Raw genomic sequence first — 43616 nt, forward strand, 5'->3', positions numbered from 1 at the left:
GGCCTTGTCGTTCGACAGTTTGAAGCTGCGCCAGCGGTGCGTCGCAAGGCCATGATCGTGCCAGATCTTCACGACCGACGACGCGGCGATACCCGTCGCCTTGGCCAGGGCGCGGACGGTCCAGTGTGTCGCTTCCTGCTTCGGCGGGCTCCAGCGTCAGCGCCATTACGCGCTCAGCGATCTCAGGCCCGAGCGGCGCAATGCGCGAGGGACGCGTCTTGTCGCGCAGCAGCCCCTCGAAGCCTTCCGTGGCGAAGCGCTCCCGCCAGCGCCACACGCAGGTCTTGGATTTGCCGGTCCGCCCCAAGATTTCGATCGTGCCGGCCCCGGTGGCGCTCAACAGCTCGATCTCGGCGCGCCACACATGCTTCTGCGGCTGTGACGAATCTTTGACCAGGGCAACCAAGCGCCGATGGTCCGAAGGCGAGACGGTGAGAGATATTCCTGTGCGCATACCGCAGACTCGCACGCGCTCAGCCAAAAGGGAATCTCGATCCGGACTCTTATGTCGGGCGGAAACCACTAGCTAGAGCCCAGTAGAGGTGGCGTAGTGTTGGGCGATCGTCGCGGCCTAATTGCTTGCTCGTAGGAATAAGCCAATGCGACTAGGCGATCGTCCGCTAGCGGACGGCCAAGCAACTCCATCCCAATCGGCAGATTGTCCGAGATAAATCCTGCGGGAATCGCGATTGCCGGGAATCCAGTTACAGCGCTAAGTCTGGTGTTCGTTTTTGGCGATACGCTGCCGATGAGTGGGGGCCTGCTTCGAAGGGTTGGATAAACGAGAGCGTCTAACCCATGCAAGTCAAGAACACTTAAGAGCTCGCGCTGAATGCTTTCTCGACGCGCGAGCGCTAGGCGGTATGCGGGGCTGTCTTCACCAGCGGAGGTATTGACATGCTCCAGTTGTTCTCGCAGCTCCGGATTAAACAATCCTTGTCTCAAGATCTCGGACAGTGAGGACACAGGAGCGCTTGGGATGGCAGCAAGGTAGCCCGCTAGATCAACCCTGAACTCGAAATCCCACACTACAGCGTCCGCGATCTCCAGCATAGTTGGGAGTTCGATTGCAAGAGTGACCGCACCACACTCTTTCAATCGCTTCGCTGCCGTTTCTACGACTCCCATCGCCTCCGCATCGTCCGCTTCGCGGAACAAGTTACCGACGATGCCCAGTCGGGCGCCCTTTAGAGCTGCCGCATTAAGTGCTCCAATAAAGGATGGCACTCGGCATCCCGCTGCTCTCGTTCTTGGAACGGCAGGATCCGGTCCGACCGTAGCATCAAGTCCAATCGCGAGATCGATTACTGTACGGGCGAGGGGTCCTACGGTGTCGTGCGTATGCGAATAAGGCATGATACCCCTGTTACTCGACAGCCCCTTTGTCGGCCGCAACGCAAATAGGTTATTGTAAGCTGCGGGTATGCGGATAGATCCCCCTGTATCGGTTCCGTATGCAATCGCGGCAAAACTGACGGCAGCGGCTACACCACTGCCTCCGCTTGAGCCTCCAGGAATCCTGTTGAGATCGTAAGGATTGCGCGTCTGGCCACCCAATGAGCTTGTCCCGGTTATGCTCGCGGCAAGATCATCCATGCTTGCTTTACCTAAGATGACGGCACCCGCCTCACGCATTTTTTTCACCTGAAAGGCGTCGCCCCTTGGCCACAGCTTAGCTAACGCAGCGCAGCCCGCAGATGTAGGCATCTCAGATGTTGCAAAGTTGTCCTTCAGGATGATGGGCACTCCATGCATTGGCCCCCGCACCCGACCAGCCCGCCTCTCTTCGTCGAGCGCGGCGGCGTCATCATAGACCAACTCGTTCAGGCGAATTATTGCGTTAAGGCAGGGCCCTTTTCGATCATACGCTTCTATCCTCGCAAGGTAAGCATCGACGAGGCCTTGAGCTGTCACCCGACCTGAAGCCATCGCAACCTGCAGTTCGGGGATAGTGGCTTCGCAAATCTCAAACGGAATGGTCATCGACAAGACCTCCAATCAGGTCGCCCTGACGCTCGCAGCTCACGTCCACCGAGGACGTCGCGGGCAGCCGTTGATGCGGGTCGAGAAGGAGCGTGCGCTGTTCATATATTCTGACGGGCCAATTATCGACATTACAGCCTTGACTGGATTTACGTCCACGACCCAGAAGGCATCCTCGTTCAGACGTGCGGCCCCAGCGGTTCGAGGAGTTGCGCGGTCGAAGAACACGCCGACGACGCCCGTCGCTAATCTTATGCGCCGCGCCCGCCTGGGCGCCGAACGGCGCCCACTGGCACGTCTCGACTGTTCACTTTTCGACACCGGCAACAACTTTCGGTCGCCAGTTCGAGATCCAGGTTCTTGAAGAGTCGGCCGAGGAGTTGACACCTTCGTATGTTCCTTCATCCTGACGCGACCAAATTTGCGCACCGTAGGAATTATGACTGCCGCGCCGGGCGGGGAACTCGCAAGTCGTAGGGGTTGCTGGCAATTCTGACATTGTGGCCCGGCCGAACGTTCCCGAAGACTGGAGTACCTCGGTCGCGGACCCGATCCCGGATCGGGGAATCGCGGTGACCAGAATAGCGCTCGCGCGGCGCGCGGCTTACTCGCCGCGCCGGTCTGCTCTCGATGATCCGGCCGCGATGCACCGCGGCCATACGGTTCGCCGTCTCGGCGACGACACCCATGTCGTGGGTCACCAGCATCACCGCCGCCCTAGATCAGGTCTCTTTTCTTCCTAAGGTGCCAGTTTCTGGAAACAATGCGATTGTCACCCTCAAAAGCGTCTAGCCGAGCTTCGATAATAAATTCGGTCTCAGTGGCTCGAAAAGAGGTATGAGACTTGGCATACGCCTGCCAATCACCGCGTCCCTGCCGGTGCCAGTTCTCAATCTCCATGGTGGCCGTTAGCGGGTCATCCTCTCCGATGCGGAATGTCTCAAGCTTTCCGCTTTCTATCTCCAGTCCTATATGCTCGATGGTCTGGAATCCGTAATCCCTGTCAAGAACATACGTCGTTTCCCCCGTGACTAGATCACGTGTGGTTGTTTCTCGTGTTGAGAAGTCCCGATGGATCGTAGCTTGCTCCAAAGGAGCGGATTCGGCAGCTAAGAACGGTTTCAAATGCTCGTCTTCTGGACGCGGAGCTCGCGTGGGCAATTCCAATTTGCTTGCACCAGCAACAACACTGACTGTGACTGGTTCCGGACTTGGCCAGACGAGCGGCCAATAAGCTGAACTCACAGCCACACGAATTCGGTTTCCGGATGGAAAGGCATAAGCCGAGTCCTTTAACTGGACCCGAACCCTATACCGCTTCCCGGGTTCCAGCGCAGTCGGCGTTTCATGGCTGTCACGATGTGTAAGATTGAGCAAGCCGTAGCTGACCCGTGTGGAAGCACCATTGGGCGCGACATCGTTTAAGCGCACACAGATCTGTGCCACAGCTTTGTCGCTCGATATTTCCAGCTCGACGACGGGGGCGCCGAGAATTTCTAATCTCGCATCGAGCGGCTCACTATCGAAGCACAAGGACTTGCCGTCGTCCTCACGCTGATCCGCCGGCATGTCGCCAGGAATGCCCCACGCGCTAAAACGGCCCGCAGCTGCGCCCGTATGAAGAGGCGAGCGGATTTTCAGTTCTGTTTCTGCTCCCGGCGCCTTGGAAAGCGTACCTACATTGAGCATCAAATATTGCGGCTGAATATGCGGACTAGGCCAAGAGGGTTCAGCGACCCACCGACCTGGGCGTTCGCTATAGAAAGTCTTCGGTTGCGCAGGTTCATACATCCAGACCCGGTACATCGGTTCATCCATGATGTCGGTATCCATGCCCTTCAGCCAGTGATCCCACCATCTTAGGCATTCCTGCAGGAACCCCATTTGCGGCCCCGGATAGGCCCCAGGCGAATGCGGATAACTATGGCCCCACGGGCCCATCAACCCTTTACGGGGTACATTGAGCTTTGATAGCAGCCGCGGCACCGTGTTGGTGTATCCATCAGTCCAGCCGCTCACCGCGTAGATCGGACAGAGGATGCTGGAGTAGTCCTCACAAACCGAGCCGTGCTTCCAGTATGCATCACGACGCTGATGCTCTAGCCAATTATCGAGCATCAGCGGTTGGTTCTCCAATCGCTTAAGCCACATCTCCCGCCAGCCCTCTCCCACCAGCGTCGGATCCGGCGCGTAGGACAATACCGCAGCCATCTCTTCCGACCACGTGATCTTGCGAAGCAGCAGGCACCCCCCGATATAGTGAATGTCGTCCCGATAACGATCGTCGGTTGAGCATAACGAAATTACCGCCTTCAATTCCGGGGGTTGTCTCGCAGCAACCTGTAATCCATTGAACCCGCCCCATGAAATACCGATCATACCACATGCCCCGTTGCACCAAGGCTGCTTTGCCAGCCAGGCCAGAACCTCGAGGCAGTCATCCTGCTCCTGCTTTGCATACTCGTCGAAAATGAACCCGTCCGACTCGCCCGTGCCTCTCAGGTCAACGCGCACCCCGGCATAGCCATGCCCTGCGTAGTACTGATATGTACCTGTGTCTCGTGCGGATGTACGATCGCGCTTGCGATATGGGATGTATTCTAGGATCGCTGGCACAGGATCGCTTTCTGCGTCCTCCGGAAGCCAGACACGCGCGGCTAGTCGCGTGCCGTCCGAGAGGGGGATGAACACGTTCTCAATCTCACGCACTTTTCGTGGGAAGTTCGTCACAATTTTCATTTGAATCCTAAATTTGTCATATTACTGCGTCGCAATGTTATTTCGTGGCACGCCGGGAACAGAACATCGCCGCCGTGCCGCGCTCACACCCGCGATATGCTGGGTATGGGAAACTGTACGTGCGCACAGCATTCACTTCGTATTCTCGCATGACGAAAGTGGGTTGCTTCCCCGGTGCGAAGATCAACGGGGAATGGTACGAAGTACCCGCCGTTTCCATTATATCTGGAAAGATACAGAGATGGGCATGGTCGGTGACAACGAGCGCTTCCAGATTGGCGCGGTCCATCACTTCCAGTAGCTCTTGTGCCTGCGCTCGTTCTCCGTTTTGCGTTTTGGGAATGCTACTCCGGTCAGTGGAATCGGCGAGAATGTCGTGGTCACACATCGGCTTGGTCAGTTGTCAAATTTTACAAGTTCGAACCGACGAACGAAGTCCGAAGCTATCGCCAAGTCATTCTTCAGTCGAAGATCATCGGCCTGGCGACCAGGGTCAAATACAGTTTTTATATTGTTGGTATCTGGCAAAGAGATGGTTGATAGCCGCGGAGCCGACGGAATGGCAAGCTCACCTTCTGTTCATGAATTCTTACGTTCGGGCACGTAGTCAGGATAGGCGCAAAATGATGCGGGTCAGCTTACAACGCAGGTCGCGCCAGCGTGATGCCGATATCGCTTCGCTTACTCCTGTCGGGTGATCACGATCCCCTTCCGTTTCCAAAGCATTTCATGGTTTGCCATGTGTGGCATCGGCCTTCATCGCCAACGCTTTCGCTCAGAAGACCGCCGAGGCAGCGAGCCTGCAATGGCGCCCAATCGCCGACCAGATCTGGCCGAAGAGGTGCCGAAGCTGGCTACTATCATGGACGATGTCGAGCCTGATGTGCTCGCCTACGGCCATTAACTCAACCTGACCACCGGCAGGAGCGGCATGATTCTCGGTCCGGTGATCGAGGCGGGCAATCCGCGCGACAGCGATCGATTGCTGCCGATGCTGCCATATCGCGTTCTATGGTCACGCGCCGCGGCAGGCGGCGGCCGACGGCGGCTTTGCTAGTCGCGACAATTCTGGCTAGAGCCAAGACCTTGGGCGTTCGCGACATGGCATTCCACAAGAAAGTGGGCCTCAAGATTGAGGACATGGTCAGAAGCAATGGGGTCTATCGCAAGCTGCGTAACTTCCGTGCGCGCATCTAGGCCGAAATCTCATGCCTCAAGCGCGCTTACCGCTTGGCGCGCTGCACCTTGGCGGCCTGGATCACTTCAAGAGCTACGTCTGGTCCTCGGTCGTGGCCTACAGTCTCGTCGTCGTCACGCGCCTCAAGGCGACTTGATGCCGGCCACTAATGGAATTGCATCACACTCGAGTGCATTGATCCGGTTGACGCCGACGTCGATAATGGTGCCCCCCTTTTTCACCCAGTTGGGCTGTACTATTTCCGGGCGGCCGGCGGCGGCCACAAGAATGTCAGCGTTGCGGCATACGTCAAGAACGTTCTTCGTGCGCGAATGGGCGATCGTAACCGTCGCGATGGCGTTGAGAAGAAGCTGAGCCATCGGCTTGCCAAACAGATTCGAACGGCCGATGACGATGGCGTGAAGGCCCGACAGATCTTTGCCGTGAGTGCGATGGACGAAAACCATTGCACCGGCTGGCGTACAGGCCACGAGCCCCGTTTTCAGCTCGCCGGTCGCAAGCTTGCCGGCATTTACGACGCTTAGGCCGTCGACATCCTTCTCCGGCAGAATACGCTGGATAATGGCTTCGCTGTTCAAGTGCTTAGGCAGCGGCAGCTGAACCAGAATGCCGTGGATGCTCTGATCGCTATTCAGCTTTCCCACCAGAGTAGAGAGCTCTCCCTGAGAGGTTTCGCTAGGAAGCGTCTACTGGACAGATTTGAAACCGCATTCCGTTGCCATACGGCTCTCGGACAAAACTTTATGTGTGGCTCGCCGGATCGTCGCCCACGATAATTACGGCAAGACCAGTTTTGGTACCGTTGAGTTTCTCAAGTTCCGCTGCAGCGGACTTGATCCTATCGATTACGGAAGCAGCGACCTTCTTCCCGTCGAGGATCGTGACCATGCTTAGCCCATCCTCTCGGAGGCATAAGATCCCGGGCTAGCCGGAAACACAATGGTCCTGTTGCCGTTGAGGAACGTCCTATGATGAATATGTGCGTGTATGGCGCGCGCCAAAACCTGGCTTTCAACATCGCGGCCGATCGAGACATAGTCGTCGGCGCTCTGAGCATGGGTGATGCGGGCCGTGTCCTGCTCGATGATCGGACCTTCGTCGAGATCGGCAGTGACGTAATGCGCCGTCGCACCGATTAGCTTCACACCGCGCTCGTAGGCTTGCTTGTAGGGATTGGCACCCTTGAAGCTCGGCAGAAACGAATGGTGGATGTTGATGATCCGACCCGACATCGTCTGACACATCTCATCGGATAGGATTTGCATATAGCGGGCCAGAACAATCAACTCAGTGCCAGTCTGTTCAACGACCGCCATGATCTGCGCTTCAGCCTGTCGCTTATTTTCCTTCGTCACCTTAATGTGGTGGAACGGAATGTCATGGTTCACCACGACCTTCTGGTACTCGAAATGGTTGGAGACGACGCCGACGATGTCGATTGGTAGGGCACCGATCTTCCAGCGGTAGAGGAGGTCGTTAAGGCAATGGCCGAACCGCGAGACCATTAAGAGCACCTTCATGCGGCTGGCGCCATCACGGATTTTCGCCTCCATGCCGAACTTCTCAACGATCGGCGCGAATTCTTCCTCCAGTGCCGACAGCGTTACGCCCTCTTCGGAAATGAACGAGATGCGGGTAAAGAACTTGCTCGTATCGAGGTCGTCGAACTGCCAGCTATCGACGATGTTGCAGCCCCGATCCGCCAAAAATGTCGAGATAGCTGCAACAATCCCCCTTGCCGCCTTGCAATTTACGTTTAAGATCAAGTTGCTCGGCATAACGTCTCCTCATGGAAGGCGAGGCAACTGGACCTCAGCGCTTCCGTTTTTCCAACTGAACTATCGATATTCTGCACTCATCCGAGTGAGCTCTCCCCAAAGGCTCTCCGCGAAGCTTCTTAATACTATCAGCTCGAACCCATCTTCCGAGGTGCGTGTGATGTGCACGGCAATGCGACCGATCAGCGTTGTCGTGTTCCGACCTATTGGAAAGACGTGACTTGCAAAGTTTGCGGCGCTGCCCTTTGCTAGCACGGATGCCGCCTGTGAACCCGCGATTGCAATGCGGACGCGGCCATGACTCTGATCAACGGCGAAAGCATACGGCTGAAGCGTATCGTCCAATGCAGTGAATTCCGCATGGGTTTTGGCGGAATTCCCTACGACAAACCACTGCCCGGGACCGGCGACACGCACGGCAGCGGGAGACTCGTCGCTAAGCGAGGCGAGCCTGGCCTCAATTGCCGAGGCGCCGGGTTTCCCAAGCACGTGAATCAGATGGCCTTCCGGCAGAACCTTGAGGTCGATTCCGCCGTATACGATGGGCTGTTCGGCGCCAAGCGCGGAACGCAGGGTGACGCGAAATTCAGACATGAAGCTTCTCGTTTGTTGGGTCGATAAAGACCGGGCTACAGAGTCGCCCAGGCGTATATTCATTGCACACACCGTTCCAGATCATCACCTCTTCGCCGTGACGTTCCGAACCGCCCCTTACGAGTGCGAGCCCGATCGTCGAGCCTACATGCGGCGAATAGGCGCTGGAGCTGACGTAGCCCTGATCGTTTTCAAGCGTGGCGGCCGCGTGCCGACCAAGGATATGCGAGCCGGCGCGGAAGGTGTTGTTCGCATCCAGTGGAACAACGCCGACAAGCTGCAGGCGGTCCGGGTCCGTCAGGCCCTCACGTCCGACCATCGCCTTGCCGATGAAGTCGACCTTGGCATCGGAGACCATTTTGCCGAATCCGAGGTCCGCGGGGACCACGGTGCCGTTGATTTCGCTGTGGGTAACATGACCCTTTTCGACGCGCAGCACGTTCAGCGCCTCGACGCCGTAAGGCTGGATGCAATGCTCCTTACCGGACTCCATCAGGGCATCGGCGACGCATTCGCCGTAGCCGGCCGGAACGGCAAGCTCGAAGGCGAGTTCGCCGGAAAACGAGATCCGGAACAGACGGCCGTGAAGCTGTCCGTCGAACAGCGAGACCTCCTTCGCGCCTAGGAAGTGGAATGCCTCGTTCGAAATATCCTCATCGACGATCGCCTGCAGGATTAGTCGCGATTTCGGCCCGGCTATCGCCATCTGCGCCCACTGGTCGGTGGAAGAGGCGAGCCGTACGTCTAACTCCGGCCATAGCGCCTGCGAGCAGAATTCCAGATGGTTCATCACGCCCGCCGCGTAAGCCGTGGTGGTGGTCATGTAGAAATGCTGGCCGGAAAGACGGCTTGCGGTGCCGTCGTCGTAGATCATGCCGTCCTCGCGCAGCATCAGACCATAACGGGCCTTGCCAACCGGCAGCTTGAGGAAGGCGTTGGAATAAACGCGGTTGAGGAATTCCGCCGCGTCCTTACCGCAGACCTCGATCTTACCCAGCGTAGAGACATCGCAAAGACCGGCATTTATGCGAACGTTCAGCACTTCACGATTGACGCTTTCGCGCCAGCCGGTTTCACCCGCGCGCGGGAACCATGCCGAACGATACCAGAGCCCTGTCTCCACGAAGGTAGCGCCGTTCTTCTTGGCCCAGTCGTGCAGCGGCGATTTGCGCACTGGCTGGAAATGTTTGCCATGCGAGGGACCGGTCAGCGCTCCGAAGGATACAGGCGTGTAGAACGGCCTGAATGTCGTAGTGCCGACTTCTGTTAGCGAAATGCCACGTGCTTCCGCCAGCAGACCGATGGCGTTGACATTGGAAAGCTTGCCCTGATCGGTCGCCATGCCATTGGTGGTGTAGCGCTTGGCGAGCTCTACATGGCCATAACCCTCCTGCAAAGCAAGGCCGAAATCCTTACGATGCACGTCATTCTGGTAATCGACGAAAGCCTTGCCCTTAATGCCGGGAATGTTCCAAAGCGCCTTTGCCGGCGGGGCGACGATATCGCCCTCGACCGCGCGGAACATGGCGGGAGAGGCGGCGAAGCCGAGTTCCTCCACGCATTTCGTGCCGCGCGCCGCACCTTCCGCAAGGCAGGCGGCGATGCCGGAGTGGGTGTTGACGGCGCCTGCCAGTTCGAAGCCGTTGAGGCCCGTCGGCGCGAGGAACCCGGCCTGTCCATCCGACCACACGGGCTTGGCCCCGCGATGACAGGCAAGGTGGATGATTGGGCTAAAACCGCCGGATATGGCGAGTGCGTCCGCCTTGAGGGTTTCCACCCTACCGTTCTTCCACACGCTAATGGAGGAAAGCGCCTTTCCGCCATGAGCATCGGAGACATAGGCGCCCTTGATAACGCGCGCCCGACCTGAATAGCGGAAGCCCGCATCCGGTCTACTGTCGATCACGGCGACGAGGTTGACGCCCGCCGATTCCAAATCTCGGGCCAGGGCATAGCCGCTGTCATTGCTGGTGAAGATGATTACCTGCTTGCCAAGAGCAACCCCGTAGCGGTTCAGATAGGTCCGCATCGCAGTCGCCATCATGACACCGGGCATGTCATTGCCGCCGAAGACCAGCGGACGTTCTTCCGCACCGCTGGCAAGGATCGCCCGTTTGGCGACGATGCGCCACAGACGTTCCACAGGGATGGCAGCCAGCGGATCAAGGACATGCTTCTGCACCCGTTCGACAGCGCCGAACACATTACCATCATACCATCCGAAGGCCGTGGTGCGGCTCAGGATCTGCACGTTGGAAAGTGACTGAAGCTCGGCCAGCGTCTGCGCGACGAACTGCGCGGCAGTTTCGCCACCGATCGTCGCCGTTTCTGACAAAAGCGATCCGCCCGCAACCGAATGCTCGTCCACCAGAATGACCCGTGCGCCGGAGCGCCCGGCACTCAGCGCTGCGGCAAGACCGGAAGGACCTGAACCGATCACCAGCAGGTCGCAATGCGCCCAGCACTTCTCGTAGCTATCCGGGTCCGCCTCGTAGCTGGCCTTGCCGAGGCCGGCCGCTTTGCGGATGAAGGGTTCGTAGATCTTTTCCCAGAAGGCGGCGGGCCACATGAAGGTCTTGTAGTAGAAGCCTGCACCGAGGAAGGGCGAGAACAGGTTGTTCAGCGCGCCGATATCGAATTCCAGCGAGGGCCAGCGGCTCTGGCTCATCGCTTCCAGCCCGTGATAAAGCTCCTGCATCGTCGCGCGGGTATTGGGTTCGGTCCGGCCGCCTTGGCCGATGGTCACAAGCGCATTCGGTTCTGCCGCACCTGCAGTGAGGATGCCGCGAGGGCGATGATATTTGAAGCTTCGCCCGACCAGCAATTGGCCATTGGCCAGCAGGGCCGAAGCCAAGCTGTCGCCTTCGAGGCCAAGCATACGCTTGCCGTCGAAGGAAAAGGAAAGTGGCGTCTGCCGGGCTATCAGGCCCCCGGTTGCCAGGCGATAGGATGTCATGTGCGGGCATCCGTCTGTCCGGCAAGCGCCACATCGCGGATTGCTTCGATCTCATGGGTAGCGGTGTCGCGGGTCACCACCAGCCAGCGGCGGCAGCCCGAGGTGTGGTGCCAGTATTCCTCGTAGCGGCCGCGCGGATTGTCGCGCAGATAGACGTAGACCATCCAGCTCTCCTGATCCGCATCCGGCGCGGGGCGGGCAAGCGCCGCGCCCTTGACGGTGAATTCTTCCTTTGGTCTTGCACCGCAATGCGGGCAGGGGACGAGGCTTGCCATGTCCGGCTATTCCTTGAGAAATATCAGTGAAGGTTGGGTTGGGCGCCCTGACCTTTTTCGTCGATCAGGTAGCCGCGTGCGAACCGGTCGAGACGCATCTGCCGTGTCGTGTCGTGGGACGTGTCCCTGGCCAGCAGATGGGCAAAGCAGAAGCCGGAGGCAGGCGTCGCCTTGAAGCCGCCGTAACACCAACCGGCATTGAGGTAGAGATTGTTGAGATGGGTTCGGTCGATGATCGGCGAGCCATCCATTGACATGTCCATGATGCCGCCCCAGGAGCGCAGCACCCGGACACGCGACAACGATGGGATCATCGCCTTGCCGGCTTCCGCGACATGCTCGACGGTGGCCAGATTGCCGCGTTGCGCATAGGAATTATAGCCGTCGATATCGCCGCCGAACACCAGCCCGCCCTTGTCGGACTGCGAGACATAGAAATGCCCGGCTCCGAACGTCACCACGCCGTCGATGAAGGGTTTCAACCCCTCTGACACGAATGCCTGCAGCACATGGCTCTCGATCGGCAGCTTCAGCCCGGCCATTTCCGCGACGCGCGAGGAATTGCCCGCGGCAGCAAGGCCGAGCTTGCCGCAGCCGATGAAGCCCTTGGTGGTCTCTACGCCGATTACGATGCCGTTTTTGCGGCGGATGCCGTTTACTTCGCAGTTTTGGATGATATCGACGCCGCGTATGTCGGCGCCACGAGCATAGCCCCAGGCAACCGCATCGTGGCGCACCGTGCCGCCGCGTTTCTGCAGAAGGCCGCCCTGGATGGGGAAGCGGGCATTGTCGTAGTCAAGGAAGGGCAGCATTTTTTGCACCGCGGCGCGGTCGAGCAGGTCGGCATCGACGCCGTGCAGCCGCATGGCATTGCCGCGCCGCATATAAGCGTCACGCTGGGGGTCGGAGTGGAAGAGATTGAGCACGCCGCGCTGCGAAACCATGGCATTGAAGTTGAAGTCCTGCTCCAACCCTTCCCACAGTTTCATCGAAAGTTCGTAAAACGGGTTGTTGCCCGGCAGCAGATAGTTGGAACGGATGATCGTGGTGTTGCGGCCGACATTGCCCGAGCCGATATAGCCCTTTTCAAGCACCGCCACGTTGGTAATGCCGAATTCCTTGGCGAGGTAATAGGCCGTCGCCAGTCCGTGGCCACCACCGCCAACAATGATCACGTCGTAACGCGGCTTCGGCTCCGGCTGCCGCCACGCAAGCGCCCACGCCTTGTTGCCGCGAAGTCCGTTTAGAAGCAGGGAGAAAGCAGAATAACGCATCGATTGGTTCCACATCGTTTCAGCTTGTTTATCCGAGAAACATCATTATTATTTTCCTCAACGAGCCAAAAAAAGACAGATAAGAGCCATGAGCGAGCAGGCAGGTCGACTTGTGCAGTCAATTGGGTTTTTACTGTTGCCTGGCTTTTCGCTGATGTCATACGCCTCGGCGACAGAACCACTGCGCGCGGCAAATCTTCTTGCTGGTCAATCGCTCTACGATGTCAGAGCGCTTTCGATGGATGGGAAACCTGTGGCTAGCTCATCTGGCGCAACAGTGCCTTGTAAACGGCTGGACCACTCTCCGTTGAACACGATATTCGTATGCGCAGGTGGAAATCCTACGACTTTAGGCTCCCCCGCACTTTATGCAGCGTTACGTCAACTATCTCGCAGTGGTGCGCGCATTGGAGGGATTTCAGGAGGGCCTTATATCTTGGCGGCAGCTGGCTTGCTCGATGGCCGGGATTTTACAGTTCACTGGGAGCATGCTGCTTCAATCGTTGAAGCTTTCCCTCATCTTAACCCGAGGCAGGCTCGCTTCGTGTTAGACGGGAACCGGATTACCTGCGGCGGTGGGGTTGCGCCTTTGGACATGATGCATGCCCTTGTCTCAGAGCGAATGGGCGCGGATTTCGCCCGCCGCGTAAGCGACTGGTACCTCCATACAGCGGTGGCAGAACCAACGGCGCCACAACGAGCGTCCGCCGCCGAGCGCTTCGGGGTCAACCATCCAATCGTGTTGAATGTTTTGGAGAAAATGGAAGCTGCTATCGAGCGGCCTTTAGAGCGCTCCCAGATGGCGATCTATGCCGGCGTAAGCAAGCGTCACCTCGATCGTTTGTTTTCCGAGCATCTCAACGCTGGGTATTCGGACGTCTATCGAAAGTTTCGCCTTGCCCATGCGCGCCGCCTGTTACAGCAGAGCCCCCTTTCTATATCTGAAATCGCTTTTGCAACAGGCTTCTCGAGTGCAGCTCACCTCTCCCGATCCTATTCGGCACTGTTTGGAAAGAGCCCGAAAAAGGAACGGAGTTGACTATTTTTCAAGCTTAGAACTTTAAATCTGACAAGGTGCCTTACTTTCCGTCGCGACGTAACAAACAAGCGCCGCTTAGAGCCGTTAAGATAGCGGCTGTTGTCCCGCAATATCAGGGAAAGATCGAACTAATTTGACCAGCACAGGTCGCTTGAGCTTAAGCCAATAACTAGCCTCAGCCTCAGCCATTACAGAGATAACGTCTCGTTGAGCTACATGGGACACTATGCAGAGCTTCAAAGCCGAATCATGGAACCAAGGGGAAAAACACAAATTGGTCGCCGGGGGACACAAACCCTGCTAGCGGAACGATCCAGGTGATCGAATTTGTTTTGCTCGATGCGTTTTAAATGATGTCATTGACCAGCGCGGGTGGCGTCAACCGCGAGCCTTTGAACGCATTTTAGCGCAGCCGTCGGGGAAGAATGCGAGTTGATGCTTGATCAACTGTGCGTGGTTCAGCGTCGGTGTCATTCTGCCGCCGACAGCGCGCTGGAAACATATTCCCATCCAAATAGGCTTTCCGGCCCACTCCTCCCAAGCACTGTCATAGGTATCGACGGCAGTGATTGCGCCCCAAGCCTGCGTGTACTTGACGCCACAGACGATATGGAGAATGTAGCTGTCGATGGCGCATTGCCGGTTGAACAACGCTCCAGGCTGCAGAGTGTTTGCACAGCCAGACCTTCTTCCAGGTAGGCCAAGGCCGCGACGCGGCAATCCATATTTTCTGGCACGGATGGATCGACTACCGTCCACCTACCGGGTTTGGGGAGTCGGGAGCACGCGTGGCGGCAGGCCGAAGTACCTGATGAACTGAGAGTTCGAATTGTTATCTGGGCGCGCCCTTCGACTTGCGCGGTTGCGGGAGCGCGGATCGTAGTTGTCGTGTAGTCCGCCGGATCCCATGGTTTCTGACCCTGGGAAGGGAGCCTGGAATGAGGATCCTTGCCCTTGATCGCGTGGCCCTGTCGTTACAGACACGACCAGTTGCCTCTCCACCAATGCAAAAGAGAGTCGGTGAGGGCCGCCGCTATGATGACCGGCGCAAACGTATTGCTGTCGAGCAGGTCAACAATGGCGACATCGCTTGCATTCCGAATCCATCGGACTGCCGCGTCGGGCGAGAGTCGCTTGAGATCATCGTGCACACCGTCCTAATCTAGCTAGTGGATTGACTCCAACGCTTGGAACCCGTGCGGCGATGATCTCGGCGGGGTCTGCCCGCCATACGAAATGGCTTCGGGTTTTGGTTGTGCTCGACGACGAACCGGTTGATGGCGGCCTGCAGGTCGGTGACGGAGCAGAAGACGCCATGCTGGGGCGCCTACGGGAGAGCTTGGCGAAGAAGCCCTCGACTGCGTTCAGCCATGAACTCGACGTCGGGGTGAAGTGGAAGGTCCAGCGCGAATGCCGCTCCAGCCAGCGGCGGACCTCGGGTGTCTTGTGGGCCGCGTAGTTATCGAGGATCGCGTGGACGACGTTTCCGGCCGGGATTTCGCGCTCCAGCGCATTGAGGAAGCGGATGAACTCCTGGTGCCGATGGCGCTGCATGTTCTTCCCGAACACCGTGCCTTCGTGCACGTTTCAGCGCCGCGAACAAGGTGGTGGTGCCCTGGCGCTTGTAGTCATGGGTCATCGTTGCACCACGGCCCTTCTTTATGGGCTGGCCGGGCTGCGTCCTGTCGAGCGCTTGGATCTGGCTCTTTTCGTCGACACTGAGCACCACGGCATGCGCCGGAGGCCTGACGTAAAGCCCGACGATGGCATGGAGTTTGTCGACGAAGGCGGGGTCGTTGCACAGCTTGGAGGCGCGCCAGCGATGCGGTGCCAAGCCGTGGGCCTTCCAGATCTTCTGCACCGTCGCGACGGCGAGCCCCCGGCCTTGGCCATCGGCCGAGCGGTCCAGTGTGTCGCCTCGTGGGGCGGCGGCTCATGGGTCAGACGCACGACGTCGGCAACCCGAATATCGGCCACAGCGCCTTGCCTGGCGGGCGAGTCTTGTCCAGGCCGCCGACACCGGCCTGCGCGAAGCGCTCCTGCCAGCGCCAAACGGTCGTCTTCGACTTGCCCGTCGCGGCCATCACGCCGTTCGTGCCGAGACCTTCGGCCGTGAGAAAAAGGATGATCCGCGCCCGCCACGCGTGCTTCTGAGTGGTGTTGCGGTCGGTGACGATGGCCTCAAGCCGCCGACGATCGGCTGCGGAGACCGAGATGGAGAGCCCTTTGCGCATGCCGTGGACTCGCATGTGCGCAGACAAAAAGGAATCCCCAGCCGGACTCTTTTGTCTCGGTCAGACCACTAGCGCGTTGGTCAACACCAACATCTTTGTCCTGCACCAAGATGTGGCTGCCGCCGACACGGGTCTGGCGACAGCCACGCGCCTTGGGAGGCAAAGGCAGGGGGCAAACTTGTTAAAGATCATCTCGATGTGTCGCATCGCCACTGTGGCATCGTCATCTTCGGTCTCCGATCACCGCGGCAGGTATCAGGTGATAGAGACCAATCGTAGGTCCCGATCTCGCGGAAACCGCTCAGGACCATTTCCGCGGGACGCTTTCCGTCCAGCTTTTTTGAAAATGTGCATGCCCATTGATCTGAATTCCGATCTGCACGGCGTGCATGTAGCTGGCCGAGTCGCTCGTCGTCTGACAAGCGGCCTCGACGCGAATATCGAGCGTCGGATGCGGCGCGCGATACGAAAAGCTCGCATCGATGGTGGTTTGCGCCGGATACCGATTCGAGACGGTATAGCGGGAGCGACTACGACCGATGATGCGACTGCCTGCAGCGTCGGTGGCCAACTCACAGGTCACCTGATCGGTGACCAGATCGTGATGCAAGGTGTAGGTCGGCTGGGGCATCATTTCCGGAGACGCCTGCGAGACGACAGAGTCCACGAAATCCGGCGGCGGCAGGTGCTTCTGCCCCGGCATCGCAATCGGCAGCACAACGCGGGACGGATACTTGAAACCTCGATGAATGGTATTGTGCGCCGACTGACCGGTGGGCCAGGCATTTTGAAATAAGGCGCTGGAGACTGCGACACGGAGGCGATGTCCCGGAGGGATTGCATAGGCACAGTGCTTGAGGGGAAAGCGGACTTCCGTCACCTCGTTCGGGACGAGCGGCTCGTCATTGTCCGCCCCGTTCCGATGGCTTGCAAGCAGACCTCCATATGTGATGAGACGAGACTGGCCGTCGGGGGCCACATCGCACAGGCGGAGAGCGAAATAGGCGCTTTGCGCGGTGGAAGATACGTGGAGGATGGCTTCGGGCTCGCCGAGCAGTTCGGTCTCTGCAGTGAAGCTCTCCGATTCGTAGAGCACGGAATAGACGTCGTCGAGCCGCTGATCCACCGGCATGCCCCATGGGGTGGTGGAACCGAGTCCGAGCCGCCCCGTCGTCAGCCCGACAGACGGGCGGTAGTCGTAGCTTTCCGACCCCTCTTGCGCTGCATCAGCTAGCTTTCCCGCGTTGCCGAAAAAGACTTGCGTGTTGCGTACCCGCTCAGGTGGCCACTCCGCCTCATTGCGCCACATTCCCGCATCCTGTGGGCAAACCAGCGCTGGCGTTTGCCACCCGCGCACAAAGACGGTTACCGGCGGCTCGTCGGTAACGCCGTTCTCCATGCCCTTCAAGAAGTGATCGAACCATGTCAGGTATTCACGACGTGCGTCGATGCGCGGACCAGGAAACGCCGCCTTCTCCTCGGCGTAATAATGCCCCCATGGCCCGATCAGCACCTTGCGAGGTGAGCGCAGCCGCTGGTAGGCGCGCAACTCGGCGCTTGCATACCAATCGGCCCAACCCTCGATGAGCAGCACCGCACATTGAATTCGGTCGTAATCCGGCGCCACGCTGCGGCTGCGCCAATACGCTCCCTGTTGCAGGTTCCGGATGAAACCCAGCCCCCAAGGCGCACTGTTTTCGAGGCGTTCCTGCCAGATCGCAGCCCAGCGATCGCCGGTCAGCAACGCGTCGGGGGGCGAGAAGTTGAAGGCGCTCATCGAGGGCGCAAAAAATTCGAACATCCAAGGCCGGATGCATCCGCCGGGATTGCTGAATTCGGACGCGAGATCCACGCCGCCCGAGCGGACGACGATTGCCTTGAGATGGGGCGGGTTCTGCACGGCGACCTGCCACTGCACAACGGCACCGTAAGACTTGCCAACCATGCCGACGGCTCCCGTGCACCAGTCCTGAGCGGCGCACCATTCAACCATATCGTAGCCGTCGCGACGTTCGTCATCCGAGTATATGTCCGTGCTGAAGCCCGATGAACTGCCGGTACCGCGCACGTCGTACTGGACGACGACATATCCCCGCTCGGCCAGGTATGGAACGACGGGCGGATACTCGTCACGATAATCCGCCATGGCCCCCGCAAGCCCGCGATAGGGGTTGTATTCAAGCACTGCCGGGAAGCGTCCCGGCGCATCCGGCCTCGTAATGCGCACGTTAAGCTCAACACCATCACGCATGGCGATACGAACGCCCGTGATCACCCGAACGCCGAATTGAGCTACAAAGTCCGTTGTTGTGGTCATGAAGACTCTCCCGAGTTGGCGCGACCGTTTCAGTCGGCTCTTGTCGATTGATAGAAGCGAGCGACGAAGCTTGGGGCGAACTTGCCCGAATCGACATCGTCGCGGATGCATAGTCCGTCGCGATCAGTCGCCGGACCGTAGCCGCCCGCTCCGGGAGTCTCGACCGCTACGGCATCCGTCGGTCGAAGTGTGAGACCGGTGAGCTTACCGGGCAATTTCTCGACGGTTCCATTTGCCGTGTGCAGTTCGAAGACACCCGGCCGCCCAGGCTCGCCGCCGAAGATGCCGGGAGGCGCGTAGCGGAACCGCTCGCCGACACCGGAGAATTCGCAATTATGCCCGACCGGCCGGACGACGCGTCGCAATCCGAGGCCGCCCCTCCAGCGGCCGGCGCCACCGGAGTTCTCGACCAGCGAATATTCCTCGACCCGCAGAGGATATTCCATCTCGATGGCCTCGACGGGCAGGTTCGACGTATTGGTTATATGAACCTGAACGCCATCTTTACCGTCGCGGTCGCTGCGCGCGCCCATGCCGCCGCCCAGTGTCTCGAGATAGACGTAGGGCTTGCCGGTTTCGGGGTCTTCGCCGGCGAAAACCATGCTGGTATTGGCGCCATTGGCCGCGCCGACGGCATGTTCGGGAAGCAAGGGACCGATCGCCCCAAGGACGACATCGATCACGCGCTGGCATGTATTGGCGCGCAGGGCCACGGCGGCTGGTGCACGACAATTGACGACGGTCCCTTCGGGAGCGACGATCTCGAACGCCTGCACTACGCCTTCATTGTTCGGCATTCCCGGATCGAGAAGGGCCTTGAGAGCGTAACAGACTGAAGACCGGACGGCATTTAACGTCAGGTTGATGTTGCCAGCAACCTGTGGGGAGGATCCCGTGAAGTCGAACAACGCCTTTTTTCCGTCCTTCACGAGCCTGAGCGCAATCAAGACCTCGTCGCCACTCACCCCGTCGTCATCCATTCGGTCGCTATAGGTCCACTCGCCGTCGGGAAGCACCGCAATCGCCGCCAGCATCCGGCTGCGGCTGCGATCGATGATTTCGTCATATGACGCAAGCACCCGCGCCATGCCGAAGCGGTTGCCGAGATGACCGATGCGCTCGATACCCAATCGGCTGGAGGCGATCTGAGCGTTGAGATCGCCTCTTCGCTCTGCGGGAAGACGCATGTTGAGCAGAAGCAGGTCCAGTATATCGCCGACGAGCTTGCCCTTTATGTAAAGGCGGATAACCGGGATGCGGAGCCCTTCCTGATAGATTTCCGTCAGTCCCGGCGACATGGAGCCGCGTGCGGCGCCTCCCACGTCGGCATGATGAGCGATGTTGCAGATGAAGGCGATCAGTCGGTCGCCGTCGAAAACGGGGGCGGCAAGGTTGATGTCCGGAAGATGGGTACCTCCCGCCACATGCGGATCGTTTCCGACAAAGATGTCGCCGGGCGCGATGTCGCCCGCATAGCGCGCAAGAAGAATTTCGACGAGGCCGCTCATCGAAGCCAGATGAATTGGCAGCGCGTTCTCAGCCTGCACGATCAAGCGTCCTCGCGCATCTAAGATGGCGACGGAATGATCGTGCCGCTCCTTGATGTTGGTCGAGAAAGCGCTGCGCTGCAAGGTGAGGAAGCATTCGTCCGAGATCGAGCGCAGTCCGTTCCAGAGGATTTCAAGGGTGATGGGATCGAGCATGAAAACGCTCATTGCGGTACCTCGATGATAATGTTTCGCGCGTCGTCGACGCAGGCGGTGCATTCCGGAGGAACGACCGTAGTGGAATCGAACTGGGTGATGATGATGGGCCCATTAATGACGGCGCCGGGTTCGAGTGAATTGCGGTGGACGATCGACGTCTTTTGCGGGCCTGAGGAATCGAACCACACGTCCGCAATGATCATTTTGCTCGTCGCCCGGTTGACGCGCAGGATGGGTTCAACCGTGAATTTCGGGAGATTGCGGGCGCGAAGCCGGACGTTCACCACCTCGACCGGCGCGGTCTCGTCGAAATGGCCGTATTTCGATTGATGTGCGGCGAAGAACTGGTCCCGCAAGACTGGCACTGGGGGCAGGATCTCCAAAGCTCCATCCAATGCGACCGATAGTTCGTAGTTCTGGCCCACATACCGCATGTCGAGGAAGATTGCGATATCAAGATCGCCATGCGCCTTGGCGTCTACATGCCACCGGCGCGCGGCGGCCGCGAGTTCCCTGACGGCCGCCTCTACCGCCGCAATCCCAGCTTTATCCAACCCGACCCTGCATGTAGCGACGAAACCTTCCTGAAGATTGGAGACCGCCGCGCCTTCGGCGCACAGGATGCCGGGAGACAGGGGTACAAGAATGGTGCGGATCAAAAGCTCGCGCGCGACATCGACGGCATGCAAGCCGCCGGCGCCACCGAACGGCATCAACGCGAAGTTGCGGGGATCATAGCCCCGCTCGATCGAGATCGCCCTGATAGCTCGGACCATGTTGGAAGTTGCGATCCGCAGGATACCGAGCGCCGTTTGGTGCATGCTGAGACTAAGGTGCTGCGCGATCGGCTGCACCGCACGTTCCGCCGCCGACTTATCCAGCGTCATCCCGCCACCGATGAGAGCGCCGGGAAGTCGGCCGAGAATGGCGTTGGCGTCGGACACCGTAGGAAGCGTGCCGCCGCGCCCATAGCAGGCCGGCCCCGGAGCGGCGCCGGCACTGATGGGGCCGACTTTGAGGAGCCCGTCTGGGCCTATGTGAGCGATCGAGCCGCCGCCTGCGCCAACGGTGTTGATGTCGACGGTCGGAAGCCTGACGGGAAAGTCGGCGATGTTGCGCCCATAGGTCATGACCGGCGCGCCGTTCTCGATCAGGCAGACATCCGTGCTGGTTCCGCCGATGTCGAGTGTAATCAGGTTCAACACATTTGAGCGCGCCGCCACGGCGACGGCGCCGACGCAACCTGCGGCCGGACCCGATAGGGCGGTACGGATCGGAAAGGCCGAGGCGCGGCGGATATCCATCAGCCCGCCGGAAGATTGGCTGATGCCGATGGTCGCATCATTGGCCGTGTCGGTGAGTGCCGCTTCTAGCTGCTTCATGTACCCCGTCACCCTCGGCTGCAAAAATGCGTTGAGAATGGTCGTCGAGAATCGCTCGTACTCGCGGAATTCGGGCTGAACCTCGCTCGATAGCGAAAGATGAAGGTTCGGAAGGCGCGCACGCAGTGCGGCAGCGATCCTTTGCTCGTGCTCCGGGTTGAGGAACGAGAAGAGCAGACAGATGGCGCAGCAATCCACGTCGGCCGCCGCGACCAGATCGACGACACGCTTGATTTCGACGTCGTCCAAGGGGGCAAGGACCTCTCCTTTGGGGCCAATGCGCTCCCGAATTTCATATCGCACCTGCCGCTTCGCCAAAGGCGCCGGCGCATCCGCCTTGAGGTCGTAGATAAGGGGGCGTACCTGCCGGCCAATCTCGACGAGGTCGCGAAATCCGGCCGTCGTCACCATCGCGACGCGCCCGCCCCTACGTTCAATGAGGGCATTGGTTGCGACCGTCGTTCCGTGTGCGAACCGGGCGATCGCGGCGGGGTCGACCCCGTGGCGTGCGCAAATGTCCCCCAATCCGCCGACAATGGCCCTTGACGGGTCGTCCGGCGTGGAAGGGACCTTGTGGACGAGCACCTCCTTCGTCCCTTCGTTGAAGAGGTAGAAATCAGTGAATGTGCCTCCCACGTCCACCCCGACAACCCAACTCATTCTCGTCTCCTTCGTTAATCCGTCACTACGGCCTGGGCATCAGAAATCGGTATTGGCTTTTAAATCTCAGCCCACAGGGCAGGCCGAAGCCGCCCCAGGGGAAATTTCCTGCACAAAGGCGATACCGCCGCCGATGACATTGCTTGTTGGGCTCCGCTCAGCGAACCCTTTGGGGACCGATTACACCGCACCCATCGAGTCGAGAAAGTCGCGCACCCGAGAAAATTGAGGCCGAGTACCGTCACCATGATGGCGGGACGTGGAAATACGTCGATCCACCAAGCTGTTTGCAGGTAGCTGCGACCATCCTCGCACCAACTCGGGATATGCGGATCGACACCAAGGACCGACGTCCCCGAACCCGATCCCCCAAAATGGCCAGCGTCTTGCCGCGATGCACTTCAAAGCTGAGAGATTGGGCGGCTGGGAGGGGGCCGTTCTCGTTCTGGATTTCCACGGCCGGTGACTTAACCGACAGAAGCGTCTCGCCTGCAGTGTGCAATCTGGTTCCGTTGTTCACTTGGCGCACCTGTTTAGGATCTCGGCGAGACGGCAGTGGGATTGATACCTGATTCCGAGGAAGCGACTCTCTGTCACCCCGATAATAAAATACACTGTGTATCATATTAATTTTGTATCATAATGATTTTCATGTCAAGGGCTTCGTGGAGCGTTCGAAAGGGCGTGTTCGTTGCGGATTGACGTTCGTTTAAACTAAGAGGAGTGACGATGACTGGCAGTGAGGAAGGATCGAAGCCCGGCACACGGGGAAAGCCGAAAGGGCGCGGCAGCCAGCTGATATTTGACGCGCTACGCGAGCAGATTCTCAGCTTGGAGATCGCACCTGGAGCCGATATCGACGAACTCGCCCTGGTCGCCCGCTACGGGGTGTCCCGGACGCCGGTTCGAGAGGCATTGATCAAACTCGCTTCGGAAGGGCTGGTTCTGATCGTCCCGAATCGGGGAGCACGCGTGGCACCGCTCGAAATCTCTAATGTACCGGCGCTCCTCGAAGCGTTGGAGCTCTGCGAACGTGCCGTCAACCGATTTAGCGCTCTGCGCCACCGGCCGGAAGATATGCTGTCGATCGAAAACCATTGCAAGCTATTCGAGGACGCGTCGATCGGGATGAATTACAATCACATGGCCGAAGAAAACCGGAACTTCCACGAAGTCATCGCCCGCTCCTGTGACAACTGCTATATTGAGGAGCAGTACAAGAGCTTGACGACCATGACCATGCGGCTGGCCCGGATGGCCTTCACGACCGCTGCGCGCGATCCCGGTAGTGGCGGCTATTATGACACCGTCCGGCATCATCATAGAGGCATGGTCGAGGCGATCCGGCGTCGTGATGCCGACCATGCGGACGAACTCGCCAAGGAGCACGCGAAGCTCTTTCGGGGACGCCTGCTGAAGTTCCTTGAGAGGAATGACGCCGATGCTCTCGACCTAGGCTCAGGATCTGTAATTTGCTGATTTGTACTTCGGCGTTTCATGGTCGGACGCCTCTCCTGGGTTGGCGAATAATGCTCCCGGTAAGCGCGGGCGAAATGGGCATTGTTGGAAAAGCCGGGCGCCAGCGCCACCTCAGGGACTGAAAGCGTGGTCTGACGCAGAAGATCGACCGCTTTTGTCAGTCGCAATTCCCGGTAGAATTGCATGACGGACTGATCGAGCCGCGTCTTGCACAGCCGTTCCAGCTGCCGCTCGCCTATGCCCGACAGTGTGGCGAGTTTGGGGTAGACACATGGGATTGGCGGTGTGATCTTCCATCAAGGCGATCATGGCGATAAGTGCTGGATGGTGTACGTCACATTTCGACGTTAATGCAGGCGCTGAGGGTCTTCAGCCGGGCGCAGACTGGTGTGGATAAACCACTCGCTCACTGGATCAGGCTACGTGGCAGTTCGTGCCGCTTGGCGAGACCATGCAGCGTCGAACTCGATGCCGTGCGTGCGATAAGTCACCATGGGCTTCCATCCTTCGAAAGCCCGGCTTCCAAGTCAATTCTGCTTGTTCATCTGACCTGCCACGGGTAATTTCCTCCATCTGAGATTAGAGTCCGGCCTCGATTGAAGGACGGACGGACTGATGAAGAGAAAGCGGTTTACGGAAGAGCAGATCATCGCGGTTCTGCGTGAGCACGAAGCGGGGGCAAAGGCGGGCGACCTGGCGCGCAAGCATGGGATCTCCGAGGCGACGCTGTATAACTGGAAGGCGAAGTATGGCGGGATGGACGTCTGCGATGCCAAACGGCTGAAAGCCTTGGAAGACGAGAACGCGAAGCTGAAGAAGCTGCTCGCCGACCAGATGCTGGAAGCGTCGGCGCTGCGCGAGCTTCTGTCAAAAAATGGTAGGGCCCGCCGCCAAGCGCGAAGCCGTCGCGCATCTGCAGGCCACGATGGCCCTGTCGGAGCGGCGGGCCTGTTCCTTTGTGGGCGCCGATCGCAAGATGGTCCGCTACCGGTCTCGGCGCCCACCGGAGACGGAGTTGCGCACACGGTTGCGCGACCTGGCCAATGAGCGCCGGCGCTTCGGCTATCGGCGGCTGTTCATCGGGAAAGCCAACGGACAACGCTTACATCGAAGCCTTCAACGGCCGCTTCAGGGCGGAATGTTTGAACGCCCACTGGTTCCTGACGCTTGCCGACGCGGCCGAAAAGTTGGAGGATTGGCGCAGATACTACAACGAGGTGCGCCCACATGGCGCAATCGGGCACAAGGTTCCGATCTCGTTGATCAATCCCGATGGCGCCGTCAGCCCGCCATCGTGAAACAGCCGGAAAACTCCACCTTCCGGCGGTCCAAAGAATGGTATCGGATCAAAACCCGCCGAGGCTCTAACTGCAGCCGGATGAAAATTCAGTGGCAGGTCAGAGGGACTGGCCGGCGCGACGCCGGACAGAGGCGAGGTGCACAATGTCCCACGGAACGAAATCCCGAGGCGAGAGAGACCGGCACGACGATGCGCCTACAGCGCGTCAGATTCATCAGCCCTTCGCATCGCGAATTTCATCGAGGCCAGCGGTCTTAGATCGCGCTAAAAGGCCGGACATATGACCGCACCTATCCCGCTGGATGAAATGTCTGAAAGCGCTTGCCCGCGTGGCCTATGCGTTTCGGCGAACACATTCGCAATTGATAGGGTGTAAAGCATTGCGTGACACCTCAACGCCGATCACGGCGGGCTAAGTGCTGGATAAAGGGACTGAAACTGGTCGCGTCTGGCCTTAACCGCCCTTGGTTGTCCCAATCTTGCGATCCGTTGAATTGAATTGGCTCAAGGCTCTCAAGTTCATCTATGTGCGTCTTTAGAGCTTCCAATCGGAGCGACAAATCTCCAAGCTGTGGGTCGGCTTGCGAAGAGTCACTTATCACGCCCAAGCTTCGATGTGGCGGTAATACCTTGAAGCCCACGTACGAGAGGCTGAAGTGGATGGGCCACAGAATCAGGTCCAGGTTTCCTGCTCGCCCATCTGGCCCAAAGGCGGGCGCTGGCGCACCAGTCGTGACGGAAAGGAATGCACGCTTCCCGCGAAACCGTCCCTTGTCACAATAGCGCATTTTGCTCGTATAAACCTCTCCCCACACGAAGACGCGGTCGATCCAACCCTTCAGTAACGCCGGCATCGCCCACCACCACAATGGAAACTGAAAAACAACCAAGTCTGCCCTATCGAGCTGATCGATGGCACGCCTGACCTCTAGAGGCAAAGTGCCCAAGTCTGAAGCGTGACCTTGTTCGGATAAGGCGCTAAAAAAAGTCTCGTTTAACCGTTTGGCGTAGTGGTGCTCGCCTTCAAGCGGGTCAAATGCTTCTCGATAGAGATCCACCAGTTCTACACTGTTACCATTGCACTCAAGTGTTTCCTGGGCGCACCGAGCCAATTGAGCATTTAACGAGTTCGTCTCCGGATGTGCCAACAAAATCAGCGTGTGCATTTGTACCACCAAGAGTTTACTATCTTCTCCCTTGACCGGCAACATAACTAACTCGGGTCTGCTGTCTCGCGAGACGTGCCTCGATCCCAGTTACTGCTCACTTTAACGGGGCGACGTCGGCGAGATTCGATCGGGATTATCACGTCTGGTTGCTCATACAACGGCTCAGGTTCACTCTCGGCGAGGAAGCCTTGTCAAAACCAAGCGATGACCGTAACGACAATTAGCCTACAGACAGGCTCCATCGACTCCATTGCATATTTGGGACTGCACCGAGGGAATGGTAAAAAGCAATTCCCCCTTCGTTGGACAAGAGTGTATGCCATTGGATATCGCTGCAGCCTCTTTCACGGGCAAATTCCATCAATACCCCGAACATTGCTCTCCCAAGACCTGAACGCCGTGTCTCGGGTCGGAGATAAATGCAATCGAGATAGAGGTGGGGTTTCACCGACCATGTGTATAGCCTGATTGCGGCTGTCATGTATCCTGTGAGAGCGTCCGAAGAACCATCTCCTTTATCACAAACCCAGCCAAATAACTGGGCAGGTGTACCAAAGAACGCAGTCTTCCATTGATCGCTCAGATCCGGATCAGCAATCGTGCGATCTTCCAAAGCAGCGTGTTCATCGCAAAGCGTTCTCAATTGTGGAAGATCCGTAGGACGAACCAATCTGACTTTCACAGTATCTCCCGTTCTGTTACTAAAGTGTCCCTGCGTGAAACGCCCGGAAGCCTGCCTTCCCGCCCTGCATCTTGCAGGAGGAAATCACACCGCGCAACTTTTGGGAATCCCGTTTATGGTATGTGACCTGGACTTCGCCAATGTTCAGCTGGGGAACACGAGAACATCGGATGCTGCAAAGCATAGCCGCACGGGTTGTCCTGGCACGACGGTGGGAACCCTACCGACATTCTTTCGGATGATCTGCAACCGGGTCTCACCCGGTAGGTCGACGACCACATGCACATCGGCCCCCAAAGGCGCCACGTCGACTATGACACCCTCTAGGAGATTCTGGTGTGATTCATCACTCACAACACTTTGTGCGACGTCCATGAGTTCAATATGTTCTGGTCTGAGGCATAGATCGGCACTTCCTCGCCTGTCTGTCGGCGCTGATCTCGTCCAAATCTCCATTCCATTGGAAGCAACATAGGAGCTACAGCCGCCACTTAATCGACCAACGCTAGCTGCGTAAAACCAATTCGATCTGCCAACGAATTCAGCTACAAACTTATCTGCGGGCGTTTTGTAGATTTCTATCGGAGAGCCGCGCTGAATCACCTTTCCCGCATGCATGACAACGACTTCGTCGCCGAGGCTAAGAGCCTCCTCCTGATCGTGCGTGACGACAATAGTGGTCGCTCCTACTGATCTGAGAATTTCCTTAAGCTCGATACGCAACTCCAGGCGAAGCTTGGCATCAAGTGCGGATAGAGGCTCGTCCAGCAGGACGATTTGGGGGTCAGTTGCCAGCGCCCGGGCAAGCGCTACGCGCTGCTGTTGTCCACCGCTTAGCTGGCCAGGATATCTGGCCTCCATACCGACCATGCGTACAAGTGATAGCATCTGCTGGACTCGAGTAGGTATCATCGGCTTCGGTGTTCCGCGGTACCGCAGTCCGTAGGCGACATTCTGCTCCACCGTCATGTGTGGGAAAAGTGCGTAATCCTGGAACAGAAGCCCAACATTGCGTTCGTAGGGCTTCAGATGGTCAACGTTTTCGCCTGCGATTGCCACAGTGCCGCTGTTCGGCGCCGTAAACCCGGCTATCATACGTAGCGTGGTCGATTTCCCGCACCCACTCGGCCCCAAGAGAGAAAGAATCTTTCCTTGTTCTATTTCCAAGCAGACGCCATCAACAGCCACAAATTGACCGTATTTCTTGGTGACGTCTTTCAATTCAAGAACATTCATTGAGTCAAGCCCTATAGATGCCATGGCCGATAACCCGCTCGAGACCAAACAAGCGATCGAGCACAATCAAAATGACGACAGTTAGCCCCATCAGAAAGACGGCGGCCGCAGCGAGAGTGAGATCGAAGTTCGACCTCATAAGACCTACGAGAGCGACGGGAAGCGGATACGTATTGAAGTCGCTCAGGAAGAGGCTGATCGTTAAATCGTCCATGGAGAATGCGAAGGCAAAGATCGCACCAGCGGCGATACTATTCTTAGCGAGCGGCAAGGTTATCGTGAAGAACGCTTGGCGTTCATGGGCGCCAAGGCTCAATGCAGCTTCACGCAGCGTGGCACTTATGCCAGTCAGCCCAATCAGTGTCATTCTGATCGTAAAGGGAATTGTGATGATAAGGTGGCCAGCGAGCATTTTAAGAAATGTCGGCAGCACGTTCACTGCCGAAAATGCCACCAGCAATGCAAACCCAATGATAACTCCTGGCAGCACTAGAGGCGATAGGAAGGCCGTCGTGATAGGATCCCGCCATTGCGCAGACATTCGACTGATCGCCAGCGCGGCCAAGGCGCCAATCGTGGTCGCGACGGCGGTCGCCGCGGTCGCCAGCAACAGGCTCGTGTGGAGTCCCGACCAGAGATAGCCATTTTGGACGAACTTAGTGTACCATTTTATCGACAGACTTGGGGGGGGGAATTGACCAAGATAGTCACGCGAGTCAAATGACATGATCACGGTCATCATCACTGGGAGCAGCAAAAACACTGCCGTCACCGCGATTACTGCCTTTAGGAGTACCCCAAGACCGGCGTCTGCGTTTCGCTTGCTGAGCATTCTTATGTCCTATCAAAGAACGTTGCAATTTTAGAGATAATAAAAATCGTTAGAAGCGATAGTATCATCATGATAATCGATATTGCAGCCCCGCTGGGATAGTTCGATACTTCACTGAAGCGACTGTAGATAATGTTTGAAATAAACTGCACCCTCCCTCGCCCCAGGATCCAAGGTATGGCGAAAGCGCTTACGCCAAATGTCATTGAAACCAAAAATGCAGACACGATTCCCTTAATGCACAACGGGATAGTTACTGAAAGATGTGACTCTATTGCCGATGCGCCAAGAGACTGCGCCGCTTCAGTCAAGCGAGGATTGAGATTCAGTATCGCGCCTATCATGATCAGGATCGATATCGGGATTGCATAGTGGAGCAATCCGACGATGATGATGATGTTAATATATGCACTGCCATTCATGTTGACGCCAAAAAAGGACGTGAACGGGGCGAGTATCCCGACAGAACCAAACGTCAATTCAATCGCATAGATCCGAACCAATGCGCTCAAGAACATTAGCCCGATGAGAGCTGAGATCCAGACCTTCCGCGCACTCGCAGATGCATTCTTCGCAATATAATAGGCGACCGGAAACGCTATGATGATAGCGATCACGGACGCGAAGAAAGCCAAGACGTAGGTTTGGCCAAAGTACCTCGCATAGACCGGGCCGAAGAATTCCGTATAATTCTTAATGGTAAGCGGAGCTCCCGCCACGGCCCCGATACGGCCTGGCGTGAATGTGCGAAAGCTCTCCGCAATGACTGTCAATAGCGGCAGCAGAAGGAAGAGAAGAAATACTGCTGCCGCCGGAAGCAGCAGCAGTAACTGGGATTTAGAATGTCTCATTTTGACCTCTGGCCGGAGCGCTTGCTGCCCGGCTTTCCGCTAGAGTAGAGGCTGAATTTCTTGCTCCCAGCGCTTCATCCAAGAATCTGACTGTTCGGAGACATACGACCAATCCGGAACGTAGGCGTACTTATTCATTTCCTCGTTGTTGAATAGGAACTGTTTGGCCACGTCAGGGACCGCCGCCTTGACACTGGCAGGTATAGTTCCCACAAGTTGATTGTATTCGGCGGTGATATCCGGGCTAATGAGAAAGTTCACCAACTTGAACGCGGCGTCAGTATTGCCACCTTTCAGCACACACCAGCCTTCCTGCAGGTAGAACGTTCTGAATCCTGTTGTTGTTGGGTCCATTCTGTTCAGCAATCGCATTTTGAAGTTACGATTCAACTCTGTATAGGTGTTGTTTGAATTGAACGTTATACTGGTTTCTCCGGAGCTAATGGAATTAGATACGTCAATATCTGCGTTTGCGATTCGACCAATGTTGCCGCTTCGAGCCAACTCCTTCATGAAGTTCCATGCCGGCTCCATATTCTTCTCGTCGCCTCCTTTGGCAAGCGCCAACGAGACCATCTGGACGTTCTGATTCAGTGTGGGGATAGGAAAGCAGATCTTGCCCTTCAGACGGGGGTCTAAAAGGTCGTCAAGCTTAGCAATTTCGAAGGGAGTGGTATCTTCCCGATAGAACCACGAAAGGCCGGTAACCGTACGTGGGATATTTATGATGTTTCCGGCGCCATCCTTGACGAGCAACTTTTCTGGAATATCGGCGAGGTTCGGAACCTTTTCCAAGGTAACCGGCTCCGCCCAGCCCTCACGGGCGACTGTTTGCCACGATACATCCCATCCCGTGAGAAGATCTATGCCGGGGTTTGGCCACATAGCCTTGATCTTCGGCAGAATGGCGGCGGAACCACCTGTATGCAGTATCCAATTGACATTAATGTCCGATTGTTTGGCGACAACTGTCTTCATCGCTTCGAAGTAGTTTCCGCCCCATTCAACCACGGTGATCGTCTCGGCAGCTCGCGCCCCGGCTAGTCGCGCGAGGGAGAGACCAACACCAGCTGCTCCAACCGTAGCTGCACTCTTTAGAAGATTTCGGCGTGATACTGTGAACATGATCATTCTCCCCATTGTTAGTTTTCCGGCAAGCTATGCTCTAGGCTCGACCGCGTATTTTGACGCGCTCACCTACCTCAGGCGACGGACGCCAAGGTCATTCGGCAGAGGGTCGTAATGTCGTAGACAGGTAGGCCCGTCATTCGGTGAACCGCCGGCGCCGTCAACGGCATTGCCGTGCACTCGAAAAGAAACGCCTTAATATCTGGATGTGAACCGAGGAGTCGCTCGCTGCATTCCAAGACATCTTTTTCTATATCCGCCATATCCGTCGGCGGCGGTGGTCGCATATTCTCATTTCGCACGAGTACGCTATCTTCAATCCCTCCGATGACCACCCTGGCCCGTGCAAAGGGATCGGCGATCCCGAGCATATCTTCGCTCAAGTGCTTCGGCTGGGCGACCAGAACGGCGAGCTTAGCGGCGGCCGGCAATTGGCCGAGTAGCGCCGGCAGAAGCAGCAGGCTCGAAGACACCACGGGGACATTCACGGCCGCCGCCACGGCGGCTTGGTGTCGGATAAAGTAGCCACAGTTGGCGCTTATTGCCACCGCGCCTCGCTCGACTAGGCGCTTCGCTGCGGCCACGCAGGCTGACTCCAGCTCGGGCGCGCCAGGGACAACGAGGTCAACCCATGCACCCACAACCGTTTCCGAAATGACGGGAAAATCGTAGGTGGCCGAACTCATCAAGGAGCCGCGTGGTGGCGCTGACGGCATGGCGTCCGCGGCCTTCCCGCGTTCCAGATTGAGAATTCCTAGAGAGCGTTCGGGTTGCGGCGCCATTCAGGACTCCGTTCGCGTTGGTATGTTGTCACTTCCGAAAGTTTATTACGTCGTTACGCCGAGATCCGGCGAAAGCCAGCTGATCGACCGGCCAGCCTTTAGGTTGCCTAGGTCGCGCTAATTAAGCGATCGAAGTAGACAGCAGTCGGCTGCGGACGTCCAATTCAGTTTGCAGATTGGTGTCTTCTGGCGACGAGATGACGGCATGAGAGGTGGGCACCGCAGAGATCCCCGACCCTATGCCGCCGGATCATCGGGTGGCGGATGACCGGACGGCGCATACCAGCTTCGTGCCCTACGCGCTGGAACAGGCACTACAAAAACGACGGCCGTCCATCGGGCCAGCATCGTGCCTCATCGGACAGAGGTTCTCATAGATCAGCATTCGATACCAAGCATGTGGGCGAGGTGGGCATCGATCCCTCCGTCGGCAGGGTGGGCACTCCTACGATAATACCCTCGCCAAAACGATCAACGGCCTCCATAAGCCGAGGTGATCCCTCGACGTGGGCCGGCGTTCATTCGAGAAGGTAGAGTTCGCGAAGCTGGAATGGGTGCTCGTTCCACTTGGCCTCAAGTGCTTTGACATGCGGCCACAGGGCCATTGCCTTCTCAATAGCGTTTGTGCCTACTCCAATAAATCCTGAAGCGGCTCCGGATCTCCTTTAACGGTGATGCGCGCTCATATCAGCCCGAATTCGCCGCGAGTGAGCAACTCTCCACTTGGCTCCCGGAACAGGCTGCATCGGGGCATACCCCCGTTGGAGACAGGCAATGGTAGCAGGCCGCTAATTGGCAGAACGCCGCGGCGTGACGCCGAGCGGATCGCAGATCCAACCATTTGTCATCGGCGACGTCAGTCGCACCATGGCGGTCCCGGAGGCGCTCCAGGCGCGCAGCTTCGACATGCTCGGCTCGTCCGTGCCCGAGGGCACGTAGCGCCTGCGCATTTCGCTCGTCGAGGTGTTAGCCTCGGCAAGCGCATCGTCATCACCGCTACAGACTCCGGGATTGGCAAGACGGTGTTTGCGGCAGAGCTCGCTGGGCTGCTCGACGGCTTCTATGGAAACGGCGAAGTTGATGAGGCACGGAAGGTTGCGAATGAGATCGTGAAAATGATCTGGGACTACCGATGTATCCCGATCGCTTCTTCTTAGCGAACCGAACCGGGCCGACCAGTACCTACAGCAGCCGCAAACCTGACTACCATGAGTCGCCAACCTCGTGAACACACGAGGGAGCGATCATTAAGTGAACTCGACACCAAGTTCCTCGCGCCGTTCGGCAGTAGATGAGCTTGCATCCTGGGCCAACCCCCACCGACACGTGTATTGTTTACCTCAGGCATGCGCGTTTCCTTCAATGGCGATGCAGCGGCCCGGCACTATCTATATCGGACGCAGATGGAATCCATCTATACTCGATAATTGGCAGGCTCGGCGGATAGGACTAATTATTTAGTAAGGCATCGATGTCTGTCGAAAATCGAGGCCTCGAATCCACCTTAAGAAAGGCTCCTCTATGACAACTCACCCACAAAGAGCCCTCGGAATAATAGGGTTGGACCTCGGGCTGGCGCCAAGTGAAATTTCGCCATGGAGTACGCAGCGGGGATCGGTTTTTAATCCGAAAACCTTCGACTTCCCAATAATCATTGAGACGGCGATCGGAGCTTGGGCGGAGAAGGTCATCCCCGGCGATCCCGCTCTCGACACAGCCTACATTGCAGCTGCCCGGCGATTAGTCGATCGCGGAGCCGTCGCAATAACCGGGGACTGCGGCTACACTATGCGCCATCAAGCGGCGGTGGCTGCGTCGGTTGCTGTACCCGTGGCGATGTCCAGTTTGCTGCTGGCGCCAACATTGCTCCGCCAACTTCCACCAGCTGCCAAACTCGCCGTCGTGGCCGCTCAGGTAAGGTATTTGAGCGAAGATCTGCTTGGGATCGATGATCCGGCCGAACGTGCGAGGATCATCATCGGCGGCATCGACGGCAGCAAGTTGGTACAGAATGAGAACATGCGACCTCCAGCACACACTGACGTCACTGACATTGAGAAAGACGTTGCTGCGTGCGTCGCGGAACTCCGCTCGGCGCATCCGGAAATTGGCGCAGTGCTGTTTGAATGTACATTATTCCCGATGGTCACGCCAGCAATCCGCCGTATTACAGGACTGCCCATTTATGACACCGAAACGCTTTATCGGATGACGTTCGCAGCCGTCGCCTAACCGCTAGTGAGGCTATCCTAATCTAAATCGTCAGGTCATGTGTGAGCTTAACGAGAAGGGCCTAGAGCACGTCCGCTGAACGCGGAGTCGGAATTTTGGGACGAGCACATCTCGGTGTGATCCCCTGACTTTGCATCAGGAGGTACGGATGGCACCAGCATTGAGCGAGGACCTTTGCTGCCGGGTTCTGGCGGCGTCGGCAGGCGGGATGTCTGAAACGATGCCGGCAGCGCTTTCCAACATTCGAAAAGTCGGAGACATAATCGTGGCGTTCGAGGATGAGCAGCACTGCCAGGCGTTGCCCGGAAGGGCTTGGTGCGGCCGGGGGCAGAACCTGCCCGGCCTGTGGTTACAAACCACTTGATCGCGATAGCGGCCGCGATATGGGCAAGGCGTCGTGCACGGCCAGGTCTCTCTACCAAAGCGCCAGCGATTGCTGGTGAAGTGACGAACGCCCATTTACCCCGTTTGATGCACAGCGATCGGCTTTCGGCGGCCTGACGGGTCATCTGGTTAGCGTTGCGGTGCCTTTTGACGAGCTTCATCGGCGCCGGGATTGATCCGTCGTGATGGCAGGCGGGGGTTTGCGGGTTGCGGTCGGCGGGTTCGTTTCGAGGCGTCAGCGCCCCGTCGGCTACGTCACGAGCCGCGGGATGCGGTCGAGCACGATGCGCAGGATGCGCTGGTCGGGGCAGGATGTCGGCAGATGCAAGCGGATCTGGGTCTTCATCTCGACCACCCGCGCGGCGATCTTGATGAGGCGCAGACGCAGCGTGTCGAATTGGGCGACGGCAAAGCTGGAACGCTTCGGCATTGCGGCGCGCAGGCCCCACATCAGCCAGTAGGCACCGGCATGCAGGAACAACCGGAACTGGTTGGCCGTCGCTCTGGCGCAGGATGTGCGATCGGCGGCGAGATGCGTCTTCCATGACTTGATGTGGTTCTCGGCCGCTCCGCGCCAGCAGTAAAGGTCCGCGTAGAGCGCCTTGGCCTTGCCACCGGCCAGATTGATGACGATGAAGCGGGTGTCAGTACCTTGGGCACTGACCTCGACGCGGGCGATGATGCGCTCGACGCGGCTCCAGCTGGCGGCGCCGTCAAAGAACTCCTTGAAGCGGCGGACCTTGTTCGTTTTCGCCGACACCTCGAAGCGCGCCAGCGTGCTGGCTTCCAGATCCGCGACATGCTTGCGCAGCGTCGTGGTGGGCGCCAGCCCGAGGATGAAGTCGACATCATTGGCGCGGCACCAGTCGATGACCGGTGGACTGCAATAATGGCCGTCGGCTCGGATCAGGATCCGTGTGTTCGGCCAGTTGCTCCGGATCGCCCGCACCAGGCGGCGCAGGTGGGGGCGGATCTCAGCGCCGCTCGGTCGCTTGGCCGGCCGAAGAACCGCACCGACGAACCGGCCGTCGCCATCGAACACCACGATCGGCTGGAAGCCGTATTCGTCGTAATGGGCGTTGAACAGGCGCAATTGCTGGCCGTCATGCACGGCATCAAAGGTGTCGTCAATGTCGAGCACGATCCGCTTCGGCACCTGCCGGAAAGAGGCGCAATAGAGGTCGACCATCGCCCGCCCCATGGCGACCAGCTCCCGCACGCCGGGCAGGTTCTCTAGCCGGCACAGCGTCGATTGGGAGGCCAGATCCCGGTCCGACGGCAGCGCATCCTGGGCCATCTTGAAGACCGGATCGGAGCGCAGCCGGTTAGCGTCGTTGCCGTCCTCGTAGCCGGCGGCGATCATCTTCATGCGAAAGATCGGGTATTCGGCTTGAGCCTCATCTTTTGGCGGTGATGCCATCAAGGTGCTGCGCTTCGAGCTGATGATAAACGTGGTCGGTTCCTGGAACAGCCACAAGCCATCAGGAAGGAGAAGCGCAGCATGAAACATTATGTAGGATTGTAAGCGGTCAGCCGATAACGTCAGGCCTAAAGTTCCAAGGCATGAGCATTTCGATTTCGGTTGCCGGCCAGCCTTGAGCGATGCGGGTCAAGGTCTGCGAGAGCCAGTCGAGCGGATCGACGCTGTTCATTTTGCAGGTTTGCAGCAAGGTGGCTACCGTCGCCCAAGTTCGTCCACCGCGGTGGCTGCCGGCGAATAGACCTTTCGCGTGATCGTCTGGGGCCTGATTGCACGCTCGACGATATTGGAGTCGATCTCGATGCGACCGTCCATCAGAAAGCGTTCCAGCGCCTCCCGCCGGGTGAGCGCGTAGCGGATCGCCTCAGCGGTCTTGGATTTTCCGGAGACCTTGCCCAGTTCCGCTTCCCATAGATCGAAGAGGCTCGCGACAATGGCCACGGACTTTTCCTGACGGAGCGCGGCGCGGCTTCCGGCATCCTTGCCGCGAACCTCGTCCTCGACCTTCCACAATTCGGTCATGGCGATGATCGTTACCGTCGCGGCCTGTGAGACCCCGCTGATGTGCAGGTCGTAGAATTTGCGCCGCAGGTGAGCCCAGCACCCGGCGAGCCGGATTGTTTCATTGCTGCCGGTTTTGGCCCGTGCGGTGACCAGGTTGGTATAGGCCGAGTAGCCGTCAACCTGCAGGATGCCGCTGAATCCAGCGAGATGACGCGCCACGCAATCCGCGCCTCGGCTGTCTTCAAAACGATAGGCAACCATTGGCGGACTGGTTCCGCCATAGGGTCGATCATCCCGTGCGTAGGCCCATAGCCAGGCTTTCGTGGTTTTCCCGGAACCGGGGGCAAGGGTGGGCAAGGTCGTCTCGTCGGCGAAGACCCTTTCGCCCTCCTTGACGCACTCAAGGATGTAATCGGCGAGCATCTGCAACTCGAAGCCCAGGTGCCCCATCCACTGCGCCATCAGCGATCGGCTGAGCTCGACACCGTCACGCAGATAAATCGCCTCCTGCCGGTAAAGCGGGAGGCCGTCGGCGTATTTCGACACGGCGATGTAGGCGAGCAGCCGCTCCGTCGGCAGGCCGCTTTCAACGATGTGCGCCGGCGCCAGAGCCTGGACCACGCCGTCACGGCCCCGGAAAGCGTATTTGGGACGGCGCGTGACGATGACCCGGAACTTCGGCGGCACGACGTCCAGTCGCTCGGAGCGGTCCTCGCCGATCAGAACCTTTTCCAGCCCCTCGCAGTCGCCCGGGATTTCCGGCTCGACGACCTCCTCGATGCGTTCGAGGTGGGCAGCAAAGCCCTTGCGCGGTGAACTGACCCCCGAAAGTTGGACATTAACCTTCGGGGGTTTTCATGTCCAAACACAGCGAGAGTTTGAAGCGCACTGTTGTTGATCGTTATTTGAGTGGTGAAGAGAGCTATGCGAGCGCCGGTGCAGCCGACGGCGTAGATGCTGCGACGGTACGCAAATGGGTTGCGAGCTATCAAGCGCACGGGGTTGCCGGCCTCGCTCGCAAGCTCAGCCACTATGACGGCGAGTTCAAGCTGTCGGTTCTGCACCGGATGTGGGAGGATGGACTGTCCTGCCGACAGACGGCCGCGCTGTTCAATATCCGCAACGCCGGCTGCCTTCCGGACTGGGAGAGGCGCTACGAAGCCGGTGGGATAGAGGCGCTCGCGCCGCGCCGCAGAGGAAGGCCGCGATCGATGTCAGACCCGCCGTCGCCTGGCGAGCCGCCCGTAGCGCAGAGTGATGAGACCAAGAGCCGCGAAGAGCTGCTTGCGGAACTGAACCATCTGCGCGTGGAGAACGCCTACCTAAAAAAACTGGAGGCCTTAACGCAGGGACACGCGCCCAAAAAGCGCAAGCTGTCCAAGCGTTAAGGCTGCTCTATCCGCTCGATGGTCTGCTCAAACTGGCAGGGCTTTCCCGCAGCACGTTCTACTATCGACAGAAGGCGTCCCGCGTCGACCGCCATGCTGGTCTCAAGGAGAAGATCAGAGCCGTCTTCGACAGCCACAAGGGCCGCTACGGTTATCGCCGGGTGGCTGCTGCACTGCGCCGGCTCGGTCATGTCGTCAATCACAAGGCGGTGCAGTGTCGGATGGTGGAGATGGGATTGAAGTCGAAGGACGGCTCCCGATCTCATTCAACGCCAGTTCAACGCTGACAGCGCCAACCATAAATGGGTGACCGATGTGACGGAGTTCAACCTGGCGGGCGACAAACTCTATCTCTCACCGGTCATGGACCTTTATAATGGCGAGATCATCGCCTTCGAGACCGCAAGGCGACCACTCTTCAAGCTGGTGGAAAATATGCTCGCCAGAGCGCTGGACCGGCTCGACCAAACCCAACGGCCCATCCTACACTCCGATCAGGGATGGCAGTATCAGACGCCTGCCCACCAGCGCAGGCTCCAGGCACGAGGCATTGCCCAGAGCATGTCACGCAAAGGCAATTGCCTCGACAACGCACCTATCGAGAGCTTCTTCGCAACACTCAAATCCGAGCTCTTCTACCCCAATACCTTCGAGAACGTTCAGAGCCTCAAGGCCAGCATCGAGGATTACATCCACTACTACAATCATGATCGCATCAAACTGAAACTGAAAGGGCTGAGCCCTGTGCAATACAGAACCCAGCCCTTAAATCTGCCGCCACCTTAAACCGTCCAACTTTAAGGGGTCAGTTCACGGACGCGGGGCGCGCTTCGGCTTGTTGCCGACCGCGCGGTCGAGTTCGCTCCGGATTTCCGAAAGCCGGTCTCGACCTCTTCGAAGGCAAAGGAGGCCTGCTCGTCGTCGATGGCCAGGCGTAGCCGCTCGGAACGCGTGCCATGTTGCGTGCGCTGTAAAACTTTCAGGATCGACGTGAGATTGGCGATCCGCTCGTTGGCGCTTTTCTCGACAGCTTTCAGCCGGGCGACCTCCGCCTCAGATGCTGCGATCCGAACTTCGGCGACTGTGATCCGGGCCTCGCTTGCAGCCTGCTCGCGAGCCATGGAAAGGATCATCGCCTTCAGCGCATCAACGTCGTCGGGAAGGGCAAGACCCGGTAGAACCATGGCAAGCAACAGAGCACAAAAACAGCCGCTTTCCCAACCGTTCCAGCCGCATGATTCATCTTGCCGCAGGCCGGTTTCAGCCCGTCGATAACGGCCGCCTGACCCTGGCCGGACGGATCTTTTTCCAGTCCAGTCCGGCCAGAAGCGCCATCAACTGGGCGTGGTCGAGACGCATGCGCGCGGCCGATATCGCAGACCAGCAGAAGCTGTGATCTTCCAGAGTCTTCGAATAAAGACAAACCCCGCTGCCGTCCCACCACACGATGAGAACCCGGTCCGCACGCTTCGAACGGAATACGTGAAGCGCCCCCGAGAACGGGTCCAGGCCGCCATCCCTGACCAGCGCCATCAAAGATGCCGCGCCCTTGCGGAAGTCGACCGGCTGGCACGACACGTAAACCACCACACCGGAAGCGATCATGCCTTGCGAACCGCGCGGATGATCCTCGCCAGGCGATCGGGATCAACATCGCCGCCGGCGCGCACCACGGCATCGCCAATGATGATTTCCACCATGTCACTGCCCATCGCTTCAAAGCGCGTGAACTTCGCCGGCTTGGTCGCTCCCTCCGTCAGTGGCGCAACCATGCCCGACGAAAGCGCCTTGCGGCGCCACGCATAGAGCTGCGAGGGGTCCAGCCCCTCGGAACGCGCAACCGCCGACACACTACCCCCTGGCGAGAACGCTTCGGCGACAACCCGTGCCTTCTCTTCGTCCGACCGATGGCGCGGCTTGCGTCGGGACGGCACAGGCTCCGCCGTCAAAATCTCGAATGTTCGATGATGGCTCATACTGTCGCTCACGGGATTCTCCGCATGATTCATGCTGAAAATGAGCGATCAACCGCCTGCACGCTAGGTGGGGATGCCTACGCGCTTACATAGGATTGGACGTCTCGGTAAAAGAAACCGCAATTTGCATCGTCGACGAAACAGGCACGGTGTGCCGCGAGATGAAGGTGCCGAGCCATCCCGAGGATCTTGCGCGGGTGCTGAAGGATCCCGCCTGGCGGTTGGAACGCGTCGGGCTCGAGGCCGGACCGCTGTCGCAATGGCTGTTCAGCGGTCTGGCCGACGCCGGCCTGCCAGTGATCTGCATCGAGACCCGGCACGTCAAGGCGTTCCTGAAGGCGCAGCCAAACAAGACCGACCGCAATGATGCGCGCGGGATCGCGCAGATGATGCGGGTCAATCTGTTCCGCCCGGTGCATGTCAAGACCCTGACGAGCCAGAAGCGTCGGGCGCTGCTGACGGCGCGTAAGCTCTTAAAGGAAAAGGCGATTGCCATCGAGAACGACATCCGCCGGCTGTTGCGCAATTTCGGCCTCAAGGTTGGCAAGGTCGGCGCGGTCAAGTTTGAGGAGCGGATCCGCGAACTCACCGACGGTATGCCCGATCTGGCTGAGATCGTTGAACTGCTGCTCGACGCGCGCCGCAAGCTGCGCCGGAATTTTGCCGCCCTTCACCGAAAGGTTCTGGCGATCGTCCGGGATGATCAGGTCTGCCGCCGGCTGATGTCGATCCCCGGTGTCGGCCCGGTCGTGTCGCTGGCCTATACCGCGACGATCGATATCCCGGCCCGCTTCCGCAGCTCGAAGGCGGTCGGGCCGATTTTGGGCCTGACGCCGGCGCTCCATGAATCGGGAGAAAGCCGCCGGGTGGGCGGAATCTCATTATGCGGCGACGCCATGATGCGCACGCTGCTCTACGAGGCTGCGCAGACCCTGCTGAAGCGGGTGACGAAATGGTCCTGGCTGAAGGCCTGGGCGATGGGCGTCGCCAGAAGGCGCGGTGAACAGAAGGCCATCGTCGCGCTCGCCCGCCGGCTGGCGGTGATCATGCATCGCGTCTGGAGCGACGGCACACAGTTCCGCTGGACCAGGACGGAAATCATGCCGGTCGCCGGCTGACCGCATCCCGACCGTCGTTAGCATGCCGCCGTGCTCGTGCCCGTCAAGGGCAAGTCGCTCTCGCGATGGCCCTGTGGGCCCACCCTTGAGGATCACTGCGCGCGGCGGCCAGCGCGAAACCAAGGTCGGGACGAGAAGATGGTCGCCAATCGGCCGAACAAAGAGATAAGGGAATGAACCAGGATCGAATTTGATAAGCATCGCACCCCGATAGACGGGGACGACATCCGTTCCACCTGCACGTGGAAAGCTGTCCTTCGCGGGACGAGGATGAGGTGAGTTCGCTGATCGGCTTAGCTCGATTGCCCCCCATCAACGGGGCGATCAAGGCGCGCGAAAGATTGTTCCACCTCATCCTTCTGAATCCCCATCAAGGGTAGGGCCAGAGCGCCGATCCCGGAGAGAAGCAAGACCCCGCGAAAGACGGGTCCAATGCCGGCGAAGCGGAAAAGATCTAGAAGGGCGCTTGACTTCAAACCGCCGAATAGAGAAGCCGATCATGTCCGCCAGGCTGTGGACGACCTGGTCCGCGCAGCGCGGATCGTCGATGCAACGCGCCAGACGGTCGGCCACACCCAGCCGCTTTTCCACTTCGGCCAGAGCCAGAACACCACTGTTGGATGACAGCATGCCGCCGTCGAAACGGGCGACCACGGACTTGCCGCCCACTGATGACAAACCGCTCAGCGGCAGCGTAAGATCGTTCATGGCGGGTGTGGTCTCCGGGAAATGATTCGGATCGGCTTAAGCAACCAAATCCTACGTCATTTCAACGGCTTGCACTACATCCGCCAACCCACCATGAATTTTCCGGGTTAAGTGTGTCGCGTTTTCGAATTCAGAGTGAACTAACCCGGAAATTCATGACGGGTTGATCTGGTTGCAGGCCTTGCTGGGTCTCGCGCCGCAGAATTGAATTCTATATTCTCGATCAAGAAGATCGCAGCCAAGCGTCCGAAGTGGAAATCAACTCGCAACTGGACACTTCTGACGCCGCTGCCACTTTACCGATTTCATCCCCGTTACGGGGAAGCGGCTGCTGTTGCCGGACGCAATCGCCATGGTAACGAGATCGCTCTGATAACCCGCCAGCCTGACGGCACGTTGGTGCAGTTGCCAATCTGGATAACGGAAGATCGGGCGGAAGCGATGATGTTGACGGAGCGTCCCCGTCTGCCACTGACGTATCTGCGTGAACTTCGTCTGGAGCTCGATGCCCGTCTAAGCTTGCTGCGCGAAGATTCCCGTCGCGAAGGAGGAGACAAGCATGAAGCATCGTCAATCCTGTTACCGCCAATTGGATCTCTTCGTGCGCAAGCCCCCACCGGTGCCGACTGGCCGCTCGGGTTCCGGCGTCATTCGTCCGGGCTTCGAGAAGCTGCTGTCAGCGGAGGCAGTGTCGGTGCTGTGTGCGCAATCGAAGTGTCGCGCTTGGCGCGCAACGGACGCGACTGGCACACGCTGATCGAATTTTGCGGCCTGGTTGGCGCGGTAATCGGCCATGAGGATGGCATCTACGAACCCCGCCATCCAAACGATCGGTTTTTGCTGGGCATGAAAGAGACAATGAGCGAGTTCGAACTGTCGCTCCTGCGGGGCCGTTCGAAGGAAGCCCTGAAGCAGAAGGCGCTCCGGGGGAGCTCTTCTTCGCGGTTGCCGTCGCCATGTGAAAATGGGCCTGACAAGCTCGAAAAGGATCCCGGTTTTCACCCGCTTTGCCGAAATGCAAAGCATCCGTCAGGTGTTCTTATCGCTTCGCAGTGACCAAATCGCGCTTCCGTACATCAACCCCAGGATCTCGGGATAGCAGCAGGTGCTGTAGCAAGCGAATCGTGCGCGGCTGACGCAAAGATCGCTCAGATTTGGTAGTCTTGCTTGTTGATCATCACGAAGGCTATTTGTCCTGGGCTGACTTTGAAAGGAACCAACGGCTGATCGCGGACAATGCCAACGGCAAATGATGGTGCGCGGCCCGGTGCGCAGGGGCGAGGCTTTGCTCGCCGGTCTCGTGATGTCTCCCGCCGGGACGTTGGTTGCGGCGACCTCGTTCAAACGGCTGACAGCAGTTCATCTGCATCTCGTTGGAAACGTTGAGGCGCCCGACCCGAGGATCATCATGAGGCACTCGACCTCGGAAAGGACCACCCGGCGATGGCAGTGCGAGATCCGGATTGACAACCACCCGCAATTGAAGGGCCGTTTGACAGTGGATGGATGACAAAGCACGGATCATCGCGGAGACGCTGGAGCCGAACGCAATCATCTCTGAAGTCGCCAGTATGGCCTCAGGCCGCGGCAGGTCTTCGCCTGGCGCCGCGAAGCCCGCAAACAGGCCGCTTCGGTGCAGCAAGATCTCTTGCCTTCGTGCCGGCGGTTGTGGCGGCGTCGGAACCTGTAGCCAGGCATCCATCGAAGCAGCGGAAACGGAAATGCTCCACCACGTTGGCCACGGCCGGCAGGAGGGGCAGGGTGAAGGCTGCCCCCGTCTTTGGCCGGACGAACGACAGTGTGCCGGCTTCCCAATCGATGTTCGGGCCAGGCTATCTCGCACAGGATCTCGCCTGCCGGCTCTTCCTCTTTCGGAGCAACACGGGACGCCGAATGGGTGGCGTGTGGCATGCGCGATTACGCGCTCCTGTTGATGATGAGCACCTACGGCCTTGGAGCGGGTGAAGCTATCCGCTTGCAGTTCGACGAAATCAGCCGTGAGAGGACCTAGGCCACGCTTGCGCCACAGGTCGATCTGCTAGAGGCGGTCCCGCGCGGCGTTGAAGCCGTTCCCCTTCGTTTTCGGTCGTGATATGCGGGATGCGCGAGCGGTCGATCTCGATTCGCGCGCGGGCTACTAGCAGGCTGTTGAAAAAGGCGCTCGCTGCAAGGCTCTGACCGTGATTCATTGGCTCCGAAGGGATTTGGAGGTGACGAGTGCGCGGCGGCGAT

Annotated in this window: 27 protein-coding genes and 16 pseudogenes; 14 read left to right on the top strand and 29 right to left on the bottom strand. The window is 58.6% G+C overall.

Translation table 11 applies throughout. From position 1 onward, the window contains the following. The 3 genes and pseudogenes from NKI38_RS27775 to NKI38_RS27785 form a co-directional block, all read right to left on the bottom strand. Nucleotides 1-454: pseudogene (locus NKI38_RS27775) on the bottom strand (helix-turn-helix domain-containing protein); the annotation flags it as partial. A 68-nt stretch (nt 455-522) separates the two neighbouring features. Further along, complete coding sequence (locus NKI38_RS27780) at nt 523-1983, bottom strand: amidase family protein (protein ID WP_352663356.1); 1461 nt, start codon at nt 1981-1983, stop codon at nt 523-525. A 717-nt stretch (nt 1984-2700) separates the two neighbouring features. Then, the gene (locus NKI38_RS27785; protein ID WP_352663358.1) at nt 2701-4722 is read right to left on the bottom strand and encodes a CocE/NonD family hydrolase; all 2022 of its coding nucleotides are present in this window, start codon (nt 4720-4722) and stop codon (nt 2701-2703) included. A 743-nt stretch (nt 4723-5465) separates the two neighbouring features. On the opposite strand from NKI38_RS27785, the pseudogene NKI38_RS27790 reads away from it, so the two are divergent. Beyond that, a pseudogene (locus tag NKI38_RS27790) lies at nt 5466-5617 on the top strand (IS256 family transposase); the annotation flags it as partial. A gap of 9 nt (nt 5618-5626) precedes the next feature. Further along, nucleotides 5627-6056, top strand: a pseudogene (locus NKI38_RS27795) (transposase); the annotation flags it as partial. A 28-nt stretch (nt 6057-6084) separates the two neighbouring features. Here NKI38_RS27795 and NKI38_RS27800 read toward each other — a convergent pair. The 6 genes and pseudogenes from NKI38_RS27800 to NKI38_RS27825 form a co-directional block, all read right to left on the bottom strand. After that, nucleotides 6085-6808: pseudogene (locus NKI38_RS27800) on the bottom strand (tetrahydrofolate dehydrogenase/cyclohydrolase catalytic domain-containing protein); the annotation flags it as partial. A 2-nt stretch (nt 6809-6810) separates the two neighbouring features. Next, nucleotides 6811-7698, bottom strand: coding sequence for a formyltetrahydrofolate deformylase (purU, locus tag NKI38_RS27805; protein WP_352663360.1), 888 nt, complete (start codon nt 7696-7698; stop codon nt 6811-6813). A gap of 60 nt (nt 7699-7758) precedes the next feature. Then, nucleotides 7759-8292, bottom strand: a complete 534-nt coding sequence (locus NKI38_RS27810; RefSeq protein WP_352663362.1) for a sarcosine oxidase subunit gamma family protein — start codon at nt 8290-8292, stop codon at nt 7759-7761. After that, a complete protein-coding gene (locus NKI38_RS27815; RefSeq protein ID WP_352663364.1) occupies nt 8285-11248 on the bottom strand; it encodes a sarcosine oxidase subunit alpha in 2964 nt (987 codons plus the stop codon). The genes NKI38_RS27810 and NKI38_RS27815 overlap by 8 nt, the downstream gene beginning before the upstream one ends. After that, on the bottom strand, nt 11245-11523 hold the full coding sequence (locus NKI38_RS27820) for a sarcosine oxidase subunit delta (RefSeq protein ID WP_352663365.1): 279 nt from the start codon (nt 11521-11523) through the stop codon (nt 11245-11247). Before NKI38_RS27820 ends, NKI38_RS27815 begins: the two co-directional genes overlap by 4 nt. A 23-nt stretch (nt 11524-11546) precedes the next feature. Beyond that, nucleotides 11547-12797: a sarcosine oxidase subunit beta family protein gene (locus tag NKI38_RS27825; RefSeq protein WP_352663367.1), complete on the bottom strand. Its 1251-nt coding sequence runs from the start codon at nt 12795-12797 to the stop codon at nt 11547-11549. 88 nt (nt 12798-12885) lie between these two features. Here NKI38_RS27825 and NKI38_RS27830 point away from each other — a divergent pair, with 88 nt between their 5' ends. Beyond that, nucleotides 12886-13836: a GlxA family transcriptional regulator gene (locus NKI38_RS27830; protein ID WP_352663369.1), complete on the top strand. Its 951-nt coding sequence runs from the start codon at nt 12886-12888 to the stop codon at nt 13834-13836. Nucleotides 13837-14214: 378 nt separating this feature from the next. Here NKI38_RS27830 and NKI38_RS27835 read toward each other — a convergent pair whose 3' ends face one another. Next, entirely contained in the window at nt 14215-14487 is a 273-nt protein-coding gene (locus NKI38_RS27835) for a porin (protein ID WP_352663371.1), read from the bottom strand. A 287-nt stretch (nt 14488-14774) separates the two neighbouring features. On the opposite strand from NKI38_RS27835, the gene NKI38_RS27840 reads away from it, so the two are divergent. Beyond that, nucleotides 14775-15002: a hypothetical protein gene (locus NKI38_RS27840; protein WP_352663373.1), complete on the top strand. Its 228-nt coding sequence runs from the start codon at nt 14775-14777 to the stop codon at nt 15000-15002. Here the strand turns inward: NKI38_RS27840 and NKI38_RS27845 are convergent. The 5 genes and pseudogenes from NKI38_RS27845 to NKI38_RS33570 form a co-directional block, all read right to left on the bottom strand. Continuing rightward, nucleotides 14977-16070 (bottom strand): annotated as a pseudogene (locus NKI38_RS27845) (IS630 family transposase). The gene NKI38_RS27840 and the pseudogene NKI38_RS27845 sit on opposite strands and share 26 nt — an antisense overlap. 301 nt (nt 16071-16371) lie before the next feature. Then, entirely contained in the window at nt 16372-18387 is a 2016-nt protein-coding gene (locus NKI38_RS27850; RefSeq protein WP_352663374.1) for a CocE/NonD family hydrolase, read from the bottom strand. 29 nt (nt 18388-18416) lie between these two features. Then, on the bottom strand, nt 18417-20153 hold the full coding sequence (locus tag NKI38_RS27855; RefSeq protein ID WP_352663375.1) for a hydantoinase B/oxoprolinase family protein: 1737 nt from the start codon (nt 20151-20153) through the stop codon (nt 18417-18419). Next, entirely contained in the window at nt 20099-22135 is a 2037-nt protein-coding gene (locus NKI38_RS27860) for a hydantoinase/oxoprolinase family protein (protein ID WP_352663377.1), read from the bottom strand. Before NKI38_RS27860 ends, NKI38_RS27855 begins: the two co-directional genes overlap by 55 nt. 155 nt (nt 22136-22290) lie before the next feature. Then, nucleotides 22291-22479, bottom strand: a pseudogene (locus tag NKI38_RS33570) (ABC transporter permease); the annotation flags it as partial. Between the two features lie 385 nt (nt 22480-22864). On the opposite strand from NKI38_RS33570, the gene NKI38_RS27865 reads away from it, so the two are divergent. After that, nucleotides 22865-23614, top strand: coding sequence for a GntR family transcriptional regulator (locus NKI38_RS27865; protein WP_352663379.1), 750 nt, complete (start codon nt 22865-22867; stop codon nt 23612-23614). Nucleotides 23615-23670: 56 nt separating this feature from the next. Here NKI38_RS27865 and NKI38_RS27870 read toward each other — a convergent pair. After that, nucleotides 23671-23904 (bottom strand): annotated as a pseudogene (locus tag NKI38_RS27870) (helix-turn-helix domain-containing protein); the annotation flags it as partial. Between the two features lie 325 nt (nt 23905-24229). Here NKI38_RS27870 and NKI38_RS27875 point away from each other — a divergent pair. Both NKI38_RS27875 and NKI38_RS33575 read left to right on the top strand, forming a co-directional pair. After that, a pseudogene (locus NKI38_RS27875) lies at nt 24230-24695 on the top strand (transposase); the annotation flags it as partial. Beyond that, nucleotides 24658-24912, top strand: coding sequence for an integrase core domain-containing protein (locus tag NKI38_RS33575; RefSeq protein WP_502899399.1), 255 nt, complete (start codon nt 24658-24660; stop codon nt 24910-24912). The pseudogene NKI38_RS27875 and the gene NKI38_RS33575, both read left to right, overlap by 38 nt. Before the next feature lie 394 nt (nt 24913-25306). Here NKI38_RS33575 and NKI38_RS27885 read toward each other — a convergent pair whose 3' ends face one another. The 7 genes from NKI38_RS27885 to NKI38_RS27915 form a co-directional block, all read right to left on the bottom strand. Then, nucleotides 25307-26080 carry an NAD(P)H-dependent oxidoreductase gene (locus NKI38_RS27885; RefSeq protein WP_352663381.1) on the bottom strand — a complete coding sequence of 258 codons (774 nt, stop codon included), beginning with the start codon at nt 26078-26080 and terminating at the stop codon, nt 25307-25309. A 223-nt stretch (nt 26081-26303) separates the two neighbouring features. Then, a complete protein-coding gene (locus NKI38_RS27890; protein ID WP_352663383.1) occupies nt 26304-26765 on the bottom strand; it encodes a GNAT family N-acetyltransferase in 462 nt (153 codons plus the stop codon). 144 nt (nt 26766-26909) lie between these two features. Next, nucleotides 26910-28001, bottom strand: coding sequence for an ABC transporter ATP-binding protein (locus tag NKI38_RS27895; protein WP_352663385.1), 1092 nt, complete (start codon nt 27999-28001; stop codon nt 26910-26912). Nucleotides 28002-28005: 4 nt separating this feature from the next. Then, entirely contained in the window at nt 28006-28833 is an 828-nt protein-coding gene (locus NKI38_RS27900; protein ID WP_352663387.1) for an ABC transporter permease, read from the bottom strand. Between the two features lie 2 nt (nt 28834-28835). After that, nucleotides 28836-29684, bottom strand: a complete 849-nt coding sequence (locus NKI38_RS27905) for an ABC transporter permease (RefSeq protein ID WP_352663388.1) — start codon at nt 29682-29684, stop codon at nt 28836-28838. Nucleotides 29685-29723: 39 nt separating this feature from the next. Further along, a complete protein-coding gene (locus tag NKI38_RS27910) occupies nt 29724-30809 on the bottom strand; it encodes an ABC transporter substrate-binding protein (RefSeq protein WP_352663390.1) in 1086 nt (361 codons plus the stop codon). Nucleotides 30810-30886: 77 nt separating this feature from the next. Beyond that, nucleotides 30887-31594 carry an aspartate/glutamate racemase family protein gene (locus NKI38_RS27915; RefSeq protein ID WP_352663392.1) on the bottom strand — a complete coding sequence of 236 codons (708 nt, stop codon included), beginning with the start codon at nt 31592-31594 and terminating at the stop codon, nt 30887-30889. Nucleotides 31595-32386: 792 nt separating this feature from the next. Here NKI38_RS27915 and NKI38_RS27920 point away from each other — a divergent pair. The 4 genes and pseudogenes from NKI38_RS27920 to NKI38_RS27935 form a co-directional block, all read left to right on the top strand. Beyond that, nucleotides 32387-32530: pseudogene (locus NKI38_RS27920) on the top strand (8-amino-7-oxononanoate synthase); the annotation flags it as partial. A 47-nt stretch (nt 32531-32577) separates the two neighbouring features. After that, a pseudogene (locus NKI38_RS27925) lies at nt 32578-32658 on the top strand (dethiobiotin synthase); the annotation flags it as partial. Nucleotides 32659-33154: 496 nt separating this feature from the next. Continuing rightward, nucleotides 33155-33826, top strand: a complete 672-nt coding sequence (locus NKI38_RS27930) for an aspartate/glutamate racemase family protein (RefSeq protein ID WP_352663394.1) — start codon at nt 33155-33157, stop codon at nt 33824-33826. Nucleotides 33827-34034: 208 nt separating this feature from the next. Beyond that, a pseudogene (locus tag NKI38_RS27935) lies at nt 34035-34240 on the top strand (IS1595 family transposase); the annotation flags it as partial. A 220-nt stretch (nt 34241-34460) separates the two neighbouring features. On the opposite strand, the pseudogene NKI38_RS27940 reads toward NKI38_RS27935, so the two are convergent. After that, a pseudogene (locus NKI38_RS27940) lies at nt 34461-35588 on the bottom strand (IS1380 family transposase); the annotation flags it as partial. Between the two features lie 151 nt (nt 35589-35739). Continuing rightward, nucleotides 35740-37007: pseudogene (tnpC, locus tag NKI38_RS27945) on the bottom strand (IS66 family transposase); the annotation flags it as partial. 44 nt (nt 37008-37051) lie between these two features. Between tnpC and NKI38_RS27950 the strand changes: the two are divergent. Continuing rightward, nucleotides 37052-38368, top strand: a pseudogene (locus NKI38_RS27950) (IS3 family transposase). A 27-nt stretch (nt 38369-38395) separates the two neighbouring features. Here NKI38_RS27950 and NKI38_RS27955 read toward each other — a convergent pair. The 3 genes and pseudogenes from NKI38_RS27955 to NKI38_RS27965 form a co-directional block, all read right to left on the bottom strand. Then, nucleotides 38396-38766, bottom strand: a pseudogene (locus tag NKI38_RS27955) (transposase domain-containing protein); the annotation flags it as partial. A 76-nt stretch (nt 38767-38842) separates the two neighbouring features. Further along, nucleotides 38843-39187, bottom strand: coding sequence for an IS66 family insertion sequence element accessory protein TnpB (gene tnpB / locus NKI38_RS27960; RefSeq protein ID WP_352663396.1), 345 nt, complete (start codon nt 39185-39187; stop codon nt 38843-38845). After that, entirely contained in the window at nt 39184-39570 is a 387-nt protein-coding gene (locus NKI38_RS27965) for a transposase (RefSeq protein ID WP_352663398.1), read from the bottom strand. The genes tnpB and NKI38_RS27965 overlap by 4 nt, the downstream gene beginning before the upstream one ends. Nucleotides 39571-39614: 44 nt before the next feature. Here NKI38_RS27965 and NKI38_RS27970 point away from each other — a divergent pair, with 44 nt between their 5' ends. Next, entirely contained in the window at nt 39615-40676 is a 1062-nt protein-coding gene (locus NKI38_RS27970) for an IS110 family RNA-guided transposase (protein ID WP_352663402.1), read from the top strand. 489 nt (nt 40677-41165) lie between these two features. On the opposite strand, the pseudogene NKI38_RS27975 reads toward NKI38_RS27970, so the two are convergent. Beyond that, a pseudogene (locus NKI38_RS27975) lies at nt 41166-41384 on the bottom strand (transposase); the annotation flags it as partial. Between the two features lie 204 nt (nt 41385-41588). Between NKI38_RS27975 and NKI38_RS27980 the strand changes: the two are divergent. After that, nucleotides 41589-42440 (top strand): recombinase family protein, encoded by an 852-nt coding sequence (locus NKI38_RS27980; protein ID WP_352663400.1) that lies wholly within the window; start codon nt 41589-41591, stop codon nt 42438-42440. Nucleotides 42441-43616: the final 1176 nt, after the last annotated feature.

It is taken from the genome of Mesorhizobium sp. M0621 (assembly GCF_040320745.1).
Classification (GTDB): domain Bacteria; phylum Pseudomonadota; class Alphaproteobacteria; order Rhizobiales; family Rhizobiaceae; genus Mesorhizobium.

Bases quoted from the DNA above. Each gene is read 5' to 3' on its own strand.
- NKI38_RS27780 (WP_352663356.1), bottom strand. From the start codon at position 1,983: ATGACCATTCCGTTTGAGATTTGCGAAGCCACTATCCCCGAACTGCAG.
- NKI38_RS27785 (WP_352663358.1), bottom strand. From the start codon at position 4,722: ATGAAAATTGTGACGAACTTCCCACGAAAAGTGCGTGAGATTGAGAAC.
- purU (WP_352663360.1), bottom strand. From the start codon at position 7,698: ATGCCGAGCAACTTGATCTTAAACGTAAATTGCAAGGCGGCAAGGGGG.
- NKI38_RS27810 (WP_352663362.1), bottom strand. From the start codon at position 8,292: ATGTCTGAATTTCGCGTCACCCTGCGTTCCGCGCTTGGCGCCGAACAG.
- NKI38_RS27815 (WP_352663364.1), bottom strand. From the start codon at position 11,248: ATGACATCCTATCGCCTGGCAACCGGGGGCCTGATAGCCCGGCAGACG.
- NKI38_RS27820 (WP_352663365.1), bottom strand. From the start codon at position 11,523: ATGGCAAGCCTCGTCCCCTGCCCGCATTGCGGTGCAAGACCAAAGGAA.
- NKI38_RS27825 (WP_352663367.1), bottom strand. From the start codon at position 12,797: ATGCGTTATTCTGCTTTCTCCCTGCTTCTAAACGGACTTCGCGGCAAC.
- NKI38_RS27830 (WP_352663369.1), top strand. From the start codon at position 12,886: ATGAGCGAGCAGGCAGGTCGACTTGTGCAGTCAATTGGGTTTTTACTG.
- NKI38_RS27840 (WP_352663373.1), top strand. From the start codon at position 14,775: ATGAGGATCCTTGCCCTTGATCGCGTGGCCCTGTCGTTACAGACACGA.
- NKI38_RS27850 (WP_352663374.1), bottom strand. From the start codon at position 18,387: ATGACCACAACAACGGACTTTGTAGCTCAATTCGGCGTTCGGGTGATC.
- NKI38_RS27855 (WP_352663375.1), bottom strand. From the start codon at position 20,153: ATGCACCGCCTGCGTCGACGACGCGCGAAACATTATCATCGAGGTACC.
- NKI38_RS27860 (WP_352663377.1), bottom strand. From the start codon at position 22,135: ATGAGTTGGGTTGTCGGGGTGGACGTGGGAGGCACATTCACTGATTTC.
- NKI38_RS27865 (WP_352663379.1), top strand. From the start codon at position 22,865: ATGACTGGCAGTGAGGAAGGATCGAAGCCCGGCACACGGGGAAAGCCG.
- NKI38_RS33575 (WP_502899399.1), top strand. From the start codon at position 24,658: ATGAGCGCCGGCGCTTCGGCTATCGGCGGCTGTTCATCGGGAAAGCCA.
- NKI38_RS27885 (WP_352663381.1), bottom strand. From the start codon at position 26,080: ATGCACACGCTGATTTTGTTGGCACATCCGGAGACGAACTCGTTAAAT.
- NKI38_RS27895 (WP_352663385.1), bottom strand. From the start codon at position 28,001: ATGAATGTTCTTGAATTGAAAGACGTCACCAAGAAATACGGTCAATTT.
- NKI38_RS27900 (WP_352663387.1), bottom strand. From the start codon at position 28,833: ATGCTCAGCAAGCGAAACGCAGACGCCGGTCTTGGGGTACTCCTAAAG.
- NKI38_RS27905 (WP_352663388.1), bottom strand. From the start codon at position 29,684: ATGAGACATTCTAAATCCCAGTTACTGCTGCTGCTTCCGGCGGCAGCA.
- NKI38_RS27910 (WP_352663390.1), bottom strand. From the start codon at position 30,809: ATGTTCACAGTATCACGCCGAAATCTTCTAAAGAGTGCAGCTACGGTT.
- NKI38_RS27915 (WP_352663392.1), bottom strand. From the start codon at position 31,594: ATGGCGCCGCAACCCGAACGCTCTCTAGGAATTCTCAATCTGGAACGC.
- tnpB (WP_352663396.1), bottom strand. From the start codon at position 39,187: ATGATCGCTTCCGGTGTGGTGGTTTACGTGTCGTGCCAGCCGGTCGAC.